General features: G+C 62.4%; 49 protein-coding genes and 1 pseudogene. 27 read left to right on the forward strand and 23 right to left on the reverse strand.

The window, feature by feature from the left end; genetic code table 11:
- Positions 1-149 precede the first annotated feature (149 nt).
- On the forward strand, positions 150-398 hold the full coding sequence (locus KIP88_RS29985) for a hypothetical protein (RefSeq protein ID WP_214491741.1): 249 nt from the start codon (positions 150-152) through the stop codon (positions 396-398).
- A 716-nt stretch (positions 399-1,114) separates the two neighbouring features.
- On the opposite strand, the gene KIP88_RS29990 is transcribed toward KIP88_RS29985, so the two are convergent.
- Positions 1,115-1,357, reverse strand: a complete 243-nt coding sequence (locus KIP88_RS29990) for a hypothetical protein (RefSeq protein ID WP_214491742.1) — start codon at positions 1,355-1,357, stop codon at positions 1,115-1,117.
- Between the two features lie 388 nt (positions 1,358-1,745).
- Between KIP88_RS29990 and KIP88_RS29995 the strand changes: the two genes are divergently transcribed.
- Entirely contained in the window at positions 1,746-2,480 is a 735-nt protein-coding gene (locus KIP88_RS29995) for a GDSL-type esterase/lipase family protein (protein ID WP_214491743.1), read from the forward strand.
- Between the two features lie 149 nt (positions 2,481-2,629).
- On the opposite strand, the gene KIP88_RS30000 is transcribed toward KIP88_RS29995, so the two are convergent.
- Positions 2,630-3,553, reverse strand: coding sequence for a LysR family transcriptional regulator (locus tag KIP88_RS30000; protein WP_214491744.1), 924 nt, complete (start codon positions 3,551-3,553; stop codon positions 2,630-2,632).
- Between the two features lie 126 nt (positions 3,554-3,679).
- Here KIP88_RS30000 and KIP88_RS30005 point away from each other — a divergent pair, with 126 nt between their 5' ends.
- The 5 genes from KIP88_RS30005 to KIP88_RS30025 all read left to right on the forward strand — a co-directional run bounded on the left by KIP88_RS30005 (position 3,680) and on the right by KIP88_RS30025 (position 9,886).
- Entirely contained in the window at positions 3,680-4,846 is a 1,167-nt protein-coding gene (locus tag KIP88_RS30005; RefSeq protein ID WP_214491745.1) for an acyl-CoA dehydrogenase family protein, read from the forward strand.
- A gap of 9 nt (positions 4,847-4,855) precedes the next feature.
- Positions 4,856-5,986, forward strand: a complete 1,131-nt coding sequence (locus tag KIP88_RS30010; RefSeq protein WP_214491746.1) for a CaiB/BaiF CoA-transferase family protein — start codon at positions 4,856-4,858, stop codon at positions 5,984-5,986.
- The gene (locus KIP88_RS30015) at positions 5,983-6,837 is read left to right on the forward strand and encodes a MaoC family dehydratase N-terminal domain-containing protein (RefSeq protein WP_214491747.1); all 855 of its coding nucleotides are present in this window, start codon (positions 5,983-5,985) and stop codon (positions 6,835-6,837) included. Before KIP88_RS30010 ends, KIP88_RS30015 begins: the two co-directional genes overlap by 4 nt.
- Positions 6,838-7,134: 297 nt before the next feature.
- Positions 7,135-8,871 (forward strand): NAD(P)/FAD-dependent oxidoreductase, encoded by a 1,737-nt coding sequence (locus KIP88_RS30020; protein ID WP_214491748.1) that lies wholly within the window; start codon positions 7,135-7,137, stop codon positions 8,869-8,871.
- Between the two features lie 52 nt (positions 8,872-8,923).
- Complete coding sequence (locus KIP88_RS30025) at positions 8,924-9,886, forward strand: dihydrodipicolinate synthase family protein (RefSeq protein WP_214491749.1); 963 nt, start codon at positions 8,924-8,926, stop codon at positions 9,884-9,886.
- Positions 9,887-9,926: 40 nt separating this feature from the next.
- Here KIP88_RS30025 and KIP88_RS47915 read toward each other — a convergent pair whose 3' ends face one another.
- A complete protein-coding gene (locus KIP88_RS47915) occupies positions 9,927-10,238 on the reverse strand; it encodes an Arc family DNA-binding protein (protein ID WP_214491750.1) in 312 nt (103 codons plus the stop codon).
- A 263-nt stretch (positions 10,239-10,501) separates the two neighbouring features.
- On the opposite strand from KIP88_RS47915, the gene KIP88_RS30035 reads away from it, so the two are divergent.
- Both KIP88_RS30035 and mdlC read left to right on the forward strand, forming a co-directional pair.
- Complete coding sequence (locus KIP88_RS30035) at positions 10,502-12,061, forward strand: amidase family protein (RefSeq protein ID WP_214491751.1); 1,560 nt, start codon at positions 10,502-10,504, stop codon at positions 12,059-12,061.
- A gap of 167 nt (positions 12,062-12,228) precedes the next feature.
- Positions 12,229-13,857 (forward strand): benzoylformate decarboxylase, encoded by a 1,629-nt coding sequence (mdlC, locus tag KIP88_RS30040; RefSeq protein WP_214491752.1) that lies wholly within the window; start codon positions 12,229-12,231, stop codon positions 13,855-13,857.
- Between the two features lie 137 nt (positions 13,858-13,994).
- Here mdlC and KIP88_RS30045 read toward each other — a convergent pair whose 3' ends face one another.
- On the reverse strand, positions 13,995-14,618 hold the full coding sequence (locus tag KIP88_RS30045; protein WP_214491753.1) for a hypothetical protein: 624 nt from the start codon (positions 14,616-14,618) through the stop codon (positions 13,995-13,997).
- A 120-nt stretch (positions 14,619-14,738) separates the two neighbouring features.
- Between KIP88_RS30045 and KIP88_RS30050 the strand changes: the two genes are divergently transcribed.
- Positions 14,739-15,179 carry a hypothetical protein gene (locus KIP88_RS30050; protein ID WP_249791117.1) on the forward strand — a complete coding sequence of 147 codons (441 nt, stop codon included), beginning with the start codon at positions 14,739-14,741 and terminating at the stop codon, positions 15,177-15,179.
- 168 nt (positions 15,180-15,347) lie between these two features.
- Here KIP88_RS30050 and KIP88_RS30055 read toward each other — a convergent pair whose 3' ends face one another.
- Both KIP88_RS30055 and KIP88_RS30060 read right to left on the reverse strand, forming a co-directional pair.
- The gene (locus KIP88_RS30055) at positions 15,348-16,142 is read right to left on the reverse strand and encodes an SDR family oxidoreductase (protein ID WP_214491754.1); all 795 of its coding nucleotides are present in this window, start codon (positions 16,140-16,142) and stop codon (positions 15,348-15,350) included.
- A 23-nt stretch (positions 16,143-16,165) separates the two neighbouring features.
- Positions 16,166-16,861: a hemolysin III family protein gene (locus KIP88_RS30060; protein WP_214491755.1), complete on the reverse strand. Its 696-nt coding sequence runs from the start codon at positions 16,859-16,861 to the stop codon at positions 16,166-16,168.
- 184 nt (positions 16,862-17,045) lie between these two features.
- Between KIP88_RS30060 and KIP88_RS30065 the strand changes: the two genes are divergently transcribed.
- The 3 genes from KIP88_RS30065 (at position 17,046) to KIP88_RS30075 (ending at position 23,120) form a co-directional block, all read left to right on the forward strand.
- The gene (locus tag KIP88_RS30065; RefSeq protein ID WP_214491756.1) at positions 17,046-18,509 is read left to right on the forward strand and encodes a YcjX family protein; all 1,464 of its coding nucleotides are present in this window, start codon (positions 17,046-17,048) and stop codon (positions 18,507-18,509) included.
- Positions 18,506-19,537: a YcjF family protein gene (locus KIP88_RS30070; protein WP_214491757.1), complete on the forward strand. Its 1,032-nt coding sequence runs from the start codon at positions 18,506-18,508 to the stop codon at positions 19,535-19,537. Before KIP88_RS30065 ends, KIP88_RS30070 begins: the two co-directional genes overlap by 4 nt.
- Before the next feature lie 238 nt (positions 19,538-19,775).
- Positions 19,776-23,120 carry an adenylate/guanylate cyclase domain-containing protein gene (locus KIP88_RS30075; protein ID WP_214491758.1) on the forward strand — a complete coding sequence of 1,115 codons (3,345 nt, stop codon included), beginning with the start codon at positions 19,776-19,778 and terminating at the stop codon, positions 23,118-23,120.
- 201 nt (positions 23,121-23,321) lie between these two features.
- On the opposite strand, the gene KIP88_RS30080 is transcribed toward KIP88_RS30075, so the two are convergent.
- Positions 23,322-23,918, reverse strand: a complete 597-nt coding sequence (locus KIP88_RS30080) for an NYN domain-containing protein (RefSeq protein ID WP_214491759.1) — start codon at positions 23,916-23,918, stop codon at positions 23,322-23,324.
- Between the two features lie 305 nt (positions 23,919-24,223).
- Here KIP88_RS30080 and KIP88_RS30085 point away from each other — a divergent pair, with 305 nt between their 5' ends.
- A complete protein-coding gene (locus tag KIP88_RS30085) occupies positions 24,224-24,415 on the forward strand; it encodes a hypothetical protein (RefSeq protein WP_214491760.1) in 192 nt (63 codons plus the stop codon).
- A gap of 587 nt (positions 24,416-25,002) precedes the next feature.
- Here the strand turns inward: KIP88_RS30085 and KIP88_RS30090 are convergent.
- Positions 25,003-26,502: a glycosyltransferase family 39 protein gene (locus KIP88_RS30090; protein WP_214491847.1), complete on the reverse strand. Its 1,500-nt coding sequence runs from the start codon at positions 26,500-26,502 to the stop codon at positions 25,003-25,005.
- A gap of 426 nt (positions 26,503-26,928) precedes the next feature.
- Here KIP88_RS30090 and KIP88_RS30095 point away from each other — a divergent pair, with 426 nt between their 5' ends.
- The 3 genes from KIP88_RS30095 to KIP88_RS30105 all read left to right on the forward strand — a co-directional run bounded on the left by KIP88_RS30095 (position 26,929) and on the right by KIP88_RS30105 (position 29,681).
- Positions 26,929-28,671, forward strand: coding sequence for an adenylate/guanylate cyclase domain-containing protein (locus tag KIP88_RS30095; protein ID WP_214491761.1), 1,743 nt, complete (start codon positions 26,929-26,931; stop codon positions 28,669-28,671).
- A gap of 202 nt (positions 28,672-28,873) precedes the next feature.
- Positions 28,874-29,119 carry a hypothetical protein gene (locus tag KIP88_RS30100; protein WP_214491762.1) on the forward strand — a complete coding sequence of 82 codons (246 nt, stop codon included), beginning with the start codon at positions 28,874-28,876 and terminating at the stop codon, positions 29,117-29,119.
- 361 nt (positions 29,120-29,480) lie between these two features.
- Positions 29,481-29,681, forward strand: a complete 201-nt coding sequence (locus KIP88_RS30105; protein WP_028351035.1) for a cold-shock protein — start codon at positions 29,481-29,483, stop codon at positions 29,679-29,681.
- A 147-nt stretch (positions 29,682-29,828) separates the two neighbouring features.
- Here the strand turns inward: KIP88_RS30105 and KIP88_RS30110 are convergent, their stop codons facing one another.
- Positions 29,829-30,488 (reverse strand): hypothetical protein, encoded by a 660-nt coding sequence (locus KIP88_RS30110; RefSeq protein ID WP_374226527.1) that lies wholly within the window; start codon positions 30,486-30,488, stop codon positions 29,829-29,831.
- Between the two features lie 149 nt (positions 30,489-30,637).
- A complete protein-coding gene (locus KIP88_RS30115; protein WP_214491763.1) occupies positions 30,638-31,102 on the reverse strand; it encodes an Lrp/AsnC ligand binding domain-containing protein in 465 nt (154 codons plus the stop codon).
- Between the two features lie 113 nt (positions 31,103-31,215).
- Here KIP88_RS30115 and putA point away from each other — a divergent pair, with 113 nt between their 5' ends.
- The 3 genes from putA to KIP88_RS30130 all read left to right on the forward strand — a co-directional run bounded on the left by putA (position 31,216) and on the right by KIP88_RS30130 (position 36,189).
- On the forward strand, positions 31,216-34,227 hold the full coding sequence (gene putA / locus KIP88_RS30120; RefSeq protein WP_214491764.1) for a bifunctional proline dehydrogenase/L-glutamate gamma-semialdehyde dehydrogenase PutA: 3,012 nt from the start codon (positions 31,216-31,218) through the stop codon (positions 34,225-34,227).
- Positions 34,228-34,324: 97 nt separating this feature from the next.
- Positions 34,325-35,530 (forward strand): CaiB/BaiF CoA-transferase family protein, encoded by a 1,206-nt coding sequence (locus tag KIP88_RS30125; protein WP_214491765.1) that lies wholly within the window; start codon positions 34,325-34,327, stop codon positions 35,528-35,530.
- 11 nt (positions 35,531-35,541) lie between these two features.
- Positions 35,542-36,189 carry a glutathione S-transferase family protein gene (locus KIP88_RS30130; protein WP_214491766.1) on the forward strand — a complete coding sequence of 216 codons (648 nt, stop codon included), beginning with the start codon at positions 35,542-35,544 and terminating at the stop codon, positions 36,187-36,189.
- Between the two features lie 28 nt (positions 36,190-36,217).
- Here the strand turns inward: KIP88_RS30130 and KIP88_RS30135 are convergent, their stop codons facing one another.
- The 3 genes from KIP88_RS30135 to KIP88_RS30145 form a co-directional block, all read right to left on the reverse strand.
- A complete protein-coding gene (locus tag KIP88_RS30135; protein WP_214491767.1) occupies positions 36,218-36,382 on the reverse strand; it encodes a hypothetical protein in 165 nt (54 codons plus the stop codon).
- A 156-nt stretch (positions 36,383-36,538) separates the two neighbouring features.
- Positions 36,539-38,053: a hypothetical protein gene (locus KIP88_RS30140; RefSeq protein ID WP_214491768.1), complete on the reverse strand. Its 1,515-nt coding sequence runs from the start codon at positions 38,051-38,053 to the stop codon at positions 36,539-36,541.
- A gap of 90 nt (positions 38,054-38,143) precedes the next feature.
- Positions 38,144-39,169 carry a hypothetical protein gene (locus KIP88_RS30145; RefSeq protein WP_214491769.1) on the reverse strand — a complete coding sequence of 342 codons (1,026 nt, stop codon included), beginning with the start codon at positions 39,167-39,169 and terminating at the stop codon, positions 38,144-38,146.
- 242 nt (positions 39,170-39,411) lie between these two features.
- On the opposite strand from KIP88_RS30145, the gene KIP88_RS30150 reads away from it, so the two are divergent.
- The 3 genes from KIP88_RS30150 to KIP88_RS30160 all read left to right on the forward strand — a co-directional run bounded on the left by KIP88_RS30150 (position 39,412) and on the right by KIP88_RS30160 (position 41,332).
- A complete protein-coding gene (locus KIP88_RS30150) occupies positions 39,412-39,786 on the forward strand; it encodes a Crp/Fnr family transcriptional regulator (protein ID WP_214491770.1) in 375 nt (124 codons plus the stop codon).
- The gene (locus KIP88_RS30155; protein ID WP_214491771.1) at positions 39,783-40,595 is read left to right on the forward strand and encodes an MBL fold metallo-hydrolase; all 813 of its coding nucleotides are present in this window, start codon (positions 39,783-39,785) and stop codon (positions 40,593-40,595) included. Before KIP88_RS30150 ends, KIP88_RS30155 begins: the two co-directional genes overlap by 4 nt.
- Before the next feature lie 122 nt (positions 40,596-40,717).
- Positions 40,718-41,332, forward strand: a complete 615-nt coding sequence (locus tag KIP88_RS30160) for a glutathione S-transferase family protein (RefSeq protein ID WP_214491772.1) — start codon at positions 40,718-40,720, stop codon at positions 41,330-41,332.
- Positions 41,333-41,501: 169 nt separating this feature from the next.
- Here the strand turns inward: KIP88_RS30160 and KIP88_RS30165 are convergent, their stop codons facing one another.
- Both KIP88_RS30165 and KIP88_RS30170 read right to left on the reverse strand, forming a co-directional pair.
- Positions 41,502-41,807, reverse strand: a complete 306-nt coding sequence (locus KIP88_RS30165) for a hypothetical protein (RefSeq protein ID WP_214491773.1) — start codon at positions 41,805-41,807, stop codon at positions 41,502-41,504.
- Position 41,808: 1 nt separating this feature from the next.
- Positions 41,809-42,051 carry a hypothetical protein gene (locus KIP88_RS30170; protein ID WP_214491774.1) on the reverse strand — a complete coding sequence of 81 codons (243 nt, stop codon included), beginning with the start codon at positions 42,049-42,051 and terminating at the stop codon, positions 41,809-41,811.
- Between the two features lie 228 nt (positions 42,052-42,279).
- Here KIP88_RS30170 and KIP88_RS30175 point away from each other — a divergent pair, with 228 nt between their 5' ends.
- On the forward strand, positions 42,280-45,450 hold the full coding sequence (locus tag KIP88_RS30175) for an AAA family ATPase (protein WP_214491775.1): 3,171 nt from the start codon (positions 42,280-42,282) through the stop codon (positions 45,448-45,450).
- 277 nt (positions 45,451-45,727) lie between these two features.
- Here the strand turns inward: KIP88_RS30175 and KIP88_RS30180 are convergent, their stop codons facing one another.
- Genes KIP88_RS30180 through KIP88_RS30190 form a run of 3 tightly spaced genes read right to left on the reverse strand, consistent with a single transcriptional unit; the run spans position 45,728 to position 47,738 of the window.
- Positions 45,728-46,225, reverse strand: a complete 498-nt coding sequence (locus KIP88_RS30180; protein ID WP_214491776.1) for a TPM domain-containing protein — start codon at positions 46,223-46,225, stop codon at positions 45,728-45,730.
- Between the two features lies 1 nt (position 46,226).
- Positions 46,227-47,108, reverse strand: coding sequence for a YgcG family protein (locus KIP88_RS30185; protein WP_214491777.1), 882 nt, complete (start codon positions 47,106-47,108; stop codon positions 46,227-46,229).
- Positions 47,109-47,129: 21 nt separating this feature from the next.
- Entirely contained in the window at positions 47,130-47,738 is a 609-nt protein-coding gene (locus tag KIP88_RS30190) for a LemA family protein (protein WP_214491778.1), read from the reverse strand.
- Positions 47,739-47,913: 175 nt separating this feature from the next.
- Between KIP88_RS30190 and KIP88_RS30195 the strand changes: the two genes are divergently transcribed.
- From KIP88_RS30195 to KIP88_RS30205, 3 genes are read left to right on the forward strand one after another with little or no spacing between them, the layout of a single operon-like run.
- Positions 47,914-48,762: an enoyl-CoA hydratase gene (locus KIP88_RS30195; RefSeq protein ID WP_214491779.1), complete on the forward strand. Its 849-nt coding sequence runs from the start codon at positions 47,914-47,916 to the stop codon at positions 48,760-48,762.
- 19 nt (positions 48,763-48,781) lie between these two features.
- On the forward strand, positions 48,782-49,930 hold the full coding sequence (locus tag KIP88_RS30200; protein ID WP_214491780.1) for an acyl-CoA dehydrogenase family protein: 1,149 nt from the start codon (positions 48,782-48,784) through the stop codon (positions 49,928-49,930).
- 12 nt (positions 49,931-49,942) lie between these two features.
- Positions 49,943-51,139 (forward strand): acyl-CoA dehydrogenase family protein, encoded by a 1,197-nt coding sequence (locus tag KIP88_RS30205; RefSeq protein WP_214491781.1) that lies wholly within the window; start codon positions 49,943-49,945, stop codon positions 51,137-51,139.
- A 135-nt stretch (positions 51,140-51,274) separates the two neighbouring features.
- Here KIP88_RS30205 and KIP88_RS30210 read toward each other — a convergent pair whose 3' ends face one another.
- The 5 genes and pseudogenes from KIP88_RS30210 to KIP88_RS46740 all read right to left on the reverse strand — a co-directional run bounded on the left by KIP88_RS30210 (position 51,275) and on the right by KIP88_RS46740 (position 56,840).
- Positions 51,275-53,599 (reverse strand): xanthine dehydrogenase family protein molybdopterin-binding subunit, encoded by a 2,325-nt coding sequence (locus KIP88_RS30210; RefSeq protein WP_214491782.1) that lies wholly within the window; start codon positions 53,597-53,599, stop codon positions 51,275-51,277.
- A 149-nt stretch (positions 53,600-53,748) separates the two neighbouring features.
- Complete coding sequence (locus KIP88_RS30215) at positions 53,749-54,840, reverse strand: S1C family serine protease (protein WP_214491783.1); 1,092 nt, start codon at positions 54,838-54,840, stop codon at positions 53,749-53,751.
- A gap of 341 nt (positions 54,841-55,181) precedes the next feature.
- Entirely contained in the window at positions 55,182-56,057 is an 876-nt protein-coding gene (locus KIP88_RS30220; RefSeq protein ID WP_214491784.1) for a dihydrodipicolinate synthase family protein, read from the reverse strand.
- Positions 56,058-56,098: 41 nt separating this feature from the next.
- Positions 56,099-56,420: pseudogene (locus tag KIP88_RS46735) on the reverse strand (M1 family aminopeptidase).
- A 24-nt stretch (positions 56,421-56,444) separates the two neighbouring features.
- Positions 56,445-56,840 carry a hypothetical protein gene (locus KIP88_RS46740; RefSeq protein ID WP_249791118.1) on the reverse strand — a complete coding sequence of 132 codons (396 nt, stop codon included), beginning with the start codon at positions 56,838-56,840 and terminating at the stop codon, positions 56,445-56,447.
- Positions 56,841-56,936 lie beyond the last annotated feature (96 nt).

The following is a 56,936-nucleotide window of genomic DNA, read 5'->3' on the forward strand; positions in this document are numbered from 1 at the left end:
TTCATTCGCGACCCAAATCGAATCCTGCGGTCGCGGTACCGAAACGCAACAGACGACCACAATCAGATTTCAAGAATAGAGTTGCAATTGGGGAACCAACCAGACTCAGGTTAGATTCTGCGGGCTTGGAAACTTTGGAGGGGGCTCCAATGCCATACTTCAGTTTTGATCTCGTCATCGGCGCGGAATTCAAAAACCAGGGCGGCATGATCCTCGAAAACACGGAAAACGCGATCGATAAAGCTGACAGCCTCGCGAGCGAACTTTGCATCGTTCGTCCTGAGCTGCGTTCCACGGGGTGTGCGGTGCGTGTCACCGATGGAGACAGTAACGAGTTCTACCGTACTCCGGTCGACCCTATCCCATCGTGGCTGAAATCATCCCGTCGCGCACGATGAGCGACGTGAAGCGCACGAGACCGGATCGGTCTGAAGGTGCAAATTACGGCAAGGGCATAAGTTCAGTTGGTAGCGATCTCTTGCCCTGGGGGCAGCCCGTTCGGCCCTTGAGGGACTCAATCGGCGCTGGAGACTCGTTGGAATGGTTCGGATCAGATGCCGATGACCCGGTCGTGCTCATAAACTCGGCCACGGCAGCGTTCGACGACCATTCCACGTAACTAACGACAGTGAACGTAAGTGCGAACAAGGCGAGAAGCGCGACCGTCACCATGGTGCCTATTCCCTGCCAATGGATTTGGCTACCGAACAATGGCATCGCTCGTCTCCCGAAACGGGGCTTGCGACGGCCTTAAATCAACTCGCGATTTTCAAATGTGAACTACCTCACGTCTCACGGTTACTTGATGCCGAGACGGAATGACGGACGTCTTTCTGCTTGAGCAGATTCGTCGCGCAATGATCTATCATTTGGGCGGAGCAAGTTTGATGACAATGCGGATCGCCTGCGCGCCACCCGGCGGGTCCCCGGTCTATCGGCGCCCAACTACCTATCTCACCAGAATGTACGGAACAGCGAAACCGAGCACGTCTACACACGCGCGACTTGATAGCGCTGAAGTCCCCTGACGGATCAAACGGTCCCGGTCATTTCGACGGCCTCCGCTCGACGTCGATGGCCGCTACGAGCCGTTTAATCTCGCCGTAATCGCCGATCAGCCGCAGACTCGCACCCGGCGGACCCGCCAGCCATGACCGTCCCAGAAACGCTGGTTCACCCATTCGCAACTGCCAAAATCATCGTATGGCCCGCGACTTGCTCCGTAAGGGGCGGGCACATAATAGCGGCCCGGAGCCGCGGCGCCCGCGGCGACGCCGCGCTGTGCGCTTACGGGCGTCGCGGCGAGCGAACCAGCGAATGTAGCCACCGCGACGAAGGCAGCAAATGTCTTCTTCATTCTAGGGGCCTCCTTGCAGGATGACGCCTTCGGTCAGCGCCGGTGGACGGTCAATCCCCAGCGGGGCATCGTATCAGGCCAGCTGAGTGCATTGATAGGGGCTGGCTTCGAGTCGCTTGTCGCAAGTCCTGATGTCCGTTGTGAGTCAATCGCGTCGGCCTGACTGCGTAACGCACTTCCGCTCTGCCCCCGTCAACGGACATCGTCAGGTCGGCCCGGCAGGTCCGTTTCGTGCCCAATTTCGGACTCGTGAGACTTTGCAAAGACAAGCCCGTAGCAGCGTCCATCGCAGCAGGCCGGATGATCCGCGCCCGCAGGCTAGGCGATCTCGCCATAGCGCGCTATCTTCCACCCCACGTTGTCTCGGCTGCAACAGACTTGGTGACCCATGGACAGCGATCCCTCGCAGATTCCGGTTGAGCCGATTCCGTTCGAGCACGGCCTGCCCCACTTTGCGCAGAGCCTGACCAGAGGAAGGGCCAGGATCGTCGCGATCGGCTCGTCGACGACGGCGGGCCACGGCAAAATCAAGGCCTATCCGGAGCGGCTGCTGTCGTTGCTTCAGACCAAATATCCGAACACCAGGATCACCATGGCCAACCAGGGAATCGGCGGCCAGGAAGCGCCGATCGAGCTCGAGCGGTTCGATACCGACGTCATCGCCGAAAAGCCCGATCTGGTGATCTGGCAGGTCGGAACGAATGCTGTCTGGCAAAATCCGACCCTGATTCCTCCACCTCCCTCGTTCAATCAAACCACCGGGGCCATCCGCGATGGACTCGTCAAGCTACGCGACAAAACGCAAGCCGACGTCATCCTGATGGACCTCCAATATGTGCCTGCCGTGCTGACGCCGGCCAAGAAGGACAAGGCGATTGAGATGGTGGAGGCGATCAGCCAACTGGCGCGGGACGCCCGCGTCAATGTGTTCCGCCGCTTCGCATTCATGAAGGGCTTGCATCAGGTTGAGCAGGTCTCGCTCGACCGGATGGTCCACCCGGAGGATGAGCACAGGCTGCACGACAGCGACTGGGCCACCGAGCGTGTGGCGTGGGCGATGAAGCTCGCGATCGTCGGCGGCGTCGACAAGGCACAGGCATCGGCAGCCGCGAACGTCGGCTAGGGCGTTTTGTTGATACTGAACGCCACCAGCAATCGGTCCGGCAGACCAGCGTCGGCCCCTATACAATTGCGGCATGGCAGCTGTAGCCAGATGAGAATGCCGCACCTGACCATTTTGTTCTATGCCAGTCTCTAAGGCCCGATGCTGGCTCAGGCGAGCCTGATGTCCCAGAGGCCCTCTTCGCGGCAGGCGGAAAGTTCGCTGCGAAGCAGCTCGCTCACAAGCGCAATGGCAGTCGAGCCGGGATGATCGATGGGAGACGCAAGGGTCAGTTCACGCATCGGCGACGGCTTTGCGATCGCCGCCGTTTCCAGCCGGCCGCTGGCCACTTCGTGGCGTACCGAGGAAGGCGGCAACAGCGTGTACCCCAACCCTTCTTCGACCAGGCTGGTCAGCACCCGGAAGGAATCGGCTTCCAGCTTGACGTCGAGCTTGAGTTTCTTCTTCGCCGCCGCCTGCTCGATCAGCGCCCGGAGGCCGTGCGAATGACTGGGCAGCACGAGCGTCTGTTTCAGCAGCCAGCCGATATCGACCTGTTTCCTCTGCGCCAGTCCGCTGCCGCGCGGCCCCACGGCGACGATGGGATCGCGGCCGAGGCTCTGCACGGTCAGATGCAGATCGCTCGACGGCCCGTAGATCAGCGCCAGATCCATCTCGCCGCGGTGCAGCCATTCCATCAGATGACCGCTGTAGCTTTCGACGATGCAGAGCGAAATGCCCGGATATTTGTCGACGGTGCGCCGGGCGAGCCGCGCCGAAATCACGCAGCTCACGGTCGGCACCAGCCCGAGCACGACGCGGCCCGAGGGCGGTCCGCCGGCGGACTGGATCTCGTCGCGCACCTGGTCGATCTGCCGGACGATGCCGGCCGTGCGCGCCAGCAGCAGGCGGCCGGCGTCGGTCAGCACCATGCCGCGGCCGTTTCGCGTAAACAGCTCGGCCCGCAATTCATGTTCGAGCAGCTTGATCTGGCGGCTGAGCGCCGGCTGCGCCACCCGCAGCGTGTCGGACGCTTTGCTGAGGCTGCCGAGCTCCGCCACGCAACTGAAGGTCCTGAGCTGCCTGATATCCATTGCTTGCCAATCTTCGAAGGCAGGTTCATACGCTATAACAATTCAGCATAGGAGACCGGCTATGGTTTCACAACCGCCGGCCATCCGGCAATTGACATCCCCCACCATCCATCGCCAGAAAAACCAATGACCGCACAAGAACAACAAGACGAATTCCACGACATCCGCGACGCCGTCGCAAAGCTCTGCGCCCAGTTCCCCGGCGAATACTGGCGCAAGCTCGACCGCCAGATGGCGTACCCCAAGGAGTTCGTCGATGCGCTGACGGAGGCCGGCTACCTCTCGGTGCTGATCCCCGAGGAATATGGCGGCTCCGGGCTAAAACTGTCGGCGGCGGCTGCGATCCTGGAAGAGATCCAGCGGGCCGGCTGCAATGGCGGCGGCTGTCACGCCCAGATGTACACGATGGGCACCGTGCTGCGGCACGGTAACGACGCGCAGAAGGCGAAATACCTGCCCGGGATCGCCAGCGGCAAATTGCGGCTGCAGGCGTTCGGCGTGACCGAGCCGACCAGCGGCACCGATACCTCCTCGCTGAAGACCGTCGCCAAGCGTGACGGCGACCACTACGTCGTCAACGGCCAGAAGATCTGGACCAGCCGCGCCGAACATTCCGACCTGATGATCCTGTTGGCGCGCACCACGCCGAAGGAACAGGCCAAGAAGCGCACCGATGGACTTTCCGTTTTCATCGTCGACATGCGCGAGGCCAAGGGCAACGGTCTGGAGATCCGCCCGATCCGCACCATGATGAACCACGCGACAACAGAGGTGTTCTTCACGGACATGCGCGTGCCCGCGGAAAACCTGATCGGCGACGAAGGCAAGGGGTTTCGTTACATCCTGTCAGGCATGAATGCCGAGCGCATTTTGATCGCGGCCGAATGCATCGGCGATGCCAAATGGTTCATCGCAAAGGCCACTGCCTATGCCAAGGAGCGCGCCGTGTTCGGCCGTCCGATCGGCCAGAATCAAGGCATCCAGTTCCCGATCGCAAAAGCCTACGCCGCGATGCGCGCGGCCGAGCTGATGGTCAAGGAAGCCACCCGCAAGTATGAAGCCGGGCTCGATTGCGGCGCAGAAGCCAACATGGCCAAGATGCTGGCGGCTGATGCCTCCTGGGAGGCGGCCAATGCCTGCGTGCAGACCCATGGCGGCTTCGGCTTTGCCGAGGAATACGACGTCGAGCGCAAGTTCCGCGAAACGCGGCTGTATCAAGTTGCGCCGATCTCGACCAATCTGATCTTGTCCTACGTCGCCGAGCATGTGCTCGGCCTGCCCCGCTCCTACTGAGAACATCAGATGTTGCCGTTAGAGGGATTGATCGTCGTCTCCGTCGAACAGGCGGTCGCAGCACCGTTCTGCAGCTCCAGGCTTGCCGATGCCGGCGCGCATGTCGTCAAGGTCGAACGTCCCGAGGGCGATTTCGCCCGCGGTTATGATGCGGCGGCGAAGGGCCAGAGCAGCTATTTCGTCTGGCTCAACCGCGGCAAGAATTCCGTGGTGATCGATCTCGCGACCAAGGACGGTCGCGCGGCGCTCGAAGAGCTGATCGCGAGCGCCGACGTGCTGCTGCAGAACCTCAAGCCGGGCTCGATGGACAAGCTCGGCTTTTCGCTGGAGCGCTTACGAAAAGATTATCCGGCGCTGATCTGCTGCACCATTTCGGGTTACGGCGACGAGGGCCCCTATGCCGACCGCAAGGCCTACGATCTCCTGATCCAGGCCGAGAGCGGCCTGGCCTCGATCACCGGCGGCCCCGAGGGCCCGTCGCGGGTCGGCATATCAGTCGTCGATATCGCGACCGGCGCCACCGCGCATGCCTCCATCCTCGAAGCGCTGATCGCGCGGGGACGCACCGGCAAGGGTGCCGATATCCGCATCTCGATGTTCGACGTGATGGCGGACTGGATGGCGGTACCGCTGATCAATTCGGAAGCCGGCAATCCGCCGAAGCGGATGGCGCTGGCGCATCCCTCGATCGCCCCCTACGGCGTGTTCAACTCGAAAGACGGCAAGGGCATTTTGATCTCGATCCAGAGCGAGCGCGAATGGAAGAAGCTTTGCGCGGAGGTGCTGGATCAGCCCGACCTGCCCAATGATCCCAGATTCGCCAACATGGTCGAGCGCGTGCGCAACCGCCAGCTCACCGACAAGACGGTGGCCGACAGTTTTGCAGCGATGAATCGCGTCGATCTGCTCAAGCGCCTGGACGCCGCCGACATTGCGTTTGCCGAGGTGAACACCATGGCTGACCTTGCCGTGCACCCGCATCTGCGCCGCATCGAGGTCGATACGCCGAACGGCAAGGTGAGCTACGCCGCGCCCGCCGCGATCTTCGTCGATCAGCCGCGGCACTATGGCGCCGTGCCCGCCATCGGCGACCATGTCGAATTGCCCAAAGCTCCCCGCGCCAAGAGCCGCCAGTCATGACCGAGCCCCTCAACATCGACCACCTGCGCCAATGGATCGGCAACACCACCGAAGCGGCCGATGTCGTCACCGCACAGCTCGTAAAGGGTCTGCGCGCGACGCTGTTCCAGGACATCGGCGAGCCCAAGGCTGGCGATGCCGCGCCATGGACCACGCACTGGTGCCTGGCGCAGCCGGTGTTTCCGATGTCGCAACTCGGCCCCGACGGCCACCCGACCCGCGGCGGCTTCCTGCCGCCGGTGCCACTGCCGCGCCGGATGTGGGCCGGCGGCGAGATCGAATTCCTCGAGCCCTTGCGCGTCGGCGATGAAACGACGCGAACCTCACGCATCTCCGACGTGACGGTGAAGACCGGCTCGACCGGCACGCTGTGCTTTGTTGCCGTCGAACACACGATCACGACGCCGCGCGGCACTGCGATCCGCGAACGTCAGGACATCGTCTATCGCGATATCGGCGGCGCGGCGCCAACTTCGCCGCCCAAGACCCCTCCGCCGCCGCCCGTCGCAAAGCATCGCGAAAGCCATGTCAGCGATCCCGTGTTGCTGTTTCGATACTCGGCGCTGACCTTCAACGGCCACCGCATCCATTACGACCGGGACTACGTCACCAAGGTCGAGAGCTATCCCGGCCTGATCTTCCACGGCCCGCTGCAGGCGGCGCTGATCGTCGAGCTCGCGGCGAAGCTTCATGGCGATAGCGCGCCGAAAAAGTTCAGCTATCGCGGCGTGCAGCCGCTATTCGAAGGCGGCGAGTTCTCGATCAACGCCAGCGAGACCCACGCCGGCATGGAACTGTGGATCGCGAATGCCGAGGGACAGCCGACGATGAAGGGCACGGCGACCTGGTGATTTTCACCGTCATTGCCTGCGACAAACGCAAAGCGTTTGCGCAAGGAAGCGAAGCGACGAAGCAATCCATGCTTCCCGTACGGAGGTATGGATTGCTTCGCTTCGCTCGCAACGACGAAATAAACGTCGGCGACTTTTTCGCAGGGCAATGTTCCCTGACCATTGAGAAGCCGGCGTCAGACGCTCGCGCAGCATAGGTGCCATTCGCGCCCCGGCAACCGCTTGCCGACCTCCGTGCGCCCGCCCTAATCTTGTCAACGGAAACACGACAAGAAAAGCAGAGGGAACAGACAGGCCATGGCTGAGGCGAGTGCAGCACGTCATTCTGAAACGGGAGCTTTTGACGCCGTCGTGGTCGGCGCGGGCTTTGCCGGCCTGTACATGCTGCATCGGTTGCGCGGGCTCGGATTCACGGCACGGGTTTACGAAGCCGGCGGTGGTGTTGGCGGGACGTGGTACTGGAATCGCTATCCCGGCGCGCGCTGCGACGTCGAAAGCCTGCAGTATTCCTTCTCGTTTTCGGAGGAACTGGACCAGGAATGGAACTGGTCGGAGAAGTATTCGCCGCAGCCGGAAATCCTCGCTTACGCCAACCACGTCGCCGATCGCTTCGACCTGCGCAGCCAGATCGTGTTCGATACCCGCGTCACGGCGGCAACGTTCAACGAGGATACCGATAGCTGGCTGATCGAGACCGATCGCGGCGACCGCGTCATCGCAAAATTCTGCATCATGGCGGTTGGTTGTCTGTCGGCGCCGAACCGCCCGGCCTTCCCCGGCATGGATGACTTCAGCGGGCCGATCTATCACACCGGCGAATGGCCGCACGAGGGCGTCGACTTCACCGGCATGCGTGTTGGCGTCATCGGCACCGGCTCGTCAGCTATTCAGTCGATACCGATCATCGCAGCGCAGGCATCGCAGCTCACCGTCTTCCAGCGCACCGCGACCTGGTCGGTGCCGGCGTGGAACGAAGCGCTGTCGGAAGATTATCTGAAGGAAGCCAAGGCGCATTATCCGGAATTACGCGCGAAGGCGCGCGCACGTCCGACCGGCTTCTATTTCCCGTTCAATCTCCAGCCTGCTCTGGAGGCGAACGCGGAGGAGCGGCAGCTGCGATATGAGGCGGCGTGGCAGCGCGGCGGCCTGCCCTTTCTCGGCGCCTATGGCGACCTCCTGTTCGAAAAGTCGGCTAACGACACCGTCGCCGAATTCGCGCGCCAAAAGATCCGCAGCGTCGTCAAGGATCCCGCGACCGCGGAGTTGCTGTGCCCGCAGAACGTGTTCGGCTGCAAGCGGCTCTGTGTCGATACCGATTACTTCGGAACCTACAACCTGCCGCATGTGAAGCTGGTTGATGTATCCAAGACGCCGATTGAGCGCTTCACCGCAGACGGCATTGTGGTGCATGGCACTGAATACAAGGTCGACGCCATCGTTTCTGCGACCGGCTTTGCCGCCATGACCGGCTCGTTCGACAAGATCAAAATCACCGGCCGCAGCGGCCGCACGCTCGCCGAGAAATGGCGCGCCGGCCCTCGCGCCTACCTCGGCCTCGCCTCAGTGGGCTTTCCGAATCTCTTCATGATCACCGGTCCCGGCAGCCCGTCGGTGCTGGCAAGCATGATCCAGGCGATCGAGCAACATGTCGACTGGCTGGCCGATTGCCTCGGCCACATGCGCGATATCGGAGCCGGCAGCATCGAACCGCTGCAGGCTGACGAGGATGCCTGGGTGGCGCACGTCAACGATGTCTCGACGGTTTCGCTGCGCTCGACCTGCAGCTCCTGGTATGTCGGCACCAACATTGCCGGGCGCCCGCGCGTGTTCATGCCCTATATCGGTGGCTTTCCGGTCTATGTGCAGAAGTGCAATGAGGTGATGAACAATGCCTATGAAGGCTTTGTGCTGAAGGGTGCGCGCCTGGGCAATACGCCGCCGCAGGTACGCTTCACCGAACGCTGGCACGTGCCGCTTGATATCGAGGTGATTTCACCGGCCGCCGTGGCTGCGAAGCGCGTACCCGTCGTTTGAGCCGTCGACGCAATCAACACAGCAACGAGAGCAACGCTGAAGGAGACGAGACATGAGCCGCCATCCTGATTTCGTGCCTCAAGGTGTGATTCCGGCCGTGCTGCTGCCGTTCCACGACGATTTCTCGATCGACGAGCCGAGCTTCCGGGCTCACTTGCGCGATGTCGCGGCGGTGCAGGGACTATCTGCCATCACGATCAACGCTCACTCCACCGAAGTCGCCTCGTGCACCCGGGACGAGCAACGTCGCGTCATGGAGATCGCGAGCGAGGAAGTCGGCGATAAATTGCCGATCATTCACGGCGTCTGGGCGGACGGCAGCCTGGAGGCGGCGCGGATTGCGCGCCAGGCTCAGGCCGGCGGGGCTTCGGCACTGCTGGTGTTCCCGCCGGCTCCCTTCACACTCGGGCAGTCGGCCGAGATGGCGCTGGCCCATTTCAAGACCATCAGCGATGCGACCGATCTGCCGCTGATCGTGTTTCAATATCCTTTGGCCACGGGCCAGGGCTATCCGGCAGCGACGCTGGAGCGGCTGTTCGACGAAGTGCCGGCCATCCGCGCTATCAAGGACTGGACGCCAATAGTGCCACAACACGAGAGCCAGATTCGCGCCTTGCAGGGGCGCGCGCGCCCCATCAACGTGCTGTCCACCAACAGCGCGTGGCTTTTAAGCTCGCTGGTGCTCGGCTGCAATGGCCTGCTTTCCGGCAGCGGCAGCGTCATCGCCGACCTCCAGGCCAGGCTCTATCGCGCCGTGAAGGCCAACGATCTTGCGGAAGCGCGCCGGCTGAACGACCGGATTTATCCGATGGCGCGCGTGTTCTATGCCGATCCCTTTGTCGACATGCACAACCGCATGAAGGAAGCGCTGGTGCTGCTTGGCAAACTGCCGCGCACCGTGGTGCGTCCGCCGCTGGTCAAGATATCGGATGCGGAAATTGCGCGGATCCGGGACGCGCTGATCGAGGCAGGGCTGCTCGATGTCCGAACCGCGCAGGGGCGGGACGCGGCATAATCAAGGCTGAAAGATAATTGCAACCACCGCCGGACCGGCGCTAGTCGTCGCGCAGCCTGAGTTGCTCGACCATGGACGCTATTTCTCCCTCGAACTTCGCAAGGCGGTCGCCCTGTGCCTTGAGGCGGTCGGATAACTTCTGCATCTCGTCGCGCTCAAGTGACTGCGTGAGCCGTTGAATGATCTCGTCGTTGAGCGAGCGCCCATCCGCCGCTTCGACGAGTTTGTCTCGCATCCCCTCTGGCAGACGGATCTGAAATCGATCCGAAGTCCTGCCATTCCCTGTTGTTTTCTTTATCCGGGGTGCCACGTCCGTGGCTGATTTCGGTAAGGCTGCCTTTTTCTTGGCCACGCTCGTCTCTCCAAAGGCCAAGCCGTAAGGAATTGCGCCTCGATGAAGCTTGCGAAGCAACCTGACAATTCAGGCGTGATTGAGGACGTTGACCAAAGATCAGGCGCGCTGCATTCGACCTGACCCCTTGGCCCATAGCTTGCCCCCCGGTTCATCGTCATCAAACCAACCATCGTCCCGGTAGCACCCCACAAAAGTCCCCGCCGTCTCGACTCGCGGCCCCGGCGTCTTTAACGTATCCCGCCACAGCAAGGGGGCAAGAAATGGCAAAGAAAACCGTGATCAAGCGGAAGAACGGCGCGGCAAAGACAGCGCCGAAGAAATCAACGAAAAAGTCCGCCGGCCGCGCAGTCGCAAAAACGCAGAAGATGGCGGTCTCACGAAAGCCCGCCAAGGCGCGACCGCCCAAGGGTCCGGTTTGGCAATGGTCGGCGCTGCAGACGGCAGCCGCCATCCGCTCAGGAGCGGTTTCCTCGATCGAGGTTGTCGAAGCGCATATCGCGCGCATGCGCGATGTCAATCCAAAGCTCAACGCGGTCGTTGTCGATCTATCGGACGAAGCGCTGAAGGCGGCAAAAGCTGCGGACAACGCCCGGACAAGAAAGACAGAGCTTGGCCCGCTGCACGGCGTGCCGATCACGATCAAGGAAAACGTCGACTATGAGGGGAGACCCAACCCCAACGGTGTGGCCGCGCAGATGAACATTATCGCCCCCTCTGATGCGCCGGTCGTGCGCAATCTCAAGAAGGCCGGCGCAATCGTGGTCGGCCTGACCAATACGCCCGAGTTCTCGTTGCGCGGCTTTACCGAAAACCCGCTGCACGGGCTTACGCTGAACCCGTGGGATGCCGATATCACCTGCGGCGGCTCGTCGGGCGGCGCCGGTGCCGCGGTGGCAGCCGGCATCGGCACGATCGCACACGGCAACGACATCGGTGGTTCGTTGCGCTGGCCGGCGCACTGCAACGGCGTCGTCACCATCAAGCCGACGCAGGGCCGCGTCCCGGCCTATAACGAGAGCGCCGCGGCCGAGCGACCGATGCTCGCTCAACTGATGTCTGCGCAAGGGCCGCTGGCGCGCAGCGTCGGCGACGTCAGGATGGCGCTCGAGGTCATGAGCCAGCGCGACCCGCGGGATCCCTGGTGGGTCGCCGCGCCTCTGGTCGGACCGAAACCGAAGGGCCCAATCAAGGTCGCGCTCGCGAAGCTGCCTGACGACATGGACGTTGCTCCCTCGGTGCGTGCTGCGCTCAGGCAGGCCGCGGACCATCTCGAGCGTTCGGGCTATCGCGTCAGCGAAATCGAAGTCCCTGATATCAACGGTGTCTGGCAGACCTGGTGCGACATCATCGCGAATGAAACCGCGATGATGCAGGAAGCCGCGATGCTGAAAGTGACTTCGCCCGATTTCCATGCCGCCTACAACGGCATCAAGGCAAAGGCAAACACGCTCGACTTGTTGGGCTGGATGCGCGCCACGGCTGCGCGCAACACCCATATCCGGGCCTGGCAGTTGTTCCTTGAGGATTTCCCTGTCGTGCTCGCCCCGACGACGGTGAAGCCGACGCCTGGCCCGCGCGAGGATGCAATCAGCCCGGAGCGCACGCGTGAACTGTTCTGGAACGACCTGCGTTTCATTTCCGCGATCAATGTGCTCGGTCTGCCCGGCGCCGTCGTGCCTGTAACGCTGCATGAGGGCCAACCGATCGGCGTGCAGTTGATTGCAGGACGCTATCGCGAGGACCTCGCACTGGATGCGGCGGCAGCAATCGAGAAGCGCGCGGGAACGCTGGTACCCCGGTTGTGGGAGAAGATGGCCTGAGCGAGCCCTTGGCCGTGGCGTGCCGGATTCATGTGCGTCTCCCGGGCCGTCATCGCGCGCCATTGGCTTGACTTCGCAAGGTAATCCATCGAGAGGTGGATTGCTTCCGCCTTCGCCCTCAAGCCATGGCGGGGCTTTAAGAAAATCCAAATGGGAGCCGCCGCCCGATGTCGTCCCGCAAGTCAGCCAAAACCGCGAGCGCCTCGCTCACCGTCAAGGACGCCACCTTCGGCCTGCTCCGCGCGTTCGGCATCAAGCGCGTGTTCGGCAATCCCGGCTCGACCGAATTGCCGTTCCTCAGCGACTGGCCCGATGACATCGATTACGTGCTCGGCCTGCAGGAGGCCTCCGTCGTCGGCATGGCCGATGGCTATGCGCAGGCCACCCGCAACGCCGGCTTCGTCAACCTCCATTCCGGCGCCGGCGTCGGCAATGCGCTCGGCAATATCTACACCGCTCATCGCAACCAGACGCCGCTGGTGATCACGGCAGGGCAGCAGGCGCGCTCGATCCTGCCGCTGCAGGCCTTTCTCTACGCCGAGCGCGCCTCGGAATTTCCGCGGCCCTATGTCAAATACAGCGTCGAGCCGGCGCGGGCCGAAGACGTGCCGGCGGCGATCGCGCGCGCCTATTACGTCGCGATGCAGCCGCCCTGCGGGCCGACCTTCGTCTCGATCCCGATCGACGACTGGACGCGCCCGACGCAGCCGATCGAAGCCCGCCGCGTCAGCCGCGAACTCGGCCCCGACGCGGAGGCGATGAAGGCGCTGGTTGCCGCGCTCTCGGCGAGCAAGCGCCCTGCCCTCGTCATCGGTCCCGGCGTCGATCGCGCCGGGGTGGTCGATCTGATGGTGCGGGTCGCGGAAAAGGCAAAGGCAGCGGTATGGGTCAGTCCATTCTCGGCCCGCTGCTCATTCCCGGAACGTCACCCGCAGTTTGCAGGCTTCCTGCACGCCTCGCCGGGCCAGCTATCGGACGCGCTGCGCGATCACGACCTCGTGGTGGTGATCGGCGCGCCGGTATTCACCTTCCATGTCGAGGGCCATGCCTCCATCTTCGACGGCGCCACCACGATCTTCCAGATCACCGACGACCCGGACGCAGCCGCCGTTACGCCATCGGGCGCCAGCATCATCGCAACCATGAAGCCGGCGCTTTCGCTGTTGCTCGACATGGTTCCGGAATCAAAGCGCGCCATGCCTTCGGGCCGCGTGCTTCCTCCGGCGCCATCAGCCGCTGATCCGCTTCCCATCGAATTCCTGCTGCACTCCCTCTCTGAAGCCATGCCTGCCAATGCGGCGCTGGTGGAGGAAGCGCCCTCGCATCGCCCGGCGATGCAAAAGTTCATGCCGATGCGCGGCCAGGACAGCTTTTACACCATGGCGAGCGGCGGCCTCGGCTACGGCCTGCCCGCCGCCGTCGGCATGGCGCTCGGACGTCCCGGCGTCCGCACGGTCTGCCTGATCGGCGACGGCTCGGCGATGTATTCCATCCAGGCGCTGTGGACCGCGGCCCGGCGCAACCTGCCACTCACGGTCGTCGTCATCAACAACGCCGGCTATGGCGCGATGCGCTCGTTCAGCCAGGTGATGCAGGTGCGCAATGTGCCGGGCCTCGAACTGCCCGGCATCGATTTCGTCAAGCTCGCCGAAGGCATGGGCTGCCACGCCGTGCGGGTGACGAAATCATCCGAACTCGCGGGCGCGCTCAGCTACGGCCTGTCGCATGACGGCACCAGCCTGATCGAGGTGATGGTGGATTCCGCCTTGCCGCTGCTCTACGCGCAGAAGGGGTGAGGCGAAGCTCTCTCCACGTCATTGCGAGCGAAGCGAAGCAATCCATAGCCCAGCACGCGGAGGCATGGATTGCTTCGTCGCTTCGCTCCTCGCAATGACGTGGAGAGAGACGTGCCGCCGCTTTGCGCGCAGAAAAGCTAGCCACGGCGCGATGTGCGCGCCGCTGCGATTACACCCGCAAGTCGGCCATAATCCGCCCAGACCAAGTTCAGGAACAACGGCGGCTCCTGCTTCGCCTGCAGCATCTGCGCGCAGCGTTCCCGGGCGCCTTCCATCTCCCACCATTTCTGCGCCGACATCGCAACTCTGCGGAAGCGGTTGAGCGTTCCCGAAAATGTCTTGCGATCGGCCGCGGCAAGGCCGGCGCAATAGGTGAGCCAGTTGAATCCGGCGATGACGGCAATCGCCAGATCGCTCATCGTATTGCCGGTGAACTCGATCACCGTTTCATCGTGCGGCAACTGACGAAGATACGCGTCCAGTATCGCCGGTTGCGAGCCAGGTTCGGCAAGCAGCCTGAATTCACCCCTCGGCACCGTCAGCAGATAGCGCATGGCTTCCAGCCGCGTGTGATCGCAGACCGAGTTCTTGTCGGCGCCGGCATCCGACGACGTTCGCTTGCAGGCCGGATAGACCCATTTCCCGTTGTCGGCCTCGTCGAGATATTGCCTGCCCCGCTTCTCGATATCCGCGATCAGCGCATGCGGAGCATCCGGCGGCGGCGCCGGAGCTTTTCCAAATGGCCAGGCACGCCAGCTCATGGAACCCCATTTGATTCAAAGGCTTACCAATTCGCCTGCCAGTAGCGCACGCGGCGTTTACTTGACGGCACTCTACGCTCGCACGAGAATTCGGTATGGGGCAACCGTGGAGTGAATGTCATGAGTAAGACAAGTCTCGGAAAAGCTGCCCTCGCGGTCTCCGTCTTCACCTGCGCGACCACGCTTTCGTTTGGCTGGAGCGAACAGAAGGGCGCTTCGCTGTCTATCGAACGCGCGCAGGCGCAGATGGCCGATCCATACGCCCCGGGCGTTGCCCGGCGGCAGGCGCGGCGAACCGCGGCCGATGCCGCCGCAGTGGGCACAGGTGCTGTTGCAGCCGGTGCTGTCGTAGCCGGAGCTGTTGCAGCCGGAGCGACCGCCCCCTACTACGCCGGCGGTGGTCCCTACGCCTATTACGGCGGACCGGGCGTTTACGCCGGTCCCTCCTATTACAGCGGTCCCGGCGTATGGAGCCAGGACTACGCGGCGCGCAACGGCATCATCTGCCAGCCCGGCACACTGGTCCGCCTCGACGACGGCCTGATGCACCGCTGTCAGTAAGAGAGGTCATCGGGAAAGGCGGCCGAGGGCCGCCCTTCTCGTTCGCAACCCTATCGCGAAAATTCGTAGCCCGGATGGAGCGCAGCGCAATCCGGGACAGTCTCACAGCGGTCATCCGCAGATAGACCTATCCCGGATTTCGCTTCGCTGCATCCGGGCTACGGTGGCTCACTTCCCGTAACTCTCGCGCATCTTCGCCTGGATCTTGGCCATGCCTGATATCCAGCGGTCGTAATTCTCGGTCTTCTTGCGCATGTAGCCCAGCACCTGCGGGTGCGGCAGGATCACAAAGGTTTCCTCTTCCAGTCCCTTCAGCACATCCTGCGCCACCTGCTCCGGCGAAAGGTCGCCGTCGCCGGATTGCGGGCCCTTCGGGATCGAGCGCAGCATGTTGGTATCGACGCCCTGCGGGCACAGGATCGACACCTTGATGTTGTCGGCCTTGTGCGAGATCGCCAGGTTTTCCGCAAAACCCACCGCGGCATGCTTGGTGGTCGAATAGGCCGGGCTGCCGACCTGCGACAGCAAGCCCGCCGCCGAAATCGTGTTGAGGAAATAGCCGCCGCCGCGCGCCTTCATGCGCGGGATCAGGTGCCGCGCCGCATAGACATGGGCCATGACATGAACGGCCCAGCTTCGCTGCCACGGTTCGTCGGAGCTTCCGCCGGCATTGACCGACATCGGATCGAAACCGCCGCCGATGCCGGCATTGGAGCAGAACAGCGCGATCGGGCCGAACTGGCGCTCGGTCTCCTCGATGACGTGAAGGATATCCTTCTCCTTTCCGACATCGCATTTGAAGGCCGCCCCACCGATCGGGGTGGCGACGGCCCGCGCGCCATCGGGATCGATATCGGCGACAACAACCTTGGCCGCGCCTGCGCGATGGAAGGCCTCGCTCATCGCCTTCCCGATGCCGTTGCCTCCACCGGTGACAACCACGATTTTGCCAGTCACCTGCATGGCCGCTCTCCCCTCGATTATCGTTACGTCAGAACCATATCAAGGATAGCCGTATAGTGGCAGGCCGCGCCGAGCAAGACGAAGCCATGCCAGATCGCGTTCTGGAAGCGCAGCCGCTGCCAGGCGTGGAAGATCACACCGGAAGTATACAGCACGCCGCCCGCGAGCGTGAAACCCAGCGTCAGCGTTGGCAACTTCTCCACCACGGCATCATAGAGCATCATGCCGCTCCAGCCCATGGCGAGGTAAAGTCCGGTCGCCAGCCGGTCGTATCGCCCCGGCAGTGCGATCTTCAGCACGATGCCGACGATCGCCAAACACCACACTCCGATCAGAAGCGCGATGGCGAAATAGCTTTCCTTCAGTTGCATGATGAACGGCGTATAGGTGGCCGCGATCAGCAGATAGATCGCGGAATGATCGAAGCGGCGCAGTACCCATTTGGCGCGCGAGACCGGCCAGAGATTATAGGTCGCCGACAGCACCAGCATCGCCAGCAGGCCCGCGACATAGATCGACACGGCGGCGATATCGACGGCGGTGGCATAGACAGCCGTCAATACGATCAGCGCGGTGGCGGCCACCAGGCCAAAGCAGACCCCGACGATATGCACGACGCCATCGGCGATCAGCTCGGCGCGGTCGTAGTTCCAGTGCATGGCGTCGGCCGCCGCATGGAAGGATGTCGAGGCGATTTGCTTGAGCTTGAAGATCGTCATGCGGGCCCGGCAAAGCTAGTTGGAGGGCGATAAGATCTGGGTCTCGACCGGTCAACGAACCGTTCAATATCCGGTTCACCCAGAAACGCGACTTAAGTGTGAAGCTTGATTTTGGCCGGCCAATCGCCACTTTTCCGGTAATCGCCCACCAACGCCCCTCCTGCATCGAGCCTTCCACGCCCGCATGGCCCCCAGTTTTTCAGACATTGTCGAGGAAGCGCGCCTGTCGGCGCGGGCGCTTCTGGACTACGGCGACAGCTTCTTCCACCCGACGGTGCGGCTCGGCGTCACAGGCCTGTCGCGCGCCGGCAAGACCGTGTTCATCACGGCGCTGATCCACGGCCTGACCCGCGGCGGAAGGTTTCCGGTGTTCGAGCCCTATGCCACGGGCCGGATCGCCCGCGCCCGGCTCGAGCCGCAGCCGGACGATGCCGTGCCGCGCTTCGACTATGAGAACCACGTCCGCACCCTGATCGAGGAGCGGCGCTGGCCGAACTCGACCGTCGACATCAGCGAACTGCGCCTCGTCATCGACTACCAGCGCCAGAACGGCGCCGACCGCACGCTCACCATCGACATCGTCGATTATCCCGGCGAGTGGCTGCTGGATCTGCCGCTGCTCAACAAGAGTTTTGAGCAATGGTCGGCGGAAAGCCTTGCGTTGTCGCGCGAGGGCCCGCGCGCAAAACTCGCCGCGCCGTGGCATGAGCATCTGAAGACGCTTCATCCCGACGATCGAGAGAACGAACAGGCGACGCTCGCCGCTGCAAAATTGTTCACGGATTATCTACGCGCCTGCCGCGACGAACGTTTTGCGATGAGCCTGCTGCCGCCAGGCCGTTTCCTGATGCCGGGCAATCTCGCAGGCTCGCCGGCGCTGACCTTTGCACCGCTGGAGGTGGCCGCCGATGGCAGCGCGCCCGACGGTTCGCTATGGGCGATGATGCGGCGGCGCTATGAAGCCTACAAGGACGTCGTGGTGCGCCCGTTCTTCCGCGATCATTTTGCGCGGCTCGACCGGCAGATCGTGCTGGTCGATGCGCTCGCGGCGTTCAATGCCGGGCCGGAAGCGCTGCACGATCTCGAAGCCGCGCTTACCGGCATTCTCGATTGCTTCCACATCGGCCGCAGCACGATCCTGAGCAGCCTGTTTCGTCCCCGGATCGATCGCATTCTGTTTGCCGCCACCAAGGCCGATCATTTGCACCATCAGAGCCATGACCGGCTGGAAGCCGTGCTGCGGCGGGCGGTCGCCAAGGCGGCCGACCGTGCCGAATATGCCGGTGCGACAATCGACGTCGTCGCGCTATCAGCGGTGCGCGCCACGCGCGAGGCGCAAGTCGCGCGCGGCCGGGAGAAGCTGCCGTCCATCATCGGCACGCCCGCGCCCGGCGAGAGCGCCAATGGCGATACCTTCGATGGCGAGACTGAAGTGGCGACCTTTCCAGGCGACCTGCCCGCGGACCCTGAGGAACTGTTCAATGGCGGCTTTCGCGGCCTTTCCAGCACCGCTTCCGAACAGGCCGATTTCCGCTTCCTGCGCTTCCGGCCGCCGCTGCTGGAACGACCGGCCAACGACGAGCCCGCGCTGCCTCACATCCGCCTTGACCGCGCCCTCCAGTTCCTGATCGGAGACCGACTGCAATGAGCGAGAAGACGCCGCATCGGCGGCCGGCGACGTTCAAGCTCGGCGATCCCGGCGTGGTCGTGATGGGTCCGGATGAAACCGGACGCCCCGCCCGCGGCACCGTGCACATCACGCCCGAAGCCGATCCTGCCACCCTGCCTGTGCCGATCGATGCGCCGCGTGTCCCGGCACGCCGCGGCTTCCGCTGGGGAACGCTGTTCTGGTCCGCCGTCGGCGGGCTGGTGCTGCTCGGCCTTGGACTCGGTGTGGTCAATCTGATCGAGGACCTGTTCGCGCGCAGCGAAACCCTGGGCTACGTCGCGCTGGCATTCGCCACCGCTGCAGCGCTGGCGCTGGCGGTTGTCATCGGGCGCGAAGCCTTCGGGCTGGCGCGGCTGGCGGCGATCGAAAAGCTGCATCAGCGCGCGGCCGAGGTGCTGCGCAGCGACGACCGCGCCGAGAGCCGCGCCGTCGTCAACGACCTGCTGAAACTCGCGCACCAGAACCCGCAACTGGCCCGCGCCCGCGCCGCGCTGGTGAGCCATGCCGACGACATCATCGACGGCGCCGACATGATCAAGCTGGCGGAGCGCGAATTGATGGCGCCGCTGGATGAGGAAGCGCGGCGGCTGGTCTCGACCGCGGCACAGCGCGTCTCGGTGGTGACCGCCGTTAGCCCGCGCGCGCTGATCGACGTGCTGTTCGTGTTCGTCGCCGCGATGCGGCTGATCCGGCAATTGGCGCGGCTCTATGGCGGCCGGCCGGGCACGCTCGGCATGATCAGCCTGCTGCGTCACGTCATCGGCCACCTCGCCATCACCGGCGGCATGGCGGTCGGCGACAGCCTGGTACAGCAGATGCTCGGCCACGGCATTGCGGCAAAACTCTCGCAGCGGCTCGGCGAAGGCGTGCTCAACGGCCTGCTCACGGCAAGATTGGGGTTAGCCGCGATCGACGTCACCCGCCCGCTGCCGTTCACCGCACTGCCGCGGCCAGCGCTCGGCGATCTCGCGAAGGATTTGCTGCGCAAGCGCGACGGCGAGGAGTGAAGTTCTATTTCGCCAGGGCAGCGTTGAGGGAGAAGAGTTGTCAGCGCTGTTGAAGCGCTATGCTTATCCGCAGCGTCCAAAAGTTTCAAAACAATGAAAGCTCGAGTGTTGGTTGCCGATCGCACCGTCTCGCTCATTCAAACCTATCTTGCCGCGCATTCACTTTTTCTCTTCGCCGTGTGTGATACCTTGTGTAGTATCAAACTCTCCAGGGACCGAGAACTGAGCGGGGAGCGCCATGAGAGGCGTCACCGAGTGGCTCGAGTCAATCGGCTTGTCGGAGTACGCCGAGCGCTTCGGCGAAAACGGCATCGACCTCTCAGTCCTCCGCGACCTGACGGAGCAGGACCTCAAGGAACTGGGCGTCCTTTTAGGTCATCGCCGTAAGCTGCTGCGCGCCATTGCGGAGCTTGAATACGAAGCCAGGCCTAAACCTGCGAAAACAGGAACCGAACCGAGGCGACCGAGCGAAGGCGAGCGGCGCCACCTCACAGTGATGTTTTGTGACTTGGCTCGCTCCACGGCTGCGGCGCGGTTGGACCCGGAGGACATGCGAGCGCTGATTGGCGTGTATCACGGCTGCATCGCAGAAGTCATAGGTCGCTATAGCGGAGAGGTTGCCCGCTACATGGGCGACAATGCGTTGGTCTATTTCGGCTTTCCGCAAGCACATGAGGATGATGTTGAGCGGGCTGTGCGCGCCGCGCTCGCGCTCATTGATGCCGTAGCGAGTATCCGGAACGTCGCCGAGACGCTCCAGATACGCATCGGCATTGCGACGGGCACTGTGGTTGTTGCCGATCTTCTGATTGAGAAAACATTGGCGGAGCAAGAGGTCGTCGGCGAGACGCCGAACCTCGCGTCGCGCCTGCAAGCGATAGCGGAGCCAGGAACCGTGTTGATCTGCGCGAGCACGCGCCGACTCACCGAGGGAAAGTTTTATTACCGCGACCTGGGTCCAGTCGCGCTGAAAGGCTGGGCGAAGCCGTTCCAAGTTTATCAGGTGCTAGGAACGAGCGGCGTCGAGAGCGGCTTCGAGGCGATGCACACTGCCAAGCTGCCGCCTCTGTTCGGGCGTGAGGAGGAAATAGAGCTGCTATTACGCCGCTGGCGACAAGCCACACTGGATGGGGGACGGCTCGTGACCCTTACAGGAGAGCCGGGTATTGGCAAGTCACACATCGCGTTGGCGCTTAATGAGCGGATCCAGGGTGAATCACACATCACCTTGCGCTATTTTTGCTCTGAGCATCATACCCACAGCGCATTGTTCCCATTCATCAACCAGCTCGAACGTGCTTCCGGGTTCGAGCGCGGCGACTCACCTCAGGAGAGGCTATCCAAGCTCGACGCGCTACTGGCGCAATCCACACACAATCCCGAACACCTGGCAGTTCTGGCCAACTTATTGGCGCTGCGGATCGATGATCATTGCCGACTGCGGGACGTCACTCCACAAAAACGCAAGGAGAAAACCTTCGCGGCATTACTAGCCCAACTCGATGGGTTAGCGGCGCAGCAGCCGGTTTTTCTTATTTTCGAAGATGTACACTGGATTGACCCAACGTCACTTGAGCTCCTTGCAGCAGCTGTTGAGCAAGTGCCTCCGCTTCGGGTACTGATGCTGATCACGGCCAGGCCCGAATTCACGCCCCCGTGGCCGAGTTATCCTCACACCACAACCATCCCCCTCACCCGTCTTGGCCGACGCGACGGCGCGGCGTTGGTCCTGCGAGTGACCGGGGGTAAGACACTCCCCAAGGAGGTAATGAAACACATTCTCGCGCACACTGATGGGGTACCGCTCTTCATCGAGGAATTGACGAAGATGGTGATCGAAGGCGGGTTGTTGCGCGAGCGGGACGGCGAATATGTTCTTGATGGCCCTCTACCTTCGTTCGCGATCCCAACCACCTTACAGGCTTCGCTGATGGCTCGCCTTGATCGGCTGTCACCAGTGCGGGATGTGGCCCAGATCAGTGCCGTCGCAGGTCGCGAGTTTCATTACGAACTTGTAAATGCCGTCGCCGGGCTACCGAAGGAGAGATTGGACGAGGCGCTCGACCAGTTGGTGCGCTCGGAACTGGTGTTCCGCCGGGGAGAAATTCCAAACGCGGTATACACCTTCAAGCACACCCTGGTACGGGATGCCGCGTATGCCGCGCTCCTAAGGAGCCGCCGCGTACATCTACACGCCGCGATCGCGAAGGAACTCGAGCAGAACTTCCCTGAGGTAGTGCACACTCAACCCGAGATTATTGCTTACCACTACACTCAAGCGAGAAACTACGAAAGGGCCCTACACTATTGGTTTGAAGCAGGCAAACAGTCTGTGGCTCGTTCGGCGCACTACGAAGCGATCGGCCATCTGAAGCAAGGGTTGAACCAGATTCCCAACATCAATGAGCCGATGCTACGCAATAAATCGGAGTTGCTGCTCCAAATCTCTCTCGGCAACTCCCTCCGGGCGATTAAGGGCTGGAGCATCGACAGTGTGAAGCATGCGTACACGCGAGCGCTTCAGCTGTGCAAAGAGAGTGGGCTTGACGAACATGTCTTGCCTGCGGTGTTCGGTCTATGGACCTGGAATTTCGTTCGTGCTTCGCTTGGTGAAGCTCAGGCTCTTGCCGAACATTTGCTGAAGAGCGCTGAGAACGTGGACAACTCGGTTTACAATGTTCTTGCCCACGAAGCTCTGGGGTTCACCTTGTTTGCACAAGGGAAATTTGCCACTGCCCACGCTCATCTGGAACGCAGTATTAGCCTCTGCGAGGACGGCAAGGCCGCAGTGTATCTTGAACTGTCAGCACAAGATCCGCGAGTTCATGTAAGGTCATACGACGGCATGGCACTTTGGGTCCTCGGCTATCCAGATCAAGCGTTGCGGCTTTGCACGGAGGCTCGCCGATACGCAGATGCATCTCAACATCCGTTCAGTGAGGCAATTGCACGAACGATAGGTCTGCGTGTGCATCAGCTTCGCGGCGATGCTGCAGTTGTTGCAGGTGAGGCTAACGCTGCCATCGCATTTTGCGAAAAGCATGAATTTGCACACTATCTAGCCATGGCGTTGATTTTGCGCGGGTGGGCAAGTGCCGACCAAGGCGAGTTTGAGAAAGGTATCGCCGAGATTCAAGAAGGCCTGGAAAAAAAACGAGCCACCGGCGCCTTGCTATTGGAGTCGTACTCTTTGGGATTATTGGCGGATGCCTGCATCAAGAACAAACGTTACGGGCAAGCGCTCGACTCTTTGAAGCAAGCGCAATCGAGGCTCAATGGAGAAAACCACGAACGCTTTTACGCGGCGGAAATATATCGTTTGCTTGGCGAAGCGTACCTTAAATCGAAACAGGATCTAAATCAGGCGGAGCATTATTTTTGCAAAGGTCTTGAAGTCGCGCGCGAACAGAAAGCCAAATCCTTCGAACTTAGAGTTTGTCTGAGTTTGTGTGACTTGTATGAGCTGAGACCAGATGCCGACAAGTGTCGCTCACAACTCGGCGAGGTCTATAGATCTTTTGCCGAGGGTTTTGACACGCCGGATCTAGTGAGAGCCAAGGCAAGATTAGAAAGTGCTTGGTAATGTTTGGATTCGGACCGCAATCGGGCCCTGATATCGGCAATGGGTTATTAGGGGGCGTTAGGAACTCGTAGGGTGGGCAAAGGCGCCCTTGCGCCGTGCCCACCATCCGCTGTCCGGATTGCTGCTGCAGATGGTGGGCACGCTATCGCTTTGCCCACCCTACGGGCGATGGACAAAGCGACAATCGGGGCAAGCGCTGAATTACAAATTAGTGTCGCGCTGCAAGAACTCCGGCATGTGCTGACGCAGCTCGCGCGGGAGCGGCCGCTCGGACGGGTCGCGGCCAACCTTGGATTTCAGTTCCATCAGATCGGTGAAGACGTCGGCCTGGCGACGCAATTCGTCGGCAATCAACGGCGGTTGACACGAAATCGTCGAAACGACGGTGACCCGGACTCCGCGACGCTGCAACGCCTCGACCAGGGAGCGGAAATCGCCGTCACCGGAGAACAGCACGATCTGGTCGACATGTTCTGCGAGTTCCAGGGCATCGACCGTGAGTTCGATATCCATGTTCCCCCTCACCTTGCGGCGGCCGCTGGCGTCGATGTATTCCTTGGTCGCCTTGGTGACCACGGTGTAGCCATTGTAATCGAGCCAGTCGATCAAGGGCCGGATCGACGAATATTCCTGATCCTCGATGATCGCAGTGTAGTAGATCGCGCGAAGCAGCGTGCCGCGGCTCTGGAACTCCCGGAGCAGCTTCTTGTAATCGATATCGAAACCAAGCGTTTTGCTGGTCGAGTAGAGATTGGCGCCGTCGATCAGGACCGCGATCTTGCCGAGGGAGGATGACATTCTGGCAATGACCCCAAAATTGGATAGCAGGGAAAGACGTCACTTCAGGTTACTGCTTGGATGCGCGGCACAACAAATTCGCCTGCGGGCATCTCAGGCCGCACTCACCGTTAACGCGTAGAAGAGAGCAGGACTCGTCATCGTCGACAGCTCAAACATTGCTGTACTCGATGGCTTCGGCCGTGAAATTTTGCTGCGGCGGCCGAACCCGATTGCAGTGACGCTAAGGCGCGCGACATTAGCGCTCAATTGTCCGTAGGTAAGCGGCGTAGATACAAACGAATGCAGCTCCTATACGAAGGTTTATGGTCGCTGCCTTTGATGTCACCTCCGGCTGGTTCGCGGATACTGATTTGCCCGGACAAGCAAATCAAAACGAGCGTTCGCCTGCTCTGCAAAGTGCGACAAAACGGCACGACGGGCAAATCAGTCAAAACCTGTCCAGCCCTTCGCGCAAAAATATTCTGCTTTCGTTCTCACGCAAATCACCGGCATAACTCCGCCCGTCTCACGGCGGATGAGGGGCGTTGGCCATCGTCACTAACGCGCGGTGAGATGCGATGGGACGCGAGAGCTGCGACTGACGTGTGTGGCTCAAGCGTACGGCGAAGTCGTGTGGTCCTGACGCCGCGGTGCTGGCGCTAAGTTTCACGGGTTACCTCGTGGAGCGACGGTGGCAAGAAAGCCGTTCACCGGGGAGAGCACGAAGTAAGCCGTAAAGCCATTGCGCAGGGAAGGCCGGGATGCTCCCGCTGAACCTGTATGCTCGTGTGCGTGTTCTTCTGTGCACGTTGCACACGAGACCGCGGGTGCAGCGCGCACCCGGTCTTCCCTGCGCCCTCTAATCAAGAGGGCGGGAAGTTTCAGGCAAACCTCGGGCAGATCATGTCGCGAGATCGCGAAGTCATATTCGGTCGTCGTCACCCGCGAAGGCGGGTGACCCAGTATCCCAGAGACGTCAGTGATTGAACCGATAAGCCGCGGCGTACTGGGTCCCCCGCCTTCGCGGGGGACGACGACCTGTTTTGCAGCGACATTCGGGGCCACTCTCACACCGTCCCGGATATCGCTGCGCTCATCCGGGCTACGAAACGCTCGCCTCACGCCCGATAACCCCCGCCAGCACGCGCCAGCGGAACAGCGGCGAATCCGGCGGCGGGGAAAGCTCGGGCGTCCAGCCCGTCAATTTTTCCAGCGCGTAGGTATCCATCACCATCCCGCGCCAGACACGCTCGACCCGTTCCAGCGGCTGGCGCTTGGCGGTGGTAAGATCCCACAGCGGCAGGCGATGGTCCGGCTCGCGCGCGACATAGAGGCCGGGATGATCCTTGATGGCCTTCATGCCGGGATCGCCAAACCCCTGGAACCTGCCGCGTTCGTTGATCTGGATGACGGGCACCTGGCCGTTGAAATGCCAGCGCAGCATCGCGTAGGTGCGATAATCCGACGTCGCGATCCAGGTCGCGCCGGTCACTCGCAACTGCTCCCGCGCGCGCGCCGCGACCTGTTCATAACCGGCCTCGGCGCCGACGGGATCGGTCCTGCCGATCAAATTCCAGGGCGCCGCCACGTAATAGAGGAACACGCCGACCACGAAGGCGATGCCCGAGATGACAGCCACCCTCGCCCACCAGAATGCCGATTCCACGAACCGGTCCGGCCAGCCCTCGCGCGGCAGCATCACGAGATTGATGGCGGTCGCAGCAAAGCCGGCGGGCCACAGGAACATCGGCCAGGTGTCGCCGACGCGCAGCGTCAGCGACTTCCAGAGAAAATAGAGGAAGGGCACCAGCACCGCGGTGGACAGCAGGATCGCGACCGGCTCGCGGCTGCGATAGCCGCGCCATGCCGTCAGCGTCACACCGGACAGCACCACCGGCAGCAGCACGAAGCCGACGAGACCGAACTGAAGCCCGATGAATTCGCCGATGGTACGGAACGAAAATGGATGGGTCGCGACCGCGCGCACGAACTGGAAACGGAACGACGCCCAGTCGTGCTCCGCATTCCAGAACAGCACCGGCGAAAACACCACCACCGCAATCAGCGCCGCCAACCACGGATACGGGCTGAACAGCCAGCGCCGCCGCCAGTCCGGTACCAGCGCAAACGCCACGATCGCCGGCAGCAGCATGATCGCGGTGAATTTCGACAGCAGCGCCAGTCCTGCGAACAGACCCGCGGCCAGCCACCAGCGCGGATTGCCGCTCTCGTGCAGCCGCACCAGCGACCACAGCATCGCAACCGCACAGGGGATCATCGCCGTGTCGGGCGCGACCTTCGCCATCAACAGCCCGTAATACAGCGCCGCTTCCGGCAACAGCACCGCGAGGATGACGGCGCGCACATCGTGCGTCACGCGCCGGACGATGTCGGCGAGCAAAAGCTGTGTGACCAGCATCGCGACGATGCCGCCGAACCGCACGCCGAGAGTGGTGTCGCCGAAGATCGCGGTGCCGAACCGGATCAGCCAGGCAATGCCGGGCGGATGATCGAGAAAGGAAAGCGCGCTCTCCTTCGACCAGGTCCAGTAATAGGCCTCGTCAGTGCGCAGATCGAGCACGCCGGCATAGACCAGCCGCATCGCCGTGAGTGCGGCGATCAGCAGCGCAACGGCAAGCCAGGGCACCTCAAACCACGGCGCGGCGGAACTGGCTTGGCTTTTATGGGGCCGGGCGATCGTCACGGCGCTTTCTCTTCGACAACCCCCGGAGTGTCAACGTGCCGCGACAGAAAAAAGGTTTATCGTCGCCCCTGCGGACGCAGGGGCCCATACGCCGCGGCCGGTGTGAAGGGCACATTGGAAGACGGCTTCGGTTCAGCAAGCTACGGCGCTAGTTGGCAGAGCGTCTCCGACCACGCTTCCTCGACAGATCACGCGGTATGGGTCCCTGCGTTCGCAGGGACGACCGTGGGGGAGAGGCGAGAACCTATCAACGTGTCGCCCTGCATTCGCAGGGACGACAGGCTGTAGTATTCACCGCTGGAATTAGGCATTAGGATTGACCCCATGGATCGCGTGGCCACCCTTTCCCGAGAACGACTGACGACATCGCTCCGCGGCATCAGCCTACGGCAGGTCCGCCTTGTCAGCGGCGTCGTGCTGTTCGCCTATCTGGTCAGCCATTTCCTCAACCATGCGCTCGGCAACATCTCGCTGGAGGCGTTGGCCGGCGGCGTCTATCTGCACACCGCGTTCTGGCAATTCCTCCCCGTCACGATCCTGTTCTACACCGCGTGCCTGGTGCATACCGGGCTCGGTATCTGGGCGCTCTACGAACGCCGGCAATTCCGCTGGAAGGCGATCGAGCCGCTGCAGCTTGCACTCGGCCTCAGCATACCGATGCTGATCATCGCCCATATCATCGGCGTCCGGCTCGGCCAGACGCTGTACGGGCATGAAAAGCTCTATCCGCAGGTGCTGTTCCTGTACTGGATCTGGGCGCCGTGGCGGATCCCGATGATGCTCGCGGTGATGACCATCGCCTGGGTCCATGGCTGCATCGGGCTGTATCTCTGGCTGCGGATGCGCTCGTTCTACAAGCGCGCCGCGCCGTTTCTGCTGGCTGCCGCGGTGCTGGTTCCGACGCTCTCCATGCTGGGCTTCTATCAGAGCGGGCGCATGGTCATTGATAACGACAGCGCGGAATGGCGCGCGGAGACCCAGTCGCAGCGCCTGATCGGCACCCGTGCGGAAGCGCAGACGCTCGATCGCATCACGGACTATTTCCTGTTCGGATATTTCGGCCTGATCGGCGTCGCGCTGCTGGCGCGCGGCGCCCGCGCCATCAACGAGCGCCGCCGCGGCATGATCAACCTGTCCTACGGCAACGGCCGGACGGTGCGCGTCCCCCGCGGCCTCAGCGTGCTCGAGGCGAGCCTGCGCAACAACGTGCCGCATGCCAGCGTCTGCGGCGGCCGGGCGCGCTGCTCGACCTGCCGCATCCGCATCATCGGCGACCACGGCGACCTGCCAGAGCCCTCACAGCGCGAGGCGTTCGTGCTTGGCCGGGTCGGCACGCCGGATCCTTCCATCCGCCTTGCCTGTCAGCTGCGGCCGGACTCCGATATCTCGTTCTTCCAGCTTTTCCTGCCGCACACGATGTCTGCCGACGGCCACGAGTCCAATCCGACGCGGATCGGGCAGGAGCGCTATCTCGTCAGCCTGTTCGTGGACATGCGCGGCTCGACCAAGCTGGCGGAAAAGCGCCTGCCGTTCGACACGGTGTTCATCGTCAACCGTTTCCTCGGCGCGGTGTCGCAGGCGGTGATCGAGAGCGGCGGCCGGCCGAACCAGTTCGTCGGCGACGGCATGCTGGCGCTGTTCGGGCTCGCCTGCAGCCGGCAGGAGGCGTGCCGTCAGGTGTTGAGGGCAGCAGCCCTGATCGCCGTCAATGTCGACGAGCTGAACAAGTTTCTCGAACACGATCTGCGCGAGCCCATCCGCTTCGGCATCGGCATCAATGGCGGCGAAGTCATCGTCGGCGACATCGGCTATCGCGATCACATGGTGTTCACCGCGCTCGGCGATCCCGTCAATGTCGCGGCACGGTTGCAGGACATGACCAAGGTGCTTTCATGCGAGGTTGTCATCTCGGATGAAGTTCGCGCAACGGCAGGACTGGCAGAAGATGCGCTGCCGGCGCAGGAAGTCGAGATTCGCGGACGCAACGAGCCGATGATCGTGCGCGCCGTTGCGGATGCGCGGATGCTGCCGGCGCTGGTTAACGAAGAGCAAAGCGCCGCGGCTTGAAACCGCTTCAGCGATAGCGTTTCGAAGCCTGTGTGATGCTTTTCACATCTGAATAATCGTTCAGAAAATTGTCGGCGAACGACGCGCAGATTCCTCGAACCCGCTTTGTGAGGGACGCGACAGATTGGCGATGGGTAAGACTGAAACTGAAACCCGCGCCACGACAAAAACGTCGAACGCGCACACTTCAAGGAGAACGACCATGTTTCGTAAACTGACTCTCGCCGCTGCTGCCGCTGCTTCGCTCAGCGTGATGGCACTGGCGCCGACCTCCGCTTCGGCGGGCGGATTCTGGCCGCATCACCATCATCACCATCACTGGGGTCATGGCCATGGCCATGGCTTCAGGATCGGCTTCGTCGGTGGCGGCTACGACGGCTGCTATGTGACCCGCCGCGTGCTGACGCCCTATGGCTTCCGCTGGCGGACGGTGAACGTCTGCTACTGATCCGGCCGCAGACGTTCCGTTCGGAAGCCCCGGTCGCTCACGCGGCCGGGGTTTTCGGTTGGCGGTTGCGCCATGCCGGAGGGCCCGCCGCCACCTCCTGCAAGCGGTGAAATGACGTCAACCGTCAGTGGGCCGAACCAATTGCCCGATCATGGAATCCCTTTGCCCGGCCGCGTCAAATCGGCGCAAAACCGGCAAAACGGCGGAAATCGGGCACGAATTACCGCTTTTTTGCCGAAACGGGCATTCCGTTTGCGCTACCCAGCCTGCCCCAACCCGCGTATCCTGATGCCTCGGGCATGCCGGTTAGTGCGGGGACCGTCGGCTCGATTACTTTTTTGATTCCGCGGAGACGACGTGAATGGCTAAAGGTACGGTGAAGTGGTTCAATCCAACCAAGGGTTATGGGTTCATCCAGCCCTCGAGCGGCGGCAAGGACGTGTTCGTTCATATTTCGGCAGTTGAGAAAGCTGGTCTTTCGACACTCAATGAAGGGCAGACCGTCGAATACGAAGAGATCGCCAACCGGGGCAAGACTTCGGCCGAGAACCTCAAGGTTTAGCGCAAACGCGCGATCGGCAACGGCGCGCTCTCGGACTAGAAATCCGGGAGTTGGGCTTAAAAAATTTCTCAAAAACTGTGAGCGTTCGGCGGAGCGGGCACCGCTTCTGCACGTGCGATGGTGGAATCGTGCGCGACAACCGGCCGCTCAATCTTCCGTAACCCATTTCTGGACCGTCATCACGTCGGGTGGCTGCAGATAGCCGCGCGGCCAGAGATCGACGACCCATTCGACCTTGGTGGCGCGATCGACCAGCACCGCGGTGTTGTGCGGCGTCTGCAATACCAGCGTATTGCCGCGATATCGGGGATCGCCGATCGCGTGATGCTTCAAGAGACCCCACTCCCGCAGCACCAGCAACAGGCTGGTCGTGTTCCGCGTCGTGTCCCAGCAATCGTAATTGTGCTTGTCGTCGAAGTAGCGGAAATCCGCCTTCGCCACGCGCTTGCTGGTGCCGAGGATCGGCCCCATGCGGCGATCGAACCACACCACCGCCTTCTGCACCGCGGCGCGTTCGGCCACCGCCGAGGCGCGCCCCGCCGCCATGATCTGGGTCAGCGCGCTGCGGTCGCTAGCCGTGAAATCGAGGATCTCGCGGCGCCGGCAGACGAAGCCGTAGCAGACGGTCATGGATGTGGCCGACGGCGGATAGATCGAAACCGAGCTGTAGAGGTTGGCGACCTCGGCACTCATCTCGACGGCCTTCGCCGCGGAAACGCCAAGCAGCGCGGAGAGGAAAGCGCCGAGTACGGCCGCCAAGGTGGTTCGCGGGCGGCTTCCCATGATCGGCTGAGCGGCGTCTCTCATGATCCCTGCTGTTCCCATGCGACGAGCCTGACGATTAGCGCGGCGCCTTCACGCTGCCAACAAGCAAGCCTGCAATCTGTGGATCGCGCCGCCGAAATTCCGTCCGCTGTGTTTTCCGTGCGCCAGTTGGCCCCCCGCATCGCGCGGGACTAGCCGACCGGCAGCGGCGCGTCGCGTTTGACCTCCTCCATCACGGCGTAGGTACGTGTCTCCCGCACCCCCGGCAGCGCCAGCAGGATTTCGCCGAGGAACCGCCGGTAGGCCGTCATGTCGGCAACCCGCGCCTTGACCAGATAATCAAAGCCGCCCGCCACCATGTGGCACTCCAGCACCTCGGGCGCCGTCTGCACCGCCTTGGCGAACCGCTCGAAGACGTCGGGCGTGGTCTTGTCGAGCATCACCTCGACGAACACGAGCAAGCCCAGGCCCAGCCGGTGCGGATTGAGCCGGGCGCCATAGCCCTCGACAAAGCCATCGCGCTGCAGCCGTTTCAGCCGCTCGCCGATCGATGTCGGCGACAGCCCGATCCGCTCGGCCAGCTCGACATTGGCGATACGGCCATCTCCTTGGAGAATTGAGAGGATTTTCCGGTCTATCTTGTCAATCTCGACCATTTATCTGGCTATCCGAATATTTTACAAGATTTTCTAAGGCAAAACGTCATATTTGTCTATCGAACAACGGTTCGACCGGCAGTAAGCTGGCGGCAAGAGCCAAAGAGAATCGTATGCCGGACCACCCGCCAGTCCTGCCGCCCTTCAGCGTGCCCTACGCGCCCGACGATCATACAATGGCCATCCCCCTGCTCCGGGCCGCGCGGCTGGACGCGGCGCTGGAGGAGCGCATCGATCGCACGGCGACCCGGCTGATCGAGGCGATCAGGGCCAACGACGATCCGCTCGGCGGCGTCGAGGACATGCTGCGCGAGTTCGCGCTGTCGACCAAGGAGGGGCTGGCGCTGATGGTGCTGGCGGAAGCGCTGCTGCGCGTGCCGGACGCCCGCACCGCCGACCAGTTCATCGAGGACAAGCTCGGCCAGGGCGACTTCGTCCATCACGAGACGAGGTCGAGCGCGTTCCTGGTCAACGCGTCGGCGTGGGCGCTCGGGATGTCGGCCCGCGTGATCCAGCCCGGCGAGACGCCGCAGGGGACCATTGGACGGCTCACCAAGCGGCTGGGCGCGCCGGCCGTACGGGCGGCGACACGGCAGGCGATGCGGCTGATGGGCAATCATTTCGTGCTCGGCGAGACCATTGAGGCCGCGCTGTCGCGGGCGCAGCCGCATTCTTCGCGCCATGAACGCTACTCCTTCGACATGCTCGGCGAAGGCGCGCGCACGGCCGATGACGCCGTGCGCTATTTCAACTCCTATGCCAGCGCGATCGACGCGATCGGACGCACGGCCGACGACCGTGCCCTGCCCGACCGGCCTGGTATCTCGGTCAAGCTCTCGGCATTGCATCCGCGCTTCGAGGCGGTGAGCTGCACGCGGGTGATAAGTGAACTGGTCCCGCGGCTGATCGATCTCGCCAGGCAAGCCAAATCCTACGACCTCAATTTCACCGTCGATGCCGAGGAAGCGGACCGGATGGAATTGTCGCTCGACGTGATAGCGGCGGCGCTCGGCGATGCATCGCTGGCTGGCTGGGACGGCTTTGGCCTGGCGATCCAGGCCTACCAGAAGCGCGCCTCCGACGTGATCGATTACGTCGATGGTCTCGCACGCAGCCTCGGCCGCAAAATGATCGTGCGGCTGGTCAAGGGCGCCTATTGGGATACCGAGATCAAGCGCGCGCAGGAACGCGGGCTCGATGGCTATCCCGTGTTCACCCGCAAGGCGATGACAGATCTGAACTACCTCGCCTGCGCAAAACAATTGCTGGCGCTGCGGCCGCGGATCTTTCCGCAGTTCGCCACCCACAACGCACTGACGGTCGCGACCATCCTCGAACTGGCAACGGACCAAAGCGGATTCGAATTCCAGCGCCTGCACGGCATGGGCGAGGCGCTCTATGCGAAGCTCGGCGAAGATCGCCCCGACATCGCCCATCGCACCTACGCCCCGGTCGGCAGCCATCGCGATCTCCTGGCCTATCTGGTGCGGCGATTGCTGGAGAATGGCGCCAACTCGTCCTTTGTCGCGCTCGCCGCCGACGAGGCGGTGCCGGTATCGCAATTGCTGCGGCGCCCGGCCGATATCATCGGCAATGCCGAAAACGCCGCGCATCCCAAAATTCCGTTGCCGCGCGATCTCTACGGACCCAAACGGAAAAATTCCCGCGGAATTGAATTGGGCGAGCGAGCGGCGCTGGAGCAACTCGTTTCGGCCATCGCCGTCGCACCAACACCTGCAGCGGGCAGCATCGCCGATGCAACCGAGACGGAGGCCAATGCGGCGATAGTGGCTGCGCGCAACGGCTTCAAGCACTGGGCCAGAACGCCGGCCGAGACGCGCGCGGCGGCGCTGGACAAAGCCGCCGATTTGCTGGAGCGGCGCGCGGCGCATTTCGTCGCGCTGCTGCAACGCGAAGGCGGCAAGACATTGGACGATGCGATCTCGGAAGTCCGCGAGGCCGTGGATTTCTGCCGCTACTATGCCGCACAAGGACGCGAACTGTTCGGCGAAGGCATGGCGATGCCGGGACCGACGGGCGAGAGCAACATGCTTTGTCTGCGAGGCCGTGGCGTCTTCGTTGCGATCTCGCCGTGGAATTTTCCGCTGGCGATTTTTCTGGGTCAGGTCACCGCGGCCTTGATGGCGGGCAATACGGTCGTTGCGAAGCCGGCCGAACAGACGCCGCAGATCGCGGCTGAAGCCATCAGGCTGTTGCATGAAGCCGGCGTGCCGGCGTCAGCGCTGCATCTGGTGGCGGGCGACGGCCGGATCGGCGGCGTGCTGGTGGCGCATCCCGATGTCGCCGGTGTCGTCTTCACCGGCTCGACGGAAGTGGCGCGAACGATCAACCGCGCGCTCGCCGCCAAGGACGGGCCGATCGTGCCGCTGATCGCGGAGACCGGCGGCATCAATGCCATGATCGTCGATGCCACCGCGCTACCCGAACAGGTTGCCGACGACGTCGTGACCTCGGCGTTCCGCTCCGCCGGCCAGCGCTGCTCGGCGCTGCGGCTGCTGTTCCTGCAGGACGACGTCGCCGACCGCATGATCGAGATGATTGCAGGCGCGGCGCGCGAACTCGTCATCGGCGATCCCCACGATCCCGCCACGCATATCGGCCCGGTGATCGACGCCGAGGCCAAGCAGCGGCTGGATGCGCATATCGAACGCATGAAGAGAAAAGCACGGGTGCACTTTGCGGGCAGCACTCCGGAGGGCAATTACGTCGCGCCGCATATCTTCGAATTGTCCGATGCCGGCCAGCTCGCGGAAGAAGTGTTCGGCCCAGTGCTGCATGTGGTGCGCTACCGCGCCGACCGGTTCGACCAGGTGCTGCAAGCGATCGAGCGCTCCGGCTACGGGCTGACGCTCGGCATTCATTCGCGGATCGACGATACGGTGGAGGACGCGATCGAGCGGCTCCAGGTCGGCAACATCTATGTCAACCGCAACATGATCGGCGCCGTCGTCGGCGTGCAACCGTTCGGCGGCCACGGGCTATCGGGCACCGGGCCCAAGGCAGGCGGACCGCATTACCTGACGCGTTTTGCAACCGAGCAGACGGTGACCATCAATACCGCCGCAGCCGGCGGAAATGCAGCGCTGATGTCCGGCGGGGAGTAGTTGCATCACATTCCAAGATGGGCCAAATGACGTTTGAACCTGATCGCGCAGAGCGATAATTCAACAGGAACAACAAACGTCACGGAGCGGCGCCACGATGGAAAAGGGTATTTTCGAAGGCCTCAAGGTTCTGGATTGCGCGAGCTTTATCGCAGCACCTGCGGCCGCCACCGTGCTGTCGGATTTCGGCGCCGACGTGATCAAGATCGAGCCGCCCGGCGCCGGCGACCCCTACCGCAATCTGCCGAATTTGCCGGGCTACCCGCATAGCGAGCATAATTTCGCGTGGATGCTGGAAGCCCGCAACAAGAAGAGCCTCGCACTCGATCTCTCGAAGCCCGAGGGGCAGGCGGTGCTGCATCGCCTGGCCGCGCAGGCCGACGTCTTCATCACCAATTATCCGCCGCAGGTGCGCGAGCGGCTCGGCATCACCCACAACCATCTGGCGCCCCTCAACGAACGACTGATCTACGCCTCATTCACCGGTTACGGCGAAAAGGGCGAGGAAGCCAACAAGCCCGGCTTCGACAGCAACGCCTATTGGGCGCGCTCGGGTCTGATGGACCTGGTGCGCGCGGATGAGCACACCACGCCGGCGCGCTCGATCGCGGGCATGGGCGATCATCCCTGCGCGATGGCGTTCTACGGCGCGATCGTGACCGCGCTCTACAAGCGCGAGCGCACCGGCAAGGGCTCGCATGTCAGTTCCAATCTGATGGCCAATGGCGTCTGGGCGGCCTCAGTGCTGGCGCAAGCAAAACTGGTCGGCGCGAAATTCGGCGAACGCCGCCCGCGCGAGCGCGCGCTGAACGCGGTCACCAACCACTACCAGTGCAAGGACGGCCGCTGGCTGATCCTCTCCCTGCTCAATGAGGACCGGCAATGGCCGACGCTGGCGCGCTGCCTCGGCCGCGAGGATCTCGTCACCGATTCCAGATTCGAGACCAAGAAGGACCGCCATGCGCGGTCGGTGGAGCTGATCAAGATTTTCGACGAGACCTTTGCGACCAGGGACCTTGCCGAGTGGCGCAAGATCCTCGACGGCAACGGCCTGGTGTTCGGCGTTGTCGGCATCCTTGATGACATTCCTAACGACAAGCAGATGATCGAGAACGAGGTGCTGGTGCCGTTCGAGAACGACACCATGCTCACCATCAGCAGTCCGATCTGGGTGGACGGCAGCAAGAAGGTCCAGCCGCGCAAGCCGCCCGGCATCGGCGAGCACAGCGACGAGATCCTGCGCAACGCGGGCTATGACGAAGCCGCGATCGGCAAGCTGCGCGCGGCCGGCGCGGTGGCGTGAGGCAGCAAGCCATGCCCAGCTGTCGCCTGCATTACTTCCCGGAGTCGGGAAACAGCTACAAGCTCGCGCTGATGCTGACGCTATGCGGCGAGCGCTTCGAGCCGGTGTGGACCGATTTCGGCGGCGGCGTGACGCGAACGCCGGAATGGCGGCGCGACGTCAACGAGATGGGCGAAATTCCGGTGCTCGAGGTGGACGGCGAGCGCCTGACACAGACCGCGCCGATCCTGCTGAAGCTGGCAAAGCAATTCGGCCGGTTCGGCGGCGAGACCGAGCAGGAACAGTTCAAACTGCTGCGCTGGCTGTTCTGGGACAACCACAAGCTCACCGGCTACATGGCGACCTACCGCTATTTTCGGACCTTCACGCCATCGCCTGACGAACACGTGCTGAAGCATTTCCGCAGGCGGCTCGACGATTTCCTGTCGATCCTCGAGCAACACATGCAGAAGAACGCATTCGCCATCGGCGAGCGGCCAACGGTGGCCGACATCTCGATGATGGCCTATCTGCATTATCCCGCCGACGAGACCGGGTATTATCTGGCAACGAGCCATCCGGCAATCAACGCCTGGCTTAAGCGCATGGCGCAATTGCCGGGCTGGAAATCAGCCTATGATCTGCTTCCCGGCAAACGCCTGACGCACTACGCCAAGTGATCACTCGAGGTAATCACTCGGGCAATTTTCAGCGGTTGAGCCACGCCCAAACGATGCCTAACACAATTACCCCGGCGACGATCGAGACCGCGATCGCCCAGACGCTGACCCGGACATCGCCGATCATCTGACGATCGGCTTCGTTCTCCGCGATCTTGCGATTGCGTTGCCTGTCCTGGTCGGAAGAGCTCATCGCCAATCTCCGCTCGGCTCGCTGCTGCCCTCACTAATAGCGTTTTCGGGCGAAGTGGGTACCGGTTCGCGTGAAGAAAACGCGTCAAAACAAGAATCTAGAGCTTCGGTTCTGATCCAATCAGAACCGAAGCTCTAGCACAATTCGCCAAGACCTTTAGCGGCTTTTGACGAAGCACATGCCGATGCGCGAGATCTTGCCGGCGGCCTGACAGCTCAGACCTTCGGCGCAGGTCCAGTCGCGGAAACTTCCATCATTGCTTGCGGCTGGTTTGCCCTGCAAATAGCAATGCGCGCCCCAGCCGTCGTAATAGTTGGTGCCGGCGAGTTCGGTGCTGCCGCGCAATTGCGGACGGCTGGCGAACCCGCGCGAGTAATCCGGCGGTTTGCCGTCGCGCAGGCTTGCGAGAATATCGCGGCGGCGGATCTGGTCGCCGAAGAAATGCGGCGATGCCGGCACCACGGTCGTATTCGATGGCTTATCCGCCATCCAGTCGACGCCTGGGAAGTGAAAGCCGCCGATGCCTCGCGTCTGGTGGCAGCCGGAACAGGTCACGTCGTTGAGCCGCCGTTCGAACCCGGCAAGCGAGCGGATGTTCTGCAGCTTCACGCCGCCTTCCGCAGCCTTCCTGAGCGCAGCCACCACGTCGGCCTCGCTGAACGCGGCGCCTTCTCCTTGCACCAGCCCGAATTCGGGCTCCAGGTCCGATCGATCGAACCCGACCGGCGTTGGCGCAATCGCGCCGCTGGCGAGGAATTTTTCCGGGATCAGCACGGTGCCGCGATCGAACGCGACCAGATTGATAGGATCGAGCAGCCATGCCCTGAACTCGCGCTTGAGGCCATCGTCCGCCAGAAGGCGCGCACGGTCGATCTGGTTTTCCATCGGCGCTTCCGCGAAGGCGCGCGCTTCCCGATCGTAGCGAAACACCTTCAACAGATAGTCGGTGCGGAAATCGCGAACCGAAGATTTTGGCGCGTGCGCGATCTGCAGATTGGTTTCGATGCGGTCGATATTCTCGTAGCCGATCAGGTCGAGCGGGCCATCCCTTGCCGACGGTGCCCCGCCGAGCGGCGCGGCAAGCCAGCGATTGGCGATTTCGGAACAGGTGATCGTGGATCCTTCGCCTCTCGCCTTCAGCACGACGTTCAGCGTCATCGGCAGCCGTGGCGGCGCAGCGTCGTCGCCGGCCGCTTTGTTCATCCGCGTCAGGCGGTAGATCAGGCGGACCTCACCGCAGCTTGCTTCGGCGGCGTACGTGCGGTCCATGCGGTTGACGATGCCGGCCAGCACGAACCGTGTCTCTGCCGAATAAAGCAGCGTGCGGTCGAACAATTGGAAGTCAAAGCCCTCGCCGACGCCAATCGTCTCCTTTGGCAGGCTCGCTCGGTGCCGCGCAATATAGCGGTCGAATTCGCCATCGATCGCCTGCCGGACCTGCACCATCGACGGCAAGGCGAACAACTCGCTGTTGGCGAGCGGAATATCTGCCGACCGCTCCGGCAGCAACATGCGATCGAGGCGGAATTTTCCGCCATCGAGTTCGCGCAGCATCGCAGGATCGGTGATGGCGGTGCCGCGCTCCAGCGCCGCATTCTGTGCCGCACGCGCCGGCAAAGCAGCGCATAGCATAGCAAATACGATGGCGAGAAATCGGGGCGCGAGGCTCATGCCTCAACTAACACCGCGCAATGAGACCTATTCAAGAAAAAAGGCGCCTCACATCGCCGTGAAGCGCCTTCCTGTTCGAATATCTTCCCGTCAGCGCGCGACGATCAGGCCCTTGCTGGTCACGACCACCCAGCGGCCGTCCTGCTTGCGAATGGCGTCGACACGGCCGACACCGGGTATGGGATCGCCGGCATAGACCTCGTACATGCCGCGGCGGCTCTCGATCAGGGCGCTGCCGTTGGCGACGTCCCGCAATACCCAGCCTTCGACGGTCGGCAGCCGGGCGACTTCGGGCTTGGACGGGACCGGAGGCGCGGACGGCGCTACGGCGGCCGCAGCCTGCTGCGGTACCGAGCCAGTCACTTCCTTCGCGGGAGCCGGCGCGGCAGCAGCCGTCGTCGCGGACGCCTGGGCGGCGCGGAGCTTGTCGACGGCTTCGCTGAGCTTGGCGAGTTTCGCGACGGGTTCGGCCTGCGCCTTCTCGACCTTGTCGAGGCGGTCGCTGGCCTTGTTGAACTGGCCCGTCGTCGCCTTGGAATTATGCTCCAGGCCGGCTTTCAGCGCGACGATCTCGGCATCGATCCGCGCCACGGAGGCTTCGAGCGCGCTGTCCTTCACTGAAGCCTGGGTCGAAGCTTGGGCCGTCTCTCCGACCACCAATTTTCCGATCCCCGCGGTTGCCAGCGCGCCACCAAGCGCACCCGCCACTGTCGCCAGCGCCACCACGGCGGCCATCGCTCCGAACTTTCGTTTGCCGGACGATCCTTCCGCCTGTGCTGCCTTGGTATCTGTGCCGACGCGGTCGCCGGGCGACATGATCGTCACGTTGCCTGGGAAGCGCGGCGCTTCCGGCTTCACGGCGTTGATCTTGGGAGGGTCGATCTTGGGAGCTTCCGCCTTTGGCGCCTCGACCTTTGGCGCTTCCATCATGACGGCGTCCACCTTGGGCGCATCGAGCTTCGGCGAGGTCTCTTCCTGGTCGAGCGCCAGTTTCGCCGCCTCGACCTCCACCGCGGCCGTCACCGGCTCCTTCGGCGCCGACATATCCGGAGCGGCTGGGTCGACGCCAAGGCTTCCGGTTTCACCGCTGGTGGGCTGGGGTTGCTGATCGCTCACTTTGCATTCTCCAGAATTGATTGACCATTTGGTAACTTTTATTGCTTGCCAAATCGTTACCGGCTTCGGGCTTACCGAAATTTTAGGAACTCATCCGGCCCGGTTTGGGACCGCCAAACGCCGGACACCCCAGTCCCGAGCCCCTAATGCTGCCCTGCGGCATCCTTGCTGGTTCCGTTTGCGCCGGTCTGTTTCCCGACTAACATGGACCGGCCGACCAGCCAGAAAGGCAGGAGGTCGCCATGACCATCGAGAAATGCATCAACGAGTTTGATGTAGATGACGTCATTTTTGAGGAAGGCTCGACCGGGCGGGAACTGTTCGTCGTGCTCGACGGCAGGGTCGAGATCGCCAAGATGAACGGCGCCAGCAAGACAGTCATCGTCACGCTCGGCAAGGGTGAGTTCTTCGGCGAGATGGCTGTTATCGACGGCTCGTCACGTTCGGCAACCGCCATTGCGGCCGCGCCAAACACCCGCGTGATGCGGATCAATCACGCCCACTTCGTCTACCTGGTCAGCCAGCAGCCGGCCTTTGCGCTGATGATCATGGATGCGCTCAGCAAGCGCTTGCGGGCTTCCAACACGGTCGCCTTCAGAACAGCGGCGAGTTCATGAGTGAGCGCAAGCCCAGCCCATTCAAGACACTGCTCGACAGCGACGTCTGTTCGCTGATCGAGGCGGCCGAGAACGTCTATCAGATACGGTTCAAAAACCGCGCCGCGAACGCCTATCTGGTGCGCGGCAGCTCGCGCACCATCATGATCGATGTCGGATTATCCTCGAACTATCCGCACCTGCTGACATCCCTCAGCCATATCGGCGTAAAGCCCGACGATATCGACATGGTGGTACTGAGCCATGAGCATCTCGACCACATTGGCGCGGCCTATCACTTCCATGGCCGTGCCTTCATCGCCGCGCATCGGCTCGCCGCCAACAAGATCATGTTGCGCGACGACTTCTCGATGCTGCGCAAGATGTTTAACGAGCCGAACGTGCCGATCAATATCGATCTCTGGCTGGAAGAAGGCAATCTGATCGACCTCGGCAATTTCCGCCTCAACGTGATGCATACGCCGGGCCATACCTCCGCCTGCATCACGCTGTTCGATCCGGACAAGGGATTGTTGTTCGCCTCCGACACCCTGATGCCGGGCGGAGTGATGGGCGGCGTGTTCGGCTCCGGCAGCATCGCCGATTACATCCAGTCGCTGGAGCGGCTGAAGGGTCTGAACTCGAAGATCCTGTTGTCGGGCCACGGGCGGCTATCCGACACGCCGCAAGAGGACGTGAGGACCGCGATCCAGCGTTCGCACGGATTGCTGTCGGATACGGCGCAATTGTTCGACGCGCTCGATGCGCGAGCGAATTTCGAACCGATCATGCAGTCGGTGCGCGACCTCAACAAGCTCGATGACAGCTAGGTCAGCCGATCCGCAACATATTCCGCAGCGCCGAATGTGTGATCCGTCCATTTGACAAATGGCACGGCGGCCTGTTCAACGGTTCCAACAACACTGCATAAAACATCGGGAGAGACAGCACCATGAAGTTCTACGACTCGGTTGGGCCGAACCCTCGCGTGGTCCGCATGTTCATGGCGGAGAAGGGCATCGAGATGCCGAAGCAGACGGTCGATCTGCGCAAGGGTGAAAACCGTGAGGCCGAGCATCTGAAGCGCAATCCGCACGGCCAGATGCCGACACTCGAACTCGACAACGGCAGCTATCTCTCCGAGATTACCGCGATCTGCGAATATCTCGAAGAGAAGCATCCGGCGCCTGCGATGATCGGGGCGACGCCGGAAGAGCGCGCCGAATGCCGGATGTGGACGCGCCGTGTCGACCTCAACATCTGCGAGCATATGGGGAATGGCTTTCGCTTCGGCGAAGGCCTGAAGTTCTTCGAGAAGCGAATTCCCTGTGCCCCCGAGGCCTCACCCGGCCTCAAGATGATTGCCGCCAACCGCCTGCAATGGCTCAACGGCCAGATGGCCGACGGCCGCGACTATCTCTGCGGCAAGCGCTTCACGCTGGCTGACATCCTGCTCTATGGCTGGCTCGATTTCGCTGGCCAGGTCGGTCAACCCCTCGATACGGCCAACACCAACATCGTTGCATGGATGGCGCGCGTGGGAGAACGGCCTTCGGCGAAGGCGTGAACCCACACTTGCCTGGAAGCGCCTCGGAGGCGATACACGGGCCGGGGTGCGCCTGTGAAGGCGCTGCCGCGCGAGCTAAATCACGCGCAGCACAAGCCATTCCGACCGGTGGATGATGCGTTCGGGCAATTGGACCCGAGCAGTGGCAGGCATTGAACCTGGTCCGTGACTAGCACATCCGAAGATGGCGACCTTGATTGTAGACAAGCTCCCAAAGTTCGCTCGCGCTCCAACGCTCACTCTTCCCGTTGAGCTTTTCTGCAACCGCAACCGCGAAATCGTCGGCATCTGGAGGCTCTTTTGAAATGATCCGGCAGCAACCCAATGAAGGGTTCGTCGGCATCGCCGTCGCTAGCCGCCGACAAATACTTGCAGCCAACGCGACTGCATCGGCTGGATGCACGCCCTGCTCGTCGCGCAACATCTGCGTGATTATTCGTTCTGCTTTGCCTGCATTAATTCGAATTTCTGTCATTTCAGCCTCCTTTCTGGCGAAGCCACTCTGCAAGCTGCTTCGCGCTGTCACCGGAGGTGCCTGTCAATATATCCCACAGCCGTAGTACGCTCATCGGCAAGAATATCAAATGCGGCAACAGGACGGGCAGAAGGCACACCACGATACTGAAGATGACAACCGCGACACGGCTGAGCATCTCCCTGGTTAGCAAGAGCACCATCATCGGGGCTGCGTATCCGACAAGATCGATCACCCTGATCATGGCTTGCCCCTCCTCTGGCTGGCGGACAACGGATAATGCTCACGAGCAACCTGCGCTTCGCGACTACCCAATGTCGCGAAGCACTCCCGAAAAGGTTGCAAAATGAATCCGAATTGAGCCGCTGGCAGCGAGCGAACGAGCGGAGCGAAGTCTTTGTTATCGCGTTGACTTCACCCTGATGAAGGAGTTGACTTCCAGAATATTATTCCGATTGACGGGCAGGCATCGATGGTCGTTGAACGATCGGAGCCAAATCTTTCCCATCTGCATGGCGAAGCGCCCCTCGCCCGCGCTGCTAGCCTTGAGTGGCGGATGGGGTCGCTCGTGCTGGACCCGATCGCGCGCATTCTAATTCATGACGGCACCCCCCTACCCCTGGGTGAGCGGGCTGTTTCCATTCTGCTAATGCTGGTCGAGCGATCAGGTCAGCTGGTCAGCAAGGAAGACCTCATCGCGTTTGCCTGGCAGGGCTTGGCTGTCGAGGACAGCAATCTCACGGTTCAGGTTGCTGCGTTGCGGCGGGCGTTGGCGCTGGTCCCTGGAGGGAGATCCTGGATCGAGACTTTGCCGCGGCGCGGTTATCGTTTCGTCGGTACCGCCGTACGGTCCGGTGACAAAGACCCGCCGACACCGGATGAACCACAGGCAGCCCGATCGTCTTATGAAATAGCAAAGCTACCCTCGTCCAAACTCGTGGACGATCAAAAAGACCTGCCGACAGTGTCCGCGCTCACCGATTCACGCGCGCACCATATGGTTGGACGCGCCGCCCCGCTCGATATGCTGGACCGGATGGCACAGCGAATGCTGAGCGGCCAAAGACAGATTGCGTTTGTCACTGGAGAGGCTGGAATCGGAAAGACGGCCTTTATCCAGATGGCGGTGGACCGACTGTCGCAACGGGGCGTCGATTTATTGTGCGGGCGCTGCACCGAGAGGTTCGGCACCGATGAGGCCTTCCTGCCATTGATCGACGCGCTGGTGACACGCTGTCGCAGCACGAATGGAGCAGAACTGCAGACAGCAATTCGTGCCCACGCGCCAACCTGGATGCTGCAGATACCAGGACTGGTTGCTGCGACGGAGCGCGCCGCGTTTCAGCGCGAAGTATTCGGTGCGACCCGCGAGCGCATGCTCCGTGAATTTTGCGATCTTGTGGAAGCACTGAGCGCCGATCGTCCATGGGTAATCGTTCTCGAGGATCTGCATTGGAGCGACCTGGCAACGCTGGACGCCCTCTCCCGCTTTGCGCGAGGAGATAGCAAGGCCTCGGTGCTGATCCTCGGTTCCTATCGGCCGGCAGATAGCATCTTCGGCCAACATCCCATTCGGCGCCTGCATCAAGATCTGGAGATACATGAGCGCTGCGGCGAGTTGCGCCTCGATCGATTGTCTCGAATGGAGGTCGAGCGACATCTCGCACTGCGGTTCCGCGATGATGCCGTGGCGTCCGCATTGTCTGAACCCGTGTTCGAGCGAACGCAGGGACAGCCGCTGTTCATCGCATCGTTGATCAAGTTTTTCATCGATCAGCGAGTGATCGTCGAAACTGACGGTGCCTGGCGCCTGCCGTCGGAGGCGGCGATTCCGCAAGATGGCGTACCGACCGACTTGCTGAATATGATCAATTATCAGGTAGGCCGCCTCACCGAGGATGAGCGCCGTCTTCTCGAAGTCGCCAGCGTAGCCGGCGGGGATTTTTCCGCCGCCCTGGTGGCAGCCGGCTTATCGCGCGATGCCGTCGAGGTTGAGCGTGACCTGGAAGCACTAACCCGCAAGGATCACACGCTGGTCCCGTCGGGTGTGTCTGAATGGCCGGATGGCACGTACTCGGGATCGTATGCTTTCCGACACATTCTGTATCAAAACGTCGTTTATCAGCATCTCGCGCCGGGACAGCGCGTGCAAACGCACAGGCGTCTGGGCAAGAGGCTGGAACAGGCATATGGCGATCTGACCTCGGAAATCGCGCCGGTGCTCGCGCTTCATTTCGAACAGGGGCGGGATTTTCCGAACGCGTTGCGCTACCTCGGACAGGCGGCAGACAGTTCCGCGAAGCGCCTTGGCCACGCGGAAGCGGCCAGCTATCTAACGCGTGGTCTTAGTATTCTCGATCGCATTGATGTGCCGGATAAGTTCAAGCTGCGCATCTCCGTGCTGCGACATCGCAGCCTTGCTCTTCGCTCAAGCGGCGATCTCGCTGGCTCGGTTCGTGATCTCAAGGAGATGATTGTCTGCGCTGGACACGCCGGCGAGCTTCGACAGGAGGTCGCTGGCCTTCTTGCCGTTAGCCGGTTCTGCTTGCACGCAGATCGACGCCTTTGCCTCCAGGCGGCCGAAGATGTGCTGATTAAAAGCCAAGCCCTGGAGGACGACACCTTTAAGGCCCTGGTACAAGGCAGCAGCGCCAGCATCAATCTGTATCTCAAGGGATGGCACGATCAGGATGCAACTCGTTGCATGAGAGCAATGGAGTTGAGTGCGGGCGCACAGGACCACGGCACGTTGATCAGGCGTTATGGAATCGAGGGAATTCTCGACTGTTGGCGCTCGCGGTACCGAGAGTGTCGTCGCTCGGCGACGCATGGAAAGCGATTGGCCAGCGAGGCCGGGGATGTTTACGTCTTTGTCCTTTTCAATGTGCTGGAGTCCACCGCGCTCCTTCATCTGGGCGAGTGGCGGGATTTGCAGCGCGAAACCACAACGGCCTTGGAATTTGCGAGAAAAAACGGAAATGAACAGGCCAGCGGATTATGTCGATTGACGCTCGCATGGTTGCACGTCGAAGCAATGGATTTTGAGGGAGCCCGCGCCCTCTGCGAAGGCGTCGACGAGAAAACTCTCAACGAAAACCAGTTTGCTTATTTCTTTCAGCGAGCGGTCCTGGCGAAAGCTTTCGTGGGATTATCCGACCCGCAACGAGCAAGCAAACAGTTCAATGACGTTCAGCGCCGCCTCGAACAAGATGGTATTCCGCTGGATTTTACAATATCCACGCAGCTTTATCACTGTTTGGGGGAATATTGCCTGCAGATTGCCGAATTTGATCAGGCGAGAAGATGGGCAATCCAGCTGCGCGACTACGCCGCCCCGGCACCCGATCAGAACCATCTCGCGCTCGCCCATGGCCTGTTGGCTCGGATCGCTTTTGCTACCGGCGATCGGGACGAAGCTCGCCAGCACTTGTCGCGCGCTTTGTCGATCGTTGACAATGCCAACTTTCCCCTCGCTGCATGGCGCGTTTATCTCGGCGCCGCGAAGATATTCGAAAGTATCGGTGAAGCGGACGATGCCGCCACCTGCCGGATCCGTTTTGAGACGGTGATACGAACTCTTGCGCGAAACTTTGAACCCGACGATGCCTTGCACACCTGCGTGTTGAACGCTCTGACAACTTGAACAGCGTGTTCGATCTCGGCGTCTGACAGCCGCCAGGTAGACTTGCCCCAAAGAAAAAGGCCGGCGGGCATTACGCCGCCGACCTTGTCTTGCAACTGCCGGCTCGTGGGTCCGGTTCCGTTGCTTGCATTCCGCTTACTACATCTACCTTGATCGGTAGCACCCGGCGACGGCTGACGCCATTGCACGCGGGTATGGCCAAACCGTACCGAGGTAGGCTCATTCTATGGAATCGGATGAAGCGGACTATCCATTGGTTTAGGCCGGTGATGGCGATCTACATCACGACCGGCGCATCCGGTAGTTCATTCGGCCCTGCCCCCTGCACTGGAAAGTGCGTTGCCAACTCGCGCGACACCGCCTCGATGCCCTTGATCACGCCACCTTCAAAATTTCCGGCCCTGAACTGCGTCTCCATTTCGACGCAGATTTTTTCCCAGCCGGCGTGACCGACCCTGGCGTCGATGCCACGGTCTGCAACAATCTCGAAGTCGTGGTCGGCCAGCAGCAGGTAGATCAAGACGCCGTTATTGTGCGCAGTGTCCCAAATCCGCAACTGCGAAAAAATATCCAGCGCCCGCTCCCGCGCGGGCTGATTGCGAAACAGCGGCGCGCCGTCGAGCGCGCCTTCCACCACGAAGCGCACCTGTCCGGAATGCGTGGCTTCGCCTGACTTGATCGCCTGCTCGATCCTCGCCAGCGCCTGCGGCGGAAAGATGCGCCGCAGCCGCCAGCGATGTTCGAGGAGATGCCTGCCGATGCGCCTGATGCTCATGCTACCAGCTCCCCGATGCGCCGCCGCCACCAAAGCTGCCGCCGCCGCCACTGAAGCCGCCGCTCGAACTGCCGCTGCTGCTACTGCCCCAGTTGCTGCTGCTGCCACCTGACCAGCCGCCCCGCGTGCCGCGGCTGCCGCCGGACGGCATAAGATCGATAAACGCGAAAATGAGGAAGGCAAGCACGCCGACGACCGCAGCCAATCCCAGGCTGCCGACGAGGAGCCACGCCAAGACTCCGACGAAGCCGCCGGTCGCAGCCGAGCCGACCAGACGCCCGAGCGCCGCCCTCAGCGCGCTTCCGACAATGAACACGAAGGCGAGGACGAACGGATTGAACGGATCGATACCGCTGAGAAGACCGGTGTCTTGCCAATGCGGTGGCTCCGGCTCGGGCAATTTTTCGCCCTCGGCGACCCGGACCACCCGGTCGACGCCCGCTGAGACGCCACCGGCGAAATCGCCGGTCTTGAACTTCGGTGTAATGTCCTCGTCGATGATGCGTTTGGTGGTAGCATCGGTCAGCGCGCCTTCGAGGCCGTAGCCGACCTCGATGCGCAGGCGGCGATCGTTCTTGGCGATGACGAGCAGCGCGCCGTCATCGATCTTCTTGCGGCCGATCTTCCAGGCCTCCGCGACCCGGAGCGAGTATTGCTCGATGGCCTCACCGTCGGTCGTCGGCACGATCAGCACCGCGACCTGACTGCCTTTTCGCGTCTCGAGATCCTCCAGCGTCTGCGTCAGCGAGGCGATGTCGCTGGCCGCGAGGGTGCCGGTCTGATCGACCACCCGCCCGCTCAGTGGCGGCACCGCGACGAGGGCCAGAGCCGAACAAGCCCAGCACACGAGCAGCGCAAGAATGGAGGCTCTTGCAGCGTTCATCGCGTTTGTCTTTTTCGGCCGCTACTTGGCGGGCGCCGGCGTCGGGTTGAAATCCACCTTCGGCGCCGTCGAGATCTCCTTCTCGTTCTCGACCGTGAAGTTCGGCTTCTCCTTGTAGCCGAACGCCATCGCCGTCAGATTGTTCGGAAAGGTGCGGATGCCGACATTATAATCCTGCACCGCCTTGATGTAGCGGTTGCGCGCCACGGTGATGCGGTTTTCGGTGCCTTCGAGCTGTGACATCAGGTCACGAAAAAGCGCATCCGACTTGAGCTGCGGATAGTTTTCGGTCACCACCAATAGCCGCGACAGCGCGCTCGACAGTTCGCCCTGGGCGGCCTGGAATTTCTGGAATGCGGCGGGATCGTTCAGCACCTCCGGCGTCGCCTGGATGCTGCCGACCTTGGCACGCGCATTGGTGACCCCGAGCAGCACGTCCTTTTCCTGTTGCGCAAAGCCCTTCACCGAATTGACGAGGTTGGGCACGAGATCGGCGCGACGCTGATACTGGTTGACCACTTCCGACCAGCCCGATTTGACCTGCTCGTCGGTGGTCTGGATCGCGTTGTAGCCGCAATTGGTCAGGCTCAATGTCGCCAGCGCTGCCAGAATGGTCCATAGTCTGCGCATCGAACTCTCCTGAAAAGAAAGTCAAACGCCAACATAGCAGATTGGTTGCATCCGGTATGCAGGCGCGGGGCCAGGTTAGCCCGATTTTGCAGGCCGATTTGCAGGCGACGGCACTTGCGTATCATTTGCCGAAATAACAACATGGCCTCCAACGATAAGGAAACGCGAGGGCGTCATGGAGTTCGAGACCATCGTCGTGGAGCGGCCGGAGCCACGCATCGCGCGGATCGTGATGAACCGGCCCGAGGCGCGCAACGCGCAGAACCTGCAGATGACCTACGACCTCAACGCCGCCTTCGACCAGGCGGTGCAGGACGACGCAGTCAAGGTCATCATTCTCGCCGGCAACGGCCCGCATTTTTCGTCAGGGCATGACCTGCGCCCTGGGGCTAAGAACGCCGCCGGCGCGGATTTTCCGCCGGTCGGAAATTGGGGCGGGTTCGCCGAGCCCAACGCCCATGGCCGCTTTGCGCGCGAGCAGGAAATCTATCTGCAGATCACACGGCGCTGGCGCAATCTGGCAAAACCTACGATCGCGGAAGTGCACGGCAAATGCATCGCCGGCGGCCTGATGCTGGCATGGGCCTGCGACCTGATCGTCGCGAGCGATGATGCGGAATTCTGCGATCCCGTCGTTACCATGGGCGTCTGCGGCGTCGAATGGTTCGTGCATCCATGGGAGCTCGGTCCGCGCAAGGCCAAGGAATTGCTCTTCACCGCTGACGTCTGGAGTGCGGAGGAAGCGCACCGGCTCGGCATGGTCAACCACGTCGTGCCGAGGCCAGAGCTTTCTTCCTTCGTCATGAAGCTTGCCGAAAGGATCGCTGCAAAACCTTCGTTCGCGCTGAAACTGACAAAAGAAGCCGTCAATCGCTCGGTCGACGTGATGGGTCAACCCGCGGCGATCGAGCAGGCGTTCGCGCTGCATCAGCTCTGCCACGCGCATAACCTTCAGGAGTTCGGAATGATCGTGGACCCCGCAGGGCTTCATCCTTCCGTGCGGAAACCGGCACAGGCAAAATAGAACAAGCAAAGAAGATCCGATGGACCTCACCTTGAGCGACGAGCAGCGGCTGCTGCGCGAAAGTGCCGACCGCTTCGTCAGCGAGACCTATACCGCCGGTCATCGCCGCAAGATCGCCAGCGAGCCGCTCGGCTTCAGCGCGGATATCTGGAAAGAATTCGCCGATCTTGGCTGGCTGGCGCTGCCGATTGCGGAAGCCCATGGCGGGCTCGGCGGCGGCGCGATTGAGATCGGCATCCTGATGGAAGCATTCGGGCGCGGCCTCGTATCCGAGCCGTATCTCTCGACCGTCGTGATCGGCGCATCGCTGATCTCGGAATGCGGCACCGAGGCGCAGAAGCAGGCGTTGCTGCCGAAAATCGCCGACGGTTCGCTGTATCTCGCATTCGCGCATTCGGAACGTCAGGCACGCTTCGATCTGGCTGATGTCACGACCACGGCGAAGAAAACGCCTGACGGCTGGCGCCTCGACGGACACAAGACGGCCGTGCTCGACGGCAACGCCGCCGGACAGATCATCGTCTCGGCCCGCGTCGACGACGGCTCCGGCAAACCGGGCAAGCTCTGCCTGTTCCTGGCACCGCAAGGAGCGCGCGGCCTCGCCTTACGCGACTTTCCGCGGCTTGGTGGCGGGCGGGCCTGCAATCTCGAACTCCGGGATGTACTGCTTCCTGCCGACGCCCTGCTCGGCGATGGCAGCGACGCCTTGCCGGCGATCGAAGCCGTGGTTGATCGCGCCATGGCTGCGCTTGGGGCTGAGGCCGTCGGCATCATGCAAACCCTGCTCGACCAGACGCTGGAATACACCAAAATTCGAAAACAGTTCGGACGGCCGCTCTCCGCCAATCAGGTGATCCGGCATCGCCTTGCCGACATGGCGATGCAATGCGACGAGGCGCGTTCGATGGCGTTACGCGCCGCCTTGATGGCCGACGCCGAGCCGGTCGCGCGCAGCCGCGCCGCCTCGGGCGCCAAGGCCAAGATCGGCAAATGCGCGCGCTTTGTCGCCGAACAGTCGGTCCAGCTTCACGGCGCGATGGGCGTCACCGAGGAGCTCGACATCGGGGCCTACTTCAAGCGGCTGCTCGCCTTCGACACGCTGTTCGGCGGCAGCGCCTATCACTATCGCCGTCACGCCACGTTGGGCGGCCGTGCCGTTCAGGCCTGAAAGGAGCGCACCATGGATCTCGCCTTCAATGCCGAAGAGCGTGCTTTCGAGAAAGAGGTCCGCGACTTCATCGCGGAAAATCTCACGCCGGAAATGAAACGCGCCACCGCGCTGACGCCCTCGGTGTTCTCCGATCCTGATATCGGCATGGCCTGGCAGCGCGCCCTGCACAAGAAAGGCTGGGGCGCACCGGGCTGGCCGGTGGATCATGGCGGACCAGACTGGACGCCGGCGCAGCGCTGGATCTTTGAGACCGAATGCGCCCGCGCCGGTGTGCCCAATGTGAACGTGATGGGCGTCAAAATGGTCGGCCCCGTCATCATCGGCTTCGGCTCGCCCGAACAGAAAAACTTTTATCTGCCGCGGATTGTCTCCGGCGAGGATTACTGGTGCCAGGGCTATTCGGAACCGGGCTCCGGCTCCGACCTGTCGTCGCTGAAAACCCGTGCGGTGCGCGACGGTGACGACTACATCATCAACGGCACCAAGATCTGGACCACGCATGCCCATCACGCCAACCGGATGTTCGCGCTGGTGCGCACCAATGAGACCGAGCGGCAGCAGGACGGCATCTCCTTCCTCCTGATCGATATGAAGAGCCCGGGCATCACGACGCGGCCGATCCTCACCATCGGCGGCGACCACGAGGTCAACCAGGTATTTTTCGACGATGTTCGCGTCCCCGTCACCAACCGCGTCGGCGAGGAAGGCAAGGGCTGGACCTACGGCAAATACCTGCTCGAATTTGAACGCGGCGCCGGCATCGCCTCAGCTAAATTGCGCGACGCGCTGAAGACGATTTCGGACCTTGCCGAATCCGACGCCACCGGCCGCGCCATCGACGATCCCGATATCGCGGTGCGGATGTCCGAGGTCGAGGTCGACATCGATACGCTTGAAATGACCGAGCTGCGCGTGCTCTCCGCGCTGCAGACCGGGCAAAATCCCGGCGCCGTGTCGTCGCTGCTAAAACTACGCGTCAGCGAAATCCGCCAGGCCGTGACCCGGCTCGGCGTCGACGTGATCGGCAATGACGGCCTCTATGTCGAGCCGGTACGGCCGCTCTACCGGCTCAACGAGGCACCGGCAATTCCAGAGGAGTTGCTGCCGGTGGTGCCGGAATATCTCAACGGACGGGCGTATACGATCTTCGGGGGCTCGTCGGAGATCCAGCGGGAGATCGTGGCGAAGATGGTGCTGGGGTTGTAATTCTATCCTCCGTCATTCCGGGATGCGCCTCTTGGCGCAGGCCCGGAATCCATTGGGCCGTATGCTTCGTGGCCAAATGGATTCCGGGCTCAGCCCTGCGGGCTGCCCCGGAATGACAAGCTGAGAGAGCGCGCCTTATCCCGCCGCTCTCGCATCCCTGATCGCCTGCCACACCTTCGCCGGCGTCAGCGGGGTGTTGAGCTGCTTGATACCGAGTTCGCTCAACGCATCCATCACGCCGTTGGTGACGCAGGGCGGGCCGCCGATCGCGCCGGATTCGCCGCAGCCCTTGGCGCCGAGCGGATTGGTGCGGCAGGGCGCGGAATCATCCAGCGTCACCGCCATCGGCGGAATGTCGTCAGCGCGCGGCACGCAGTAATCCTGATAGCTCGCGGTCAGTAGCTGTCCTTCCTCGCTGTAGGCGACGCCCTCGTAGAGCGCCTGGCCGATGCCTTGCGCGACGCCGCCATGCACCTGGCCGGTCACCAGCATCGGGTTGACGGCGATGCCGACGTCGTCGACCGTGGTGTAACGCACCACCTTGCTGACGCCGGTTTCCGGATCGATCTCGACCTCGCAGATATGCGTGCCGTTCGGCCAGCTCGGGCCGTCGACTTCGCCTTCGGAATCGACTGACAGCCGCGCACCGTCTTCCTTCTTCGCGATCTCGAACAGGCTGATGCGCTTGTCGGTGCCGACCACACTGAGCCAGCCATCGCGATATTCGATATCCTCGACGGAAGTCTCCAGCACGTTCGAAGCCTTCTCGCGCGCCTTCTGGATCATGTCATTGCTCGATACCGCGACCGCCGTACCGCCGACGAACAGCGAGCGCGAGCCGACGCTGCCGAAGCCGGTAGCGAGATCGGTGTCGCCCTGCACCACGTCGATCTTGTCCATGGGGATGCCGAGCGTATCGGATACCATCTGCGTGTAGGTGGTCTGCAGGCCCTGCCCCATCGCCATGGTGCCGGAATGCAGGATGATGCGGCCTTCCGCGGTTGCGTGCAGGCTGACCTTTTCGGTATGCGCGCGCCCGCCGGTCCATTCGATGTAGCTGGTGAGGCCGCGGCCGTAGAGCAGGCCCTTCTTCTTCGCCGCCTTCTTGCGCGCGGCAAAGCCGTCCCAGTCCGAAAGCTCCGAGGCGCGCGACAGCATGTGCGCGAAGGCGCCGGAGTCGTACACTTGGCCAACGGCATTGGTGTAAGGCAGTTGTGCGGGCTTGATGTAGTTCACCTTGCGGATGGTGCGTGGGTCCATGCCGATCTGCCGCGCGGCGGCATCCATCAACCGCTCGACGATGAACACGGCTTCCGGCCGTCCCGCCCCGCGATAGGCGCCCACCGGCGCGGTGTTGGTCATCACCGACTTCACTTCGAAATGCACCAGCGGCAGGTCGTAGACGCCGGTCTGCACGAACGGGCCGAGCACCAGCGGGATGATGTTCGCGGTTCCCGATGAGTACGCTCCGGTGCCGCCGATCGAGCGCACGCGATAGGCGAGCACGCGGCCCTTGGCGTCGAGCGCGAATTCGCCGGTCGAGGTGAGATCGCGGCCATGGGTGCCGCCGACGAATTCGTCGGTGCGGTCGCCGCGCCAGCGGATCTTCCTGTTCAGCTTGGTAGCGGCGTAAGCGACGACGCCGTCTTCGGGATAGAGGCTCGTCTTCTGGCCAAAGCCGCCGCCGATATCGCCGACCAGCACGCGCACGCTGTCTTTCGGCCGCTTCAGAATGGATTCCGCGAGCAGGTCCCGGGTCGAGCCGGGGGTTTGCGACTGCACGTGCAGGATCAACCGGCCGGTCTTCTTCTCGATCTCGGCAATCGTCGAACGTGGCTCCATCGCCGAGGGCACCAGCCGCTGGCTGACCAGATCGAGCGAGACTTTGTGCGCCGCGCTTGCAAACGCTTCTTCGACCTTGGCGGCGTCGCCATAGCTCATGGCGGCCACGATGTTGTCGGGCGCCTCGGGCCACACCGCGGGTGCGCCGGGCTTCACCGCCTCGACGGGATCGACCACCGACGGCAGCACCTCGTAGTCGATTTCGATCGCCTCGGCCGCGGTCTGCGCCAGCACCCGCGATGTCGCGACCACCGCAGCCACCGCTTCGCCGGCATAGCGCACGATTTCATGGGCGAGCAAACGCCGCGGCGGCACCGTCATCGGCTTGCCGTCCGGCCGCTGGAAGATCGCGAGAGTGGGCAGGGTGCCGATATCGTCCGTCACCAGATCGGCACCGGTATAGGCGGCTTCTACCCCGGCCATATCAAGCGCGGCCTTGGTGTCGATCGACTTGATCCTGGCGTGGGCATGGGGCGAGCGCAGCACGTAAAGCCACAGCGCGCCCTCCTCCGGTTTGTCGTCGATGAACTGCCCCTTCCCGGTGAGCAGTCTCTGGTCTTCCAAACGCTTGACCGGCTGGCCCGCACCGAAACGCATATTGCCGGGAAGAATGTTCATCAATTTGTCCTTCGAGCTTTCTTGTCGGATCGGGCGGGGTTTTAGCGGTTTTTCCGCCTGAGACAACTCATTCAATTCGCTGCAATAAATGCGCCAAGGCCCGCGGCGGCAATCGCCACGAGCGGGTATGATCCTGCCGTCAATTGGGGTTATTGGTTGCGCCCGATATCCACGATGTCGACATTGACGTCGCGCGTCTCCGAACCGCGTTTTACACCGACACGGACGCTCTTTCCGGCACCTACCTGCTCGAGCTGGTCGGTCAGGTCCGAAAGGCGGTGAACCGGCTTGCCGTCGGCCTGGACGATGACATCGCCGAGCGCGCCAGAACTGAGATTGACTCCACGGATACCGGCTCGCTCGGCCGGGCTTCCGGGCGCGGTGCGCACGACGATCACCCCTTCGACGCCGAGGCGGGTCGCAACGGCTTCACTGGCGGCAACGATGCCGATGCCCGGCGTCGGCACGCGACCGTTCTTGATGAGTTCGGGCACCACACGGTTGACGATATCGGCCGGGACCGCGAATCCGATGCCGGCGCTCGAACCCGAGGGCGAGATGATGGCCGTGTTGACGCCAATCAACCGTCCCGCTGAATCAAGAAGCGGGCCGCCCGAATTTCCGGGATTGATTGCCGTATCGGTCTGAATCACGTTGGCGATCTCGCGGCCGCTGCTGGTGGGCAGCCGGCGCTTGAGCGCGCTGATGATTCCGCTCGTCAGCGATTGATCGAGCCCGAACGGGTTGCCGATCGCAAACGCCATCTGGCCGACCTTGAGGTCGCTCGAACTGCCAAGCGCCACCGGCGGCGGCAACTGGCGCGAATTCCTGATCCGCAGCACTGCGAGGTCATAGTTAGGCGCGACGCCGATAACTTCGGCCTGCGCCACCTCGCCAGAGGCGAATTTGACCGCGACTTCGGTGCCATTCTGTACGACGTGGTTGTTGGTGACGACATGACCGTTGTTGTCCCAGACAAAGCCGGTGCCGGAGGCGGCTCCCGCGTCTTCGTCCTCGTCTAGCGGATTGCCGGCGGCAGCTCGCGCCGCCACCTGCACCACCGACGGCGACACCCGCTCGAAAAGCTCGATGTTCGCCCGCTCGGCCTCGGACAGTGGCCCGCGCTGGTCGACGGTGCGCGCGACCGTGTTGGTCCACGGGCTGTAGCGGATGTTGGAGACGGTCAGCGCCACCAGGACGCCTGCGACAATGGCTGCGAAAAGCACGAAACGACGGTTCATGGATTTCTCCCCTGGCCAAGGCCGCTCGCGTGCCAAGGTGGATGCCGCAAGCCAACAGGCCCTTCAGCCGTCTGGAATCGCCTAAGCAACGCTCCAGCCTGCCGGAGGTTTCCTGCTCTCTGGGATGGCCTTATGCCGTTACGTGGGGATTTAGGCATGCCGGCTCGTCGCTCAAGCGGCGCGGACCGCCGACCGAAGCAGAAAATGTAGGGTGGGCAAAGCGACTTGTCCGCCGTAGCTCGAAGAGCGAAGGCGGAAGCGTGCCCACCATCGAGAGGCGCATTCGATGATGCATGGTGGGCACGGCGCTTACGCGCCTTTGCCCACCCTACGAAATCCTCTCAACTCAATTCCCGCAGCGCGGCCTCGACCACCTTGCGCTGCTCGGCCGTCAGGGCCGACTGCGGCGGGACGGGATCGCCGACCGCGTAGCCCTGAATGTCGAGGCCTGCCTTGATGCAGGCGGCCAAATTGAAGCGCGCAAAGGCTTCGTTGATGCGCCACAGCTTGCGTTGCAGCGCCATCGCCTCGTCCCAGCGCGCCGCCTTGCAGAGGTCATAGAGTTCGACGCTCTGCCGCGGAATGATGCAGGCGGGCCCGGCCATCCAGCCCAGCCCACCGATCAGCATGACCGCCGCCGGGATATGAGCGGATGCCGAGAACACTTTGATGCTGTCGCCGCAGCGGTTCATGATCGACAGCAGCCGGCCGGTATTGGTCGAGGCATCCTTGATGTAGCCAATGCGCGGGTGGGTCGCGAGCCGCGCGATCACATCGAGCGTCAGATCGGAGCGCTGGAACTGCGGGTTGGTGTAGATCACGATGGGAATGTCGACGGCGTCGGCAATGGCGCGGAAGTAGGATTCGACCTGCGCGTCGGCGACCGGGAAATACGCCTCCATGATCGCGAGAATGCCGTCGGCGCCGAGCTTTTGATGCGCCTTTGCCTGCGCCACCGCGTCCGCCGTCGACGTCGAGGCGACGCCGGCGATCACGGGCACGCGACCCTTTACGGCCTCGATCGTGGCCTGCACGACAGTCGCGCGCTGCGTCTGGTCGAGATAGGCGAACTCGCCGGTCGAACCGAGCGGCGTCAGCCCATGCACGCCCGCTTTGATGAGGTCGTCGCAGAGCCGACCCAGCACGTCCGTGCGGATCTGGCCTGACGCATCGATGGGCGAGACCAGATAGGGAAAGACGCCGTGGAAATCAGCCATGGAAGAAAATGCCTCAAGCGCGAAAGTCCAGACTGCTATGGCTATCGGGAATGCCGGTGCAAGGCAACGAGATCGCCGAACCATTGATGCGCCATCTCATGCGCGATGATGGAAAAGATGCCGCGCCGGGCGCTATCCGGATTGGTTGCGGTCGAACAGCAACCGGTTCTCGAAGAAGGTGATGCCGCCCCAGTTTTCCATCGCGCCGCCGAAGCCGCCGGGCACGGCGATCAGATCGAGCTTGGGCAACGGATATTTTACGCCGAGATGATCGTTGAACCAGGCGAGCAGTCTTGCCGCGCTATCGAGCGCGAATTGTCCCTTCACAGCCTTACCGGTGGTGGCGACGACACCGATCACCATGCCTTCCACCTCCGCCGTGATGCGCTACTCGATGCGCAGCCGATGCGCGCCCACTGCGAGCGGCTGCGCGAAAATAAAGGTCGCCGTCTCGGCCGCGGCATCGAGCGCGACTTCGGCGCGCTCTGCGCCGTCGTCGGCGGTAACGGAAGCAAACGTCGTGTTGACGGCGTTGAGCGTCAGCCGCGCCGTCGGCTCGCGCACGTCGATGTCGATCACTTCGACGCCGGGAAGCGCCAGGCTTGCGGCGTCAGGTCTCAGCTCGATTGAATAGCTGATCGGAACGACTGTCTTCGGCAGCTTGCCCGGCGTGGCGTCGAAGGAGAAAACCGGCTCGGCGCGCACGGCTCCTGTTACGACGATCATCATCACGATCATTGCGCCGCAAAAGCGCGCCAAGGGTGCCGTCACGATAAGCTTCACACGCGCTCCTGTCGCTGTCGCCGTTACAAGGACAAATCATACCGCCGCGTCGCCAATCGTGAAACAGACGTGAGCGGCCGCTAGAAAGACCCAAAG

The sequence above is a fragment of the Bradyrhizobium sp. SRL28 genome (genome assembly GCF_018596315.1).
Classification (GTDB): Bacteria; Pseudomonadota; Alphaproteobacteria; order Rhizobiales; family Xanthobacteraceae; genus Bradyrhizobium.

Bases quoted from the DNA above. Each gene is read 5' to 3' on its own strand.
- KIP88_RS29985 (WP_214491741.1), top strand. From the start codon at position 150: ATGCCATACTTCAGTTTTGATCTCGTCATCGGCGCGGAATTCAAAAAC.
- KIP88_RS29990 (WP_214491742.1), bottom strand. From the start codon at position 1,357: ATGAAGAAGACATTTGCTGCCTTCGTCGCGGTGGCTACATTCGCTGGT.
- KIP88_RS29995 (WP_214491743.1), top strand. From the start codon at position 1,746: ATGGACAGCGATCCCTCGCAGATTCCGGTTGAGCCGATTCCGTTCGAG.
- KIP88_RS30000 (WP_214491744.1), bottom strand. From the start codon at position 3,553: ATGGATATCAGGCAGCTCAGGACCTTCAGTTGCGTGGCGGAGCTCGGC.
- KIP88_RS30005 (WP_214491745.1), top strand. From the start codon at position 3,680: ATGACCGCACAAGAACAACAAGACGAATTCCACGACATCCGCGACGCC.
- KIP88_RS30010 (WP_214491746.1), top strand. From the start codon at position 4,856: ATGTTGCCGTTAGAGGGATTGATCGTCGTCTCCGTCGAACAGGCGGTC.
- KIP88_RS30015 (WP_214491747.1), top strand. From the start codon at position 5,983: ATGACCGAGCCCCTCAACATCGACCACCTGCGCCAATGGATCGGCAAC.
- KIP88_RS30020 (WP_214491748.1), top strand. From the start codon at position 7,135: ATGGCTGAGGCGAGTGCAGCACGTCATTCTGAAACGGGAGCTTTTGAC.
- KIP88_RS30025 (WP_214491749.1), top strand. From the start codon at position 8,924: ATGAGCCGCCATCCTGATTTCGTGCCTCAAGGTGTGATTCCGGCCGTG.
- KIP88_RS30035 (WP_214491751.1), top strand. From the start codon at position 10,502: ATGGCAAAGAAAACCGTGATCAAGCGGAAGAACGGCGCGGCAAAGACA.
- mdlC (WP_214491752.1), top strand. From the start codon at position 12,229: ATGTCGTCCCGCAAGTCAGCCAAAACCGCGAGCGCCTCGCTCACCGTC.
- KIP88_RS30045 (WP_214491753.1), bottom strand. From the start codon at position 14,618: ATGAGCTGGCGTGCCTGGCCATTTGGAAAAGCTCCGGCGCCGCCGCCG.
- KIP88_RS30050 (WP_249791117.1), top strand. From the start codon at position 14,739: ATGAGTAAGACAAGTCTCGGAAAAGCTGCCCTCGCGGTCTCCGTCTTC.
- KIP88_RS30055 (WP_214491754.1), bottom strand. From the start codon at position 16,142: ATGCAGGTGACTGGCAAAATCGTGGTTGTCACCGGTGGAGGCAACGGC.
- KIP88_RS30060 (WP_214491755.1), bottom strand. From the start codon at position 16,861: ATGACGATCTTCAAGCTCAAGCAAATCGCCTCGACATCCTTCCATGCG.
- KIP88_RS30065 (WP_214491756.1), top strand. From the start codon at position 17,046: ATGGCCCCCAGTTTTTCAGACATTGTCGAGGAAGCGCGCCTGTCGGCG.
- KIP88_RS30070 (WP_214491757.1), top strand. From the start codon at position 18,506: ATGAGCGAGAAGACGCCGCATCGGCGGCCGGCGACGTTCAAGCTCGGC.
- KIP88_RS30075 (WP_214491758.1), top strand. From the start codon at position 19,776: ATGAGAGGCGTCACCGAGTGGCTCGAGTCAATCGGCTTGTCGGAGTAC.
- KIP88_RS30080 (WP_214491759.1), bottom strand. From the start codon at position 23,918: ATGTCATCCTCCCTCGGCAAGATCGCGGTCCTGATCGACGGCGCCAAT.
- KIP88_RS30085 (WP_214491760.1), top strand. From the start codon at position 24,224: ATGGTCGCTGCCTTTGATGTCACCTCCGGCTGGTTCGCGGATACTGAT.
- KIP88_RS30090 (WP_214491847.1), bottom strand. From the start codon at position 26,502: ATGCGGCTGGTCTATGCCGGCGTGCTCGATCTGCGCACTGACGAGGCC.
- KIP88_RS30095 (WP_214491761.1), top strand. From the start codon at position 26,929: ATGGATCGCGTGGCCACCCTTTCCCGAGAACGACTGACGACATCGCTC.
- KIP88_RS30100 (WP_214491762.1), top strand. From the start codon at position 28,874: ATGTTTCGTAAACTGACTCTCGCCGCTGCTGCCGCTGCTTCGCTCAGC.
- KIP88_RS30105 (WP_028351035.1), top strand. From the start codon at position 29,481: ATGGCTAAAGGTACGGTGAAGTGGTTCAATCCAACCAAGGGTTATGGG.
- KIP88_RS30110 (WP_374226527.1), bottom strand. From the start codon at position 30,488: ATGAGAGACGCCGCTCAGCCGATCATGGGAAGCCGCCCGCGAACCACC.
- KIP88_RS30115 (WP_214491763.1), bottom strand. From the start codon at position 31,102: ATGGTCGAGATTGACAAGATAGACCGGAAAATCCTCTCAATTCTCCAA.
- putA (WP_214491764.1), top strand. From the start codon at position 31,216: ATGCCGGACCACCCGCCAGTCCTGCCGCCCTTCAGCGTGCCCTACGCG.
- KIP88_RS30125 (WP_214491765.1), top strand. From the start codon at position 34,325: ATGGAAAAGGGTATTTTCGAAGGCCTCAAGGTTCTGGATTGCGCGAGC.
- KIP88_RS30130 (WP_214491766.1), top strand. From the start codon at position 35,542: ATGCCCAGCTGTCGCCTGCATTACTTCCCGGAGTCGGGAAACAGCTAC.
- KIP88_RS30135 (WP_214491767.1), bottom strand. From the start codon at position 36,382: ATGAGCTCTTCCGACCAGGACAGGCAACGCAATCGCAAGATCGCGGAG.
- KIP88_RS30140 (WP_214491768.1), bottom strand. From the start codon at position 38,053: ATGAGCCTCGCGCCCCGATTTCTCGCCATCGTATTTGCTATGCTATGC.
- KIP88_RS30150 (WP_214491770.1), top strand. From the start codon at position 39,412: ATGACCATCGAGAAATGCATCAACGAGTTTGATGTAGATGACGTCATT.
- KIP88_RS30155 (WP_214491771.1), top strand. From the start codon at position 39,783: ATGAGTGAGCGCAAGCCCAGCCCATTCAAGACACTGCTCGACAGCGAC.
- KIP88_RS30160 (WP_214491772.1), top strand. From the start codon at position 40,718: ATGAAGTTCTACGACTCGGTTGGGCCGAACCCTCGCGTGGTCCGCATG.
- KIP88_RS30165 (WP_214491773.1), bottom strand. From the start codon at position 41,807: ATGACAGAAATTCGAATTAATGCAGGCAAAGCAGAACGAATAATCACG.
- KIP88_RS30170 (WP_214491774.1), bottom strand. From the start codon at position 42,051: ATGATCAGGGTGATCGATCTTGTCGGATACGCAGCCCCGATGATGGTG.
- KIP88_RS30175 (WP_214491775.1), top strand. From the start codon at position 42,280: ATGGTCGTTGAACGATCGGAGCCAAATCTTTCCCATCTGCATGGCGAA.
- KIP88_RS30180 (WP_214491776.1), bottom strand. From the start codon at position 46,225: ATGAGCATCAGGCGCATCGGCAGGCATCTCCTCGAACATCGCTGGCGG.
- KIP88_RS30185 (WP_214491777.1), bottom strand. From the start codon at position 47,108: ATGAACGCTGCAAGAGCCTCCATTCTTGCGCTGCTCGTGTGCTGGGCT.
- KIP88_RS30190 (WP_214491778.1), bottom strand. From the start codon at position 47,738: ATGCGCAGACTATGGACCATTCTGGCAGCGCTGGCGACATTGAGCCTG.
- KIP88_RS30195 (WP_214491779.1), top strand. From the start codon at position 47,914: ATGGAGTTCGAGACCATCGTCGTGGAGCGGCCGGAGCCACGCATCGCG.
- KIP88_RS30200 (WP_214491780.1), top strand. From the start codon at position 48,782: ATGGACCTCACCTTGAGCGACGAGCAGCGGCTGCTGCGCGAAAGTGCC.
- KIP88_RS30205 (WP_214491781.1), top strand. From the start codon at position 49,943: ATGGATCTCGCCTTCAATGCCGAAGAGCGTGCTTTCGAGAAAGAGGTC.
- KIP88_RS30210 (WP_214491782.1), bottom strand. From the start codon at position 53,599: ATGAACATTCTTCCCGGCAATATGCGTTTCGGTGCGGGCCAGCCGGTC.
- KIP88_RS30215 (WP_214491783.1), bottom strand. From the start codon at position 54,840: ATGAACCGTCGTTTCGTGCTTTTCGCAGCCATTGTCGCAGGCGTCCTG.
- KIP88_RS30220 (WP_214491784.1), bottom strand. From the start codon at position 56,057: ATGGCTGATTTCCACGGCGTCTTTCCCTATCTGGTCTCGCCCATCGAT.